Annotated in this window: 56 protein-coding genes; 21 read left to right on the top strand and 35 right to left on the bottom strand. The window is 73.4% G+C overall.

Going from position 1 to position 54,705, the window contains the following annotated elements:
- The first annotated feature begins 143 nt into the window (after window positions 1–143).
- Window positions 144–1,436, top strand: a complete 1,293-nt coding sequence (locus tag ACI8AP_RS18580; RefSeq protein ID WP_456590847.1) for a sensor histidine kinase — start codon at window positions 144–146, stop codon at window positions 1,434–1,436.
- A 5-nt stretch (window positions 1,437–1,441) separates the two neighbouring features.
- Window positions 1,442–2,119 carry a response regulator gene (locus ACI8AP_RS18575; RefSeq protein WP_456590846.1) on the top strand — a complete coding sequence of 226 codons (678 nt, stop codon included), beginning with the start codon at window positions 1,442–1,444 and terminating at the stop codon, window positions 2,117–2,119.
- A gap of 19 nt (window positions 2,120–2,138) precedes the next feature.
- Here ACI8AP_RS18575 and ACI8AP_RS18570 read toward each other — a convergent pair whose 3' ends face one another.
- Window positions 2,139–2,567, bottom strand: coding sequence for a hypothetical protein (locus ACI8AP_RS18570; protein ID WP_456590845.1), 429 nt, complete (start codon window positions 2,565–2,567; stop codon window positions 2,139–2,141).
- Between the two features lie 168 nt (window positions 2,568–2,735).
- Between ACI8AP_RS18570 and ACI8AP_RS18565 the strand changes: the two genes are divergently transcribed.
- Window positions 2,736–2,930 carry a hypothetical protein gene (locus ACI8AP_RS18565; RefSeq protein WP_456590844.1) on the top strand — a complete coding sequence of 65 codons (195 nt, stop codon included), beginning with the start codon at window positions 2,736–2,738 and terminating at the stop codon, window positions 2,928–2,930.
- A gap of 39 nt (window positions 2,931–2,969) precedes the next feature.
- Here ACI8AP_RS18565 and ACI8AP_RS18560 read toward each other — a convergent pair whose 3' ends face one another.
- Window positions 2,970–3,566 (bottom strand): antibiotic biosynthesis monooxygenase, encoded by a 597-nt coding sequence (locus ACI8AP_RS18560; protein ID WP_456590843.1) that lies wholly within the window; start codon window positions 3,564–3,566, stop codon window positions 2,970–2,972.
- A gap of 120 nt (window positions 3,567–3,686) precedes the next feature.
- Here ACI8AP_RS18560 and ACI8AP_RS18555 point away from each other — a divergent pair, with 120 nt between their 5' ends.
- Entirely contained in the window at window positions 3,687–4,391 is a 705-nt protein-coding gene (locus ACI8AP_RS18555; RefSeq protein WP_456590842.1) for a M50 family metallopeptidase, read from the top strand.
- A gap of 161 nt (window positions 4,392–4,552) precedes the next feature.
- Here the strand turns inward: ACI8AP_RS18555 and ACI8AP_RS18550 are convergent, their stop codons facing one another.
- The gene (locus tag ACI8AP_RS18550; protein WP_456590841.1) at window positions 4,553–6,913 is read right to left on the bottom strand and encodes a glycoside hydrolase family 65 protein; all 2,361 of its coding nucleotides are present in this window, start codon (window positions 6,911–6,913) and stop codon (window positions 4,553–4,555) included.
- Complete coding sequence (locus ACI8AP_RS18545) at window positions 6,910–7,653, bottom strand: beta-phosphoglucomutase family hydrolase (RefSeq protein WP_456590840.1); 744 nt, start codon at window positions 7,651–7,653, stop codon at window positions 6,910–6,912. Before ACI8AP_RS18545 ends, ACI8AP_RS18550 begins: the two co-directional genes overlap by 4 nt.
- 168 nt (window positions 7,654–7,821) lie before the next feature.
- On the opposite strand from ACI8AP_RS18545, the gene ACI8AP_RS18540 reads away from it, so the two are divergent.
- On the top strand, window positions 7,822–8,367 hold the full coding sequence (locus tag ACI8AP_RS18540) for a YbhB/YbcL family Raf kinase inhibitor-like protein (RefSeq protein ID WP_456590839.1): 546 nt from the start codon (window positions 7,822–7,824) through the stop codon (window positions 8,365–8,367).
- Between the two features lie 96 nt (window positions 8,368–8,463).
- On the top strand, window positions 8,464–9,393 hold the full coding sequence (locus tag ACI8AP_RS18535) for a serine hydrolase (protein WP_456590838.1): 930 nt from the start codon (window positions 8,464–8,466) through the stop codon (window positions 9,391–9,393).
- A 9-nt stretch (window positions 9,394–9,402) separates the two neighbouring features.
- On the opposite strand, the gene ACI8AP_RS18530 is transcribed toward ACI8AP_RS18535, so the two are convergent.
- Window positions 9,403–10,212, bottom strand: coding sequence for a GNAT family N-acetyltransferase (locus tag ACI8AP_RS18530; protein ID WP_456590837.1), 810 nt, complete (start codon window positions 10,210–10,212; stop codon window positions 9,403–9,405).
- Between the two features lie 113 nt (window positions 10,213–10,325).
- On the opposite strand from ACI8AP_RS18530, the gene coaA reads away from it, so the two are divergent.
- Both coaA and ACI8AP_RS18520 read left to right on the top strand, forming a co-directional pair.
- Complete coding sequence (coaA, locus tag ACI8AP_RS18525; protein WP_456590836.1) at window positions 10,326–11,288, top strand: type I pantothenate kinase; 963 nt, start codon at window positions 10,326–10,328, stop codon at window positions 11,286–11,288.
- A 203-nt stretch (window positions 11,289–11,491) separates the two neighbouring features.
- Window positions 11,492–11,695, top strand: a complete 204-nt coding sequence (locus ACI8AP_RS18520) for a DUF5999 family protein (protein WP_456590835.1) — start codon at window positions 11,492–11,494, stop codon at window positions 11,693–11,695.
- Window positions 11,696–11,763: 68 nt separating this feature from the next.
- On the opposite strand, the gene gcvP is transcribed toward ACI8AP_RS18520, so the two are convergent.
- The 12 genes from gcvP to ACI8AP_RS18460 form a co-directional block, all read right to left on the bottom strand.
- Complete coding sequence (gene gcvP / locus ACI8AP_RS18515; protein ID WP_456590834.1) at window positions 11,764–14,784, bottom strand: aminomethyl-transferring glycine dehydrogenase; 3,021 nt, start codon at window positions 14,782–14,784, stop codon at window positions 11,764–11,766.
- Window positions 14,785–14,900: 116 nt separating this feature from the next.
- Window positions 14,901–15,476, bottom strand: coding sequence for a MerR family transcriptional regulator (locus tag ACI8AP_RS18510; RefSeq protein WP_456590833.1), 576 nt, complete (start codon window positions 15,474–15,476; stop codon window positions 14,901–14,903).
- A gap of 249 nt (window positions 15,477–15,725) precedes the next feature.
- On the bottom strand, window positions 15,726–16,217 hold the full coding sequence (locus ACI8AP_RS18505) for a bifunctional nuclease family protein (RefSeq protein ID WP_456590832.1): 492 nt from the start codon (window positions 16,215–16,217) through the stop codon (window positions 15,726–15,728).
- Between the two features lie 116 nt (window positions 16,218–16,333).
- Window positions 16,334–17,068, bottom strand: coding sequence for a transcriptional regulator FtsR (ftsR, locus tag ACI8AP_RS18500; RefSeq protein ID WP_456590831.1), 735 nt, complete (start codon window positions 17,066–17,068; stop codon window positions 16,334–16,336).
- Between the two features lie 76 nt (window positions 17,069–17,144).
- Window positions 17,145–17,660, bottom strand: coding sequence for an oxoglutarate dehydrogenase inhibitor Odhl (gene odhI / locus ACI8AP_RS18495; protein ID WP_456590830.1), 516 nt, complete (start codon window positions 17,658–17,660; stop codon window positions 17,145–17,147).
- 259 nt (window positions 17,661–17,919) lie between these two features.
- The gene (gcvH, locus tag ACI8AP_RS18490; RefSeq protein ID WP_456590829.1) at window positions 17,920–18,324 is read right to left on the bottom strand and encodes a glycine cleavage system protein GcvH; all 405 of its coding nucleotides are present in this window, start codon (window positions 18,322–18,324) and stop codon (window positions 17,920–17,922) included.
- Window positions 18,325–18,413: 89 nt separating this feature from the next.
- Complete coding sequence (locus tag ACI8AP_RS18485; RefSeq protein ID WP_456590828.1) at window positions 18,414–19,190, bottom strand: DUF881 domain-containing protein; 777 nt, start codon at window positions 19,188–19,190, stop codon at window positions 18,414–18,416.
- Window positions 19,187–19,519 (bottom strand): small basic family protein, encoded by a 333-nt coding sequence (locus ACI8AP_RS18480; RefSeq protein ID WP_041775731.1) that lies wholly within the window; start codon window positions 19,517–19,519, stop codon window positions 19,187–19,189. The genes ACI8AP_RS18485 and ACI8AP_RS18480 overlap by 4 nt, the downstream gene beginning before the upstream one ends.
- A gap of 4 nt (window positions 19,520–19,523) precedes the next feature.
- Window positions 19,524–20,423: a DUF881 domain-containing protein gene (locus tag ACI8AP_RS18475; RefSeq protein ID WP_456590827.1), complete on the bottom strand. Its 900-nt coding sequence runs from the start codon at window positions 20,421–20,423 to the stop codon at window positions 19,524–19,526.
- Window positions 20,420–21,088 (bottom strand): CDP-alcohol phosphatidyltransferase family protein, encoded by a 669-nt coding sequence (locus tag ACI8AP_RS18470; RefSeq protein WP_456590826.1) that lies wholly within the window; start codon window positions 21,086–21,088, stop codon window positions 20,420–20,422. The genes ACI8AP_RS18475 and ACI8AP_RS18470 overlap by 4 nt, the downstream gene beginning before the upstream one ends.
- A 181-nt stretch (window positions 21,089–21,269) precedes the next feature.
- Window positions 21,270–23,351, bottom strand: coding sequence for an elongation factor G-like protein EF-G2 (locus ACI8AP_RS18465; RefSeq protein ID WP_456590825.1), 2,082 nt, complete (start codon window positions 23,349–23,351; stop codon window positions 21,270–21,272).
- A gap of 148 nt (window positions 23,352–23,499) precedes the next feature.
- Window positions 23,500–24,021 carry a DUF2243 domain-containing protein gene (locus ACI8AP_RS18460; RefSeq protein ID WP_456590824.1) on the bottom strand — a complete coding sequence of 174 codons (522 nt, stop codon included), beginning with the start codon at window positions 24,019–24,021 and terminating at the stop codon, window positions 23,500–23,502.
- A 56-nt stretch (window positions 24,022–24,077) separates the two neighbouring features.
- Between ACI8AP_RS18460 and ACI8AP_RS18455 the strand changes: the two genes are divergently transcribed.
- Both ACI8AP_RS18455 and ACI8AP_RS18450 read left to right on the top strand, forming a co-directional pair.
- On the top strand, window positions 24,078–24,278 hold the full coding sequence (locus tag ACI8AP_RS18455) for a hypothetical protein (protein ID WP_456590823.1): 201 nt from the start codon (window positions 24,078–24,080) through the stop codon (window positions 24,276–24,278).
- A 253-nt stretch (window positions 24,279–24,531) separates the two neighbouring features.
- The gene (locus tag ACI8AP_RS18450; RefSeq protein ID WP_456590822.1) at window positions 24,532–27,060 is read left to right on the top strand and encodes an HAD-IC family P-type ATPase; all 2,529 of its coding nucleotides are present in this window, start codon (window positions 24,532–24,534) and stop codon (window positions 27,058–27,060) included.
- 20 nt (window positions 27,061–27,080) lie between these two features.
- On the opposite strand, the gene ACI8AP_RS18445 is transcribed toward ACI8AP_RS18450, so the two are convergent.
- Window positions 27,081–27,263 carry a helix-turn-helix domain-containing protein gene (locus ACI8AP_RS18445; RefSeq protein ID WP_456590821.1) on the bottom strand — a complete coding sequence of 61 codons (183 nt, stop codon included), beginning with the start codon at window positions 27,261–27,263 and terminating at the stop codon, window positions 27,081–27,083.
- Window positions 27,251–28,027: a cupin domain-containing protein gene (locus ACI8AP_RS18440; RefSeq protein WP_456590820.1), complete on the bottom strand. Its 777-nt coding sequence runs from the start codon at window positions 28,025–28,027 to the stop codon at window positions 27,251–27,253. The genes ACI8AP_RS18445 and ACI8AP_RS18440 overlap by 13 nt, the downstream gene beginning before the upstream one ends.
- A gap of 93 nt (window positions 28,028–28,120) precedes the next feature.
- Here ACI8AP_RS18440 and ACI8AP_RS18435 point away from each other — a divergent pair, with 93 nt between their 5' ends.
- Window positions 28,121–29,095 (top strand): NAD(P)-dependent oxidoreductase, encoded by a 975-nt coding sequence (locus tag ACI8AP_RS18435; protein WP_456590819.1) that lies wholly within the window; start codon window positions 28,121–28,123, stop codon window positions 29,093–29,095.
- Window positions 29,092–29,673 (top strand): DUF3995 domain-containing protein, encoded by a 582-nt coding sequence (locus ACI8AP_RS18430; protein WP_456590818.1) that lies wholly within the window; start codon window positions 29,092–29,094, stop codon window positions 29,671–29,673. The genes ACI8AP_RS18435 and ACI8AP_RS18430 overlap by 4 nt, the downstream gene beginning before the upstream one ends.
- Before the next feature lie 334 nt (window positions 29,674–30,007).
- Here ACI8AP_RS18430 and ACI8AP_RS18425 read toward each other — a convergent pair whose 3' ends face one another.
- Complete coding sequence (locus ACI8AP_RS18425; protein ID WP_456590817.1) at window positions 30,008–30,937, bottom strand: LysR family transcriptional regulator; 930 nt, start codon at window positions 30,935–30,937, stop codon at window positions 30,008–30,010.
- A 61-nt stretch (window positions 30,938–30,998) separates the two neighbouring features.
- On the opposite strand from ACI8AP_RS18425, the gene ACI8AP_RS18420 reads away from it, so the two are divergent.
- The 9 genes from ACI8AP_RS18420 to ACI8AP_RS18380 all read left to right on the top strand — a co-directional run bounded on the left by ACI8AP_RS18420 (window position 30,999) and on the right by ACI8AP_RS18380 (window position 39,062).
- Window positions 30,999–32,021, top strand: a complete 1,023-nt coding sequence (locus ACI8AP_RS18420) for a cyclase family protein (RefSeq protein ID WP_456590816.1) — start codon at window positions 30,999–31,001, stop codon at window positions 32,019–32,021.
- Window positions 32,022–32,030: 9 nt separating this feature from the next.
- On the top strand, window positions 32,031–33,176 hold the full coding sequence (locus ACI8AP_RS18415; RefSeq protein WP_456590815.1) for an FAD-dependent monooxygenase: 1,146 nt from the start codon (window positions 32,031–32,033) through the stop codon (window positions 33,174–33,176).
- Between the two features lie 85 nt (window positions 33,177–33,261).
- Window positions 33,262–34,200: a VOC family protein gene (locus tag ACI8AP_RS18410; RefSeq protein WP_456590814.1), complete on the top strand. Its 939-nt coding sequence runs from the start codon at window positions 33,262–33,264 to the stop codon at window positions 34,198–34,200.
- A complete protein-coding gene (locus tag ACI8AP_RS18405; protein WP_456590813.1) occupies window positions 34,200–35,165 on the top strand; it encodes a fumarylacetoacetate hydrolase family protein in 966 nt (321 codons plus the stop codon). Before ACI8AP_RS18410 ends, ACI8AP_RS18405 begins: the two co-directional genes overlap by 1 nt.
- A complete protein-coding gene (locus ACI8AP_RS18400; protein WP_456590812.1) occupies window positions 35,162–35,914 on the top strand; it encodes an SDR family NAD(P)-dependent oxidoreductase in 753 nt (250 codons plus the stop codon). The genes ACI8AP_RS18405 and ACI8AP_RS18400 overlap by 4 nt, the downstream gene beginning before the upstream one ends.
- Complete coding sequence (locus ACI8AP_RS18395; RefSeq protein ID WP_456590811.1) at window positions 35,911–36,693, top strand: SDR family NAD(P)-dependent oxidoreductase; 783 nt, start codon at window positions 35,911–35,913, stop codon at window positions 36,691–36,693. Before ACI8AP_RS18400 ends, ACI8AP_RS18395 begins: the two co-directional genes overlap by 4 nt.
- 22 nt (window positions 36,694–36,715) lie before the next feature.
- Complete coding sequence (locus tag ACI8AP_RS18390; protein ID WP_456590810.1) at window positions 36,716–37,903, top strand: alpha/beta hydrolase family protein; 1,188 nt, start codon at window positions 36,716–36,718, stop codon at window positions 37,901–37,903.
- On the top strand, window positions 37,900–38,670 hold the full coding sequence (locus tag ACI8AP_RS18385) for an IclR family transcriptional regulator domain-containing protein (protein ID WP_456590809.1): 771 nt from the start codon (window positions 37,900–37,902) through the stop codon (window positions 38,668–38,670). Before ACI8AP_RS18390 ends, ACI8AP_RS18385 begins: the two co-directional genes overlap by 4 nt.
- Window positions 38,667–39,062, top strand: coding sequence for a VOC family protein (locus tag ACI8AP_RS18380; protein ID WP_456590848.1), 396 nt, complete (start codon window positions 38,667–38,669; stop codon window positions 39,060–39,062). Before ACI8AP_RS18385 ends, ACI8AP_RS18380 begins: the two co-directional genes overlap by 4 nt.
- 83 nt (window positions 39,063–39,145) lie before the next feature.
- Here ACI8AP_RS18380 and ACI8AP_RS18375 read toward each other — a convergent pair whose 3' ends face one another.
- From ACI8AP_RS18375 to ACI8AP_RS18305, 15 genes are all read right to left on the bottom strand, one after another.
- Entirely contained in the window at window positions 39,146–40,054 is a 909-nt protein-coding gene (locus ACI8AP_RS18375) for a ThuA domain-containing protein (RefSeq protein WP_456590808.1), read from the bottom strand.
- 11 nt (window positions 40,055–40,065) lie between these two features.
- The gene (locus tag ACI8AP_RS18370; RefSeq protein WP_456590807.1) at window positions 40,066–40,842 is read right to left on the bottom strand and encodes a TIM barrel protein; all 777 of its coding nucleotides are present in this window, start codon (window positions 40,840–40,842) and stop codon (window positions 40,066–40,068) included.
- A gap of 1 nt (window position 40,843) precedes the next feature.
- On the bottom strand, window positions 40,844–41,902 hold the full coding sequence (locus ACI8AP_RS18365; RefSeq protein ID WP_456590806.1) for a sugar phosphate isomerase/epimerase family protein: 1,059 nt from the start codon (window positions 41,900–41,902) through the stop codon (window positions 40,844–40,846).
- Window positions 41,903–41,912: 10 nt separating this feature from the next.
- Window positions 41,913–42,311, bottom strand: a complete 399-nt coding sequence (locus ACI8AP_RS18360; protein WP_456590805.1) for a C-glycoside deglycosidase beta subunit domain-containing protein — start codon at window positions 42,309–42,311, stop codon at window positions 41,913–41,915.
- Window positions 42,311–43,297, bottom strand: a complete 987-nt coding sequence (locus tag ACI8AP_RS18355) for a sugar phosphate isomerase/epimerase family protein (protein ID WP_456590804.1) — start codon at window positions 43,295–43,297, stop codon at window positions 42,311–42,313. Before ACI8AP_RS18355 ends, ACI8AP_RS18360 begins: the two co-directional genes overlap by 1 nt.
- Window positions 43,294–44,238 carry a sugar phosphate isomerase/epimerase family protein gene (locus ACI8AP_RS18350; RefSeq protein ID WP_456590803.1) on the bottom strand — a complete coding sequence of 315 codons (945 nt, stop codon included), beginning with the start codon at window positions 44,236–44,238 and terminating at the stop codon, window positions 43,294–43,296. Before ACI8AP_RS18350 ends, ACI8AP_RS18355 begins: the two co-directional genes overlap by 4 nt.
- On the bottom strand, window positions 44,235–45,209 hold the full coding sequence (locus tag ACI8AP_RS18345) for a sugar phosphate isomerase/epimerase family protein (RefSeq protein WP_456590802.1): 975 nt from the start codon (window positions 45,207–45,209) through the stop codon (window positions 44,235–44,237). Before ACI8AP_RS18345 ends, ACI8AP_RS18350 begins: the two co-directional genes overlap by 4 nt.
- Window positions 45,206–46,189 (bottom strand): sugar phosphate isomerase/epimerase family protein, encoded by a 984-nt coding sequence (locus ACI8AP_RS18340; protein ID WP_456590801.1) that lies wholly within the window; start codon window positions 46,187–46,189, stop codon window positions 45,206–45,208. Before ACI8AP_RS18340 ends, ACI8AP_RS18345 begins: the two co-directional genes overlap by 4 nt.
- Window positions 46,190–46,417: 228 nt before the next feature.
- Window positions 46,418–47,887 (bottom strand): MFS transporter, encoded by a 1,470-nt coding sequence (locus tag ACI8AP_RS18335; RefSeq protein WP_456590800.1) that lies wholly within the window; start codon window positions 47,885–47,887, stop codon window positions 46,418–46,420.
- Window positions 47,887–48,672: a nuclear transport factor 2 family protein gene (locus ACI8AP_RS18330; protein ID WP_456590799.1), complete on the bottom strand. Its 786-nt coding sequence runs from the start codon at window positions 48,670–48,672 to the stop codon at window positions 47,887–47,889. Before ACI8AP_RS18330 ends, ACI8AP_RS18335 begins: the two co-directional genes overlap by 1 nt.
- Before the next feature lie 76 nt (window positions 48,673–48,748).
- A complete protein-coding gene (locus ACI8AP_RS18325; protein ID WP_456590798.1) occupies window positions 48,749–50,053 on the bottom strand; it encodes a C-glycoside deglycosidase beta subunit domain-containing protein in 1,305 nt (434 codons plus the stop codon).
- Window positions 50,054–50,055: 2 nt separating this feature from the next.
- A complete protein-coding gene (locus tag ACI8AP_RS18320; protein WP_456590797.1) occupies window positions 50,056–51,567 on the bottom strand; it encodes a GMC oxidoreductase in 1,512 nt (503 codons plus the stop codon).
- Complete coding sequence (locus tag ACI8AP_RS18315; protein WP_456590796.1) at window positions 51,564–53,078, bottom strand: GMC oxidoreductase; 1,515 nt, start codon at window positions 53,076–53,078, stop codon at window positions 51,564–51,566. Before ACI8AP_RS18315 ends, ACI8AP_RS18320 begins: the two co-directional genes overlap by 4 nt.
- Window positions 53,075–54,106 carry a sugar phosphate isomerase/epimerase family protein gene (locus tag ACI8AP_RS18310; protein ID WP_456590795.1) on the bottom strand — a complete coding sequence of 344 codons (1,032 nt, stop codon included), beginning with the start codon at window positions 54,104–54,106 and terminating at the stop codon, window positions 53,075–53,077. The genes ACI8AP_RS18315 and ACI8AP_RS18310 overlap by 4 nt, the downstream gene beginning before the upstream one ends.
- Before the next feature lies 1 nt (window position 54,107).
- Entirely contained in the window at window positions 54,108–54,512 is a 405-nt protein-coding gene (locus ACI8AP_RS18305) for a C-glycoside deglycosidase beta subunit domain-containing protein (RefSeq protein ID WP_456590794.1), read from the bottom strand.
- Between the last annotated feature and the right edge of the window lie 193 nt (window positions 54,513–54,705).

Genomic DNA, 54,705 nt, shown 5'->3' with positions numbered 1-54,705 from the left:
CCCCCCGCCCCGCCCGCGCCGGCGCCCCCCCGCGCCCCCCCCCCCCGGCGCCCCCCCCCCGCCCCCCCCCCCCGCCCCCCCCCCCCGCCCCCCCCCCCCCCCCCCCCCCCCCCCGAGGCGCTCCCCGCCCGTAGCCTGACCCGGTGAGCACGGCGATCGGGCAGGCACGGAGCGGACCCGCGGGCGTGGACCACCCGTCGTTCGTCCCGGCTCGGCTGCTCGCCGACTCCCTCTCCCCCGACGCGGGTCCGGAGCGTCCGCGTGGCCGGGTGCGCCGCTCGCTGCGGGACTGGGTCGTCGACCTCTCGCTCTTCGTGCTGTCGGTGGGCCTGGGGTTGGTCTTCGTCGGCGAGGCCCTGAGCCGCCCGTCACCACCGCCGGACGGGCTGCTGCTCGCCGACCTGGTAGCCGGATCGCTCGGCTGCGCCCTCCTCTGGGGCCGTCGCCGGTGGCCCGTGGCGGTCGCACTCGTGCTGGCGCTCCTCGGGACGTTCTCCGACATGGCCGGGGTCGCGATCCTCATCTCCTTGTTCACGGTGGCCGTGCACCGTGCCTGGCCGAGCGTGCTCGGGGTCGCGGCGGTGAACCTCGCGTCGCTCGCCGTCTACGTACGGCTCCGCCCGGATCCCGACCTCTCCCCGCTGGTGCTCGCCGGTCTCGTCGTCGTGGCCACCGCCGCGGTGGTGGCCTGGGGCATGTTCGTGCGGGCGCGGCGCCAGCTCGTGGTGTCGCTGCGCGACCGTGCCGTCCGCGCCGAGACCGAGCAGCGGCTGCGCGTCGAGCAGGCGCAGCAGCTGGAGCGCACCCGCATCGCCCGCGAGATGCACGACGTCCTGGCCCACCGGCTCTCGCTGCTGAGCATGCACGCCGGCGCTCTGGAGTTCCGGCCCGATGCGCCACCGGCTGACGTCGCCGCGGCGGCCGGGGTCGTCCGGGCCAGCGCCCGCCAGGCCCTGGAGGACCTGCGGGAGGTGATCGGGGTGCTGCGCGAGTCGGCCGAACCGGGCGCCGTGGAGCGGCCTCAGCCGACGCTGGGGGACCTGCCGGCCCTGCTCGAGGAGTGTCGGCAGGCGGGTCTGCGGGTGCGGGCCCGCTACCGCCTCCCGGACCCGGCGCGCGTTCCGTCGTCGGCGGGGCGCGCGGCCTACCGCGTCGTGCAGGAGGCGCTGACCAACGTCCGCAAGCACTCGCCCGGCACCATCGCCGACGTGCTGGTCGAGGGAGCCGAGGGCTCAGGGCTCGCCGTCGAGGTGCGCAACCCGCCGTCGATCGGCGGCGACGCGCCCGCACCGCTGCCGGGAAGCGGGACCGGCCTGGTGGGCCTGCTCGAGCGGGTCAGCCTGGCCGGGGGCACGCTCGAGCACGGCTGGAGCGCCGACGGGCAGTTCCGCCTGCGCGCCTGGCTGCCCTGGGCCCCGCCGGCCGGGTCCGCGTGACGGGGGTGGCCGGAGCCGCGGGGGCCGACGTCCGGGTCCTGGTCGTCGACGACGACCCGCTGGTGCGCGCCGCGCTGGCGATGGTCCTCGGCGGCGCACCAGGCCTGACGCTGGTCGGTGAGGCGGCCGACGGCGACGAGGTGCCGGCAGCGGTGACGTCGGGGGCGCCCGACGTGGTGCTCATGGACATCCGGATGCCACGCGTCGACGGGCTGGCCGCCACGGAGCAATTGCAGCTGCGCACCGACCGGCCGCAGGTGATCGTGCTGACCACCTTCGACGCCGACGACCACGTGCTGCGTGCGCTGCGGGCCGGGGCCAGCGGCTTTCTGCTCAAGGACACACCCCCGGCGGCGATCGTCGACGCCGTCCGCCGGGTCGCCGACGGCGAGCCGATGCTCTCCCCCACCGTCACGCGGCAGCTGATGGCGCACGTCGCCGCGGCGGTGGCGCCCCCCGACGTGGCCGGCGAGCGCGCCCGCGCGCGGCTGACCGGGCTGAGCGAGCGCGAGCACGAGGTCGCCCTCGCGGTCGGGCGAGGGCTCTCCAACGCCGACATCGCTGCGGAGCTCTACATGAGCGTGGCGACGGTCAAGGCGCACGTCTCCCGGCTGCTGACCAAGCTGGAGGTGGCCAACCGGGTGCAGGTCGCGCTCGTGGTGCATGACGCCGGGCTGCTCTGAGCGCCGTCACCGGCGACGATCAGCCCACTGCCCGCTCGACGAGCGCGGTGATCTCCGCCTCGGCGGCCTCGTCCAGCTCCGTCAGCGCCCAGGAGGTCGCCCACATGCCGCCGTTGTCGAGCGTCGCGGTGTCGTTGAAGCCGAACCCCGAGTACCGGGTGCGGTCCATCTGCCCGCTGCGGAAGAAGCCCACCACCTTCCCGCCCCGGGCGTACGCGGGCATGCCGTACCAGAGCTCCGGCGCCAGCTCCGGCGCGGCCGCGGTGACGACGACGTGCACCCGGTCGGCGAGCGCGCGGTCGGGTGCGGGCATCTCGGCGATCTCGTCCAGCACGTCCTGCGCCTCCGCGGCCGCCTTGCCCTCGCCGCGGCCGCGCCGTCCGGCCTTCGTCACCTCTGCCGCGCGCTGCTTGATCGCCGCGCGCTCCTCCGTGGACAGCCTGGCCATGGCCGGCTCCCTCCCCATCATCGCGGCGGGCGACCTGCCCGCCCCGAGCACGCTGGTGACGGCGCCGGGCCCGGGCTTCTCGATTCCTGACGGTCAGGGGCCGGGTTCTCCGGGACTCCACCGGGGTAGGCGTCCGTGGACCGTGCACCCGAGCCCCTGGAGGATGCCGTGACCGAGGGACGACCCGACACCGACGAGAAGCGCGAGCCGGGTGGCACGCCTTCCTCCGGCCCGCACGACCTGACCCGGCGGCCGCTCACGCCCGGGACGGGTGACGGGGGCGGGGCGCAGGCGATCCCCGGCGCCTACGAGGCCGACGAGGCGGAGCAGGAACGCGGCAAGGCGGTCAAGCCGGGCAATTGACCTCGGCGGTCCCGGCGCCGGCGCATGCGGTGCCGGCCCCTAGCGCTCCCGCCAGCGACGGCCCTGCAGCCACCACTGCAGCCGGGCGGTGATCCAGGGCAGCAGCAGGTAGGTCATGACCGGCGTCAGCGCGAGGGTCACGGCGAGCACGCGCAGCACCACGTGGACCTCCGCCAGCGCCGCTCCCAGCGTCACGGTGGCCAGCAGGTTCACCGGGAAGAAGACCAGCCAGATGGTCACCGCCTGCTTCCACCGCGGTGGAGCAGCCGGCGCGGGTGCGGGGCGCACCTCCTCCGCGACCGGTGAGTCGAACCAGCCCTCGATGCCGGTGCGCCGCTCGGTGCGGGTGACCTCGGCCAGCCCCTGCGCGGACCGCAACCACCACTGGCGTTCCGAGGAAGCCTCCCAGGCGGCCAACGTGGCCTGGTCGGCGAACCTCACGAGCATGTGCCACTCGTCGGCGTCCCGCCGGGAGCGGACCCAGCCGCCACCGAGGAAGCCGGAGAAGCCCTCCGCCATGCTGAGACCGGCACGGATCCACGCCGTCATCTCGCGCGCGTGCGCCGGGTCGGCGCGCCGCGTGAAGGACACCGTGACCGGGAGGTCGTCCCGCGTGACGGTGCTGGTCGTCGTCATGCCACCAGCATCGCTCGCGACGCGGGCCGGCGGGAGCCCCGCAGCGGTGTGAGCCCTGCCTCGGCCGACACCCCGGCCACTCCCCCGTCACGGCCAGGTCGGTGGGGTTGACTGCCGTCCGTGGAGGTCCTCGCCCGCTTCTGGAGCCGTGTGACGGCGACGGTGCCGGACCAATCGACGACGGTGCTGCTCGCCACGGCCGCGATCGCTGCGCTGCTCGTCCTCTCCCCCGCGCTGTGGCGGCCCGCCCGCAACGTGGTGACGATCGCCCACGAGGGGGCCCACGGGCTCGTGGCGCTCGCGGCCGGGCGGCGGCTGGCCGGCATCCGGCTGCACTCGGACACCTCGGGCCTGACCGTCTCCTCGGGTCGGCCGACGGGCCTGGGCATGGTGCTCACCTGCGCGGCCGGCTACACCGGGCCGGCGCTGTTCGGGCTCGGCGCCGCGGCGCTGCTCTCCGCCGGGCACGCCATCGGACTGCTCTGGGCGCTCCTCGTGCTGCTCGCGCTCCTGCTGGTGCAGATCCGCAACTGGTTCGGGCTGTGGTCCGTGCTCGCCACCGGTGCGGTGGTCTTCGGCGCGACCTGGTGGCTGCCGCCGGCGGGTCAGGCGGGGTTCGCGGCGGTCGCCACGTGGTTCCTCCTGCTGGCCGCGCCCCGCGCCGTGCTCGAACTCCAGCGCGCCCGGCGCCGTCGAGGTGCACGGGACTCCGACGCCGACCAGCTGGCCCGGCTGACCCCGTTCCCCGCGATCGTCTGGGTGGGCGTCTTCCTGCTCGTCGATGTTGGAGCGCTCGTTCTGGGCGCGAGGTGGTTGCTCGTCTGAACCACGGCGACAGCTGATCTGTTGTTGGGGATAACGGAAGTGCGTCGCCGTCGCGCCGAGCGCGACGCCACCCGGGGCCCTGGGAGGCGCCCCGGACCGCACTCGGCTGCGGCTGCGGTGACAGAGCTCGCGAGCACCGACCCGCGGCCGGCGGGAGGGGCTCAGCCGCGGGCGCGGCGGCGTGGCTCGCAGCCCGGCGGCTGGTGCACCGGGGCGACCGCAGGGGCGGGCGGAACCTCGAGCACGACGTCGTCGTGGTCGACGCGGACCTGCCGCCCGTGGTGCCTGATGTCCAGCGGGTCCCCGTCGACCAGCCGGTAGGTGGCCCGCTCGCGTTCCACCGTGACGGTGAGCTTGCGTCCGCGGTAGACCACGCGGAACCGCAGCCGGCTGATCCGCTCCGGCAGCCGTGGCGCGAAGGACAGCTGACCGCCGTGATCACGCAGTCCGCCGAACCCGGCGACGGCGACGGTCCACCCTCCGGCCAGCGAGGCGATGTGCAGCCCGTGGCCGGAGTTGTGGTGCAGGTTCTGGATGTCGGTGAGCGCCGCCTCGGCCCAGTACTGGTGGGCGAGGTCGAGGTGGCCGGTCTCGGCGGCGACGACGGCCTGCTGGGTGGCCGACAACGACGAGTCGCGGGTGGTGCGCGCTTCGTAGTAGGCGAAGTCGGCGATCTTCTCCTCGAGGGTAAACGCGTCCCCCCGCAGGTGCAGGGCCATCACCAGGTCGGCCTGCTTGACCACCTGCTTCCGGTACAGCTCGAAGTAGGGGTAGTGCAGCAGCAGCGGGTAGTGCTCCCGCGGCGTCGCCTCGAAGTTCCACTCCTCGTGGTGGGTGAACCCGTCGGACTGCATGTGGACGCCGCGCTGGGTGTCGTAGGGCACCGCCATCAACGACGCCGCCCGCAGCCACTCCGCCACCTCGTCCTCCGTCACCGAGAGCCGGCCGGCCACCGCCGACTGACGGCGCACCGCGGCGGCGGCCTCACGCAGGTTCCGCTGCGCCATGAGGTTCGTGTAGACGTTGTTGTCCACGACGGCGGTGTACTCGTCGGGCCCGGTCACCCCGTCGATCCGGAAACCGTGCTCGGGGTCGAAGTGCCCCAGCGACGCCCAGAGCCGGGCGGTCTCGACGAGCAGCTCCGTGCCGTAGTCCCGGTCGAAGGCGTCGTCGAGGGTGGCGTCGTAGTAGCGGACGACGGCGTCGGCGATGTCGGCGTTGATGTGGAAGGCGGCGGTGCCGGCCGGCCAGTAGCCCGACGTCTCCTCGCCCCTGATCGTCCGCCATGGGAACGCGGCACCGCGCAGACCGAGCACCCGGGCCCGCTCCCGGGCGAGGTCCAGCGTGGTGTGCCGCCAGATGAGCGCGTCCCGGGCAGCGTGCGGTGCGGTGTAGGTGAGCACCGGCAGGACGTAGGTCTCGGTGTCCCAGAACGTGTGCCCGTCGTAGCCCGGACCGGTCAGCCCCTTGGCCGGGATGGCCTGCCGCTCGCCGCGCAGCCCGGCCTGCAGGACGTGGAACATGCCCACCCGCACGGCCTGCTGCAGCTCGTCGTCCCCCTCGATCTCGACATCGGCCTCGTCCCAGTGCTGGGCCAGCAGTTCGCGCTGTTCCCGCAGCAGGCGCTCGAAGCCGGCCAGCTTCGCCGTCGCGAGCGCGGCCTCCACCTGGTCGCGCAGCGCTGCGCTGGAGCGGCGCGACGACCAGCCGTAGGCGAGGAACTTGACCAGCTTCAGCGACCCGCCGGGCGGGATGCGGGCGGCCAGGGTGTAGCGGGCGAGGTCCCCGGCGGCCTCGATGTCCTCGGTGCAGCTGTCGGGGACCTCGATGACGTGGTCCATGCCGGCGGCCATGCGCAGCCGGCTGCGGCGGGTGCGGTGCACGAGCACGGCGCGGCGGCCGCGACCGGCGGCGAGCTCGCACTCCAGCGGGTGGGCGAGGGCGGCGGCGGCGCGCGGATCGCGGTCGCCGTCGGGGGCGCCGTCATCGTTGGCCAGCAGGTCGGACTGCAGCGCGACGTAGAGGTCCCCGAGGTCGTCGGTGACCTCCACCTGGTACTCGATCGCGGCGATCGAGCGCCGGGCCAGGGAGACCAGGCGGGTGCTGGTGACGCGCACGGTCCGGCCGCTGGGAGAACGCCACTCGGTCGACCGCCGGAGCACCCCGGCGCGCAGGTCGAGGGTGCGCCGGTGGTCGATGACCTCGCCGTAGGTCAGGTCCAGTGGCGAGTCCCTCACCAGGAGCCGGATCAGCTTGCCGTCGGTCACGTTGACCACGGTCTGCCCCATCTCCGGGAAGCCGTAGCCGGCCTCGGCGTAGGGCAGCGGCCGCTCCTCGAAGAAGCCGTTGAGGTAGGTGCCCGGGACGACGACCGGCTCCCCCTCCTCCAGCGACCCGCGCATCCCGAGGTGACCGTTCGCCAGGGCGAACACCGACTCGTGCACGCCGAGGCTGTCGCGGTCCAGCCCGACCTCGGTGAGCGCCCAGGGTTCGACCGGGAAGACCGCCCGCCCCTCGGTCACGGCTTCTCCAGCAGCTCGACGAGGTCGGCCACGACCACGTCGGCGCCGGCGTCCCGGAGACCGTCGGCGTGCCCGACCCGGTCGACACCGACGACGTGGGCGAACCCGCCCGCCCGGCCGGCGGCCACCCCCGCCAGGGCGTCCTCGAAGACGACGGCCTCCTGCGGCGGCACGCCCAGGGCGTGGGCGCCGGCGAGGAAGGTGTCCGGGGCGGGCTTGCCCGCCAGCCCCCGCTCCCGAGCGACGACGCCGTCGATGCGGGCGTCGATCAGGTCGGCGAACCCGCCGGCGGCCACCACCTGCTCGCCGTTGGCCGAGGCGGTGACCACCGCGGTGGCCAGGCCCGCCTCCTTCACCGCGCGCAGGTACCGCACCGATCCCTCGTAGACCTCGACACCGTGCTCGGCCAACTCCGCCAGGACCAGCTCGTTCTTGCGCCCGGCCACCCCCTGCACGGTCGCCGCGTCCAGGGGGTCTCCCCGCTCGCCCTCCGGCAGCACGATGCCGCGGCTGGCGAGGAAGTCGCGGACTCCGTCGGCCCGGGGCTTTCCGTCGACGTACCGGTTGTAGTCGTCCTGCGTGAACTCCGGGGCCGCGGGGTCGCGCGACCGCAGGAAGTCGTCGAAGGTCCGCTTCCAGGCCGCCATGTGCACCGTCGCGGTCCGGGTGAGGACCCCGTCGAGGTCGAACAGGCAGGCCCGGACGCCGTTCGGGAGACCGACCGATCGGGAGGTGAACACGCCGGCGACGCTACCGGCGACCGGGGACGCGCACGTGTCGGGACGGCGACGGCTGCGTGCCGGCACCGGTCCGACGGGCGCCGTGAGGCGTCGCTGCCTAGGGTCCGACGGGGGGACGCTCCGGCGGACCCGCCAGCCGTCGTACCGCTACCGAGGGAGAGGACCACCATGGCCGACCGGCCCACCCCGCCCAACCCCTACGACTTCCTGCCGCGGGTACCGGGCTTCACCGTGACCAGCAGCGACGTGTCCGACGGGCAGACGATGCCGATGCCCCACGTCAGCGGAGTCATGGGTGCCGGCGGCGAGGACCGCTCCCCGCAGCTGTCCTGGTCGGGCTTTCCCGACGGCACCCGCAGCTTCGCCGTCACGGTCTTCGACCCCGACGCCCCGACGGCCAGCGGCTTCTGGCACTGGGCGGTGGCGAACATCCCGGCGTCGGTGACCGAGCTGCCCTCGGGCGCCGGTGACAAGGACGCCCCGCAGCTCCCCGACGGCGCGGTGCAGCTGCGCAACGACGGCGGCTTCGCCGGGTACGTCGGTGCGGCTCCCCCGGCCGGGCACGGGCCGCACCGCTACTTCGTGGTGGTGCACGCCGTCGACACCGACCGGCTCGACGTCGACGCGAGCACCACGCCGGCGGTACTCGGGTTCAACCTCTTCTTCCACACGCTGGCGCGGGCCACCCTGGTCGTCACCTACGAGCAGGCCTGACCGGTCCGCAGCCGGGCACCTCCGCGCTGCGACGACCCACCGACCAGATGTGATCCAACGTTGAACCGATCCTCGCGCGGTGGGTACCGCGCGGGCATGGCGACGACGTCCTGCGGTCCCCCGGGCGCGACCGGCCCGGCGCGCGAGCCCCACCGGTACCGCGCCGGGCGGCTGGTCACCTCGCTCCCGGCGCTGCTGGTCGCCGTGCTCGTGGCCGCCGTGCTCGCCCCGGCCCCCGCCGGGGCTCGGGGTCCGTCACCGGAGGAGGTCGTCTCCGCCGTGGTGGACGCCTACGAGGTGGCCGGGACGCTCGCTGTGGCGGTGGCCCGGCAACCGGAGCCACCGGGCGACCACTCCCCCCGGTCGGCCGAGGCGGCCGCGGCGCGGATGGCCGCCTACCGCGCGGACAACGGGGAGGCGGCGCAGCGCCCGATCCCCGGGGCGTCGATGGTGAAGCTCTTCATGGCCGCGGACATCCTGCACCGCGCACGGGCGGGTCGCCTCGCACTGGACCGCGAGGACTTCGCCCTGCTGCAGGCCATGATCCGGCGGTCCGACGATCCCGCCGCCTCGCAGCTGTGGGTGCGGTACGGCGGGCCACGGATGGTGGTCGACGTCGCCGAGCGGTACGGGCTCTCGAGCACCCATCCGCCGGCCGAGGCCGGGCAGTGGGGCCGGACGCTGACCAGCGCCCGGGACCTGGCCCGGTTCCTGACGCTGCTCCCCGCGCTCGCACACCCCGCGGACGCGTCGGCGCTGTTGGCGTGGATGCGGCTGGCGACACCCACGGCGGCCGACGGCTTCGACCAGGAGTTCGGCGTCTTCGGGGCCGTTCCCGGGCGCCCCGCGGTCAAGCAGGGCTGGATGTGCTGCGTCGACGGCAACCGCCACCTGCACTCGGTCGGGGTGATCGGGCGCAGGGTGGTGGTCCTGCTCAGCGAGGTCCCGGCGTCGGTGGGCTACGACGAGGCCCGCGCCGCCCTGGACGCCGCGGCGGCCGAGCTGCCCTCGGCCCGGGACTCCTGACCTCCGGGCTCAGTCCTGCGGGAGCTCGGCCACGGCCGTGGTCGCGACCCGGGCGAACCCGATGCGCTCGTACACCCGCGCCACGTCGTCGTCACCGGCAGCCAGGAAGACCAGGTCGGCGGTCTCCCGGGCGTGCGCGGCCAGCGCCGAGGCGACGCCGGCGCCCAGCCCGCGGCCGCGCAGCCGCGGCAACGTCGCGACCCCGACGATCTCGCTGACCTCGGTGCCGTCGACGTCGACGGGCTGGTGGGAGCCGACCGCGACCGGCTGGCCGTGCTCGATGGCGACCATCATCACCGTCCGGCCGTCGGCGATCCGCTCGCGCAGGACGGCGGTCCGCCGCTGCGCCTCCGCCGACGACTCCAGTGGGACCTCGTGCACGTCGGCGGCACCGCCGGGGTGGGCGAACGCCAGCGCGGCGACGTGCTGGTAGTGCGGCAGCTCCGGGTCGTCGGCGCCGACCAGGAAGAGCCGGACCCCGGCCGGGAGGACGACGTCGACGGGGTCGGCGGCCACGAGCAGCGGAAGCTCCTCGACGGTCATCCCGACGGCTCGGACGGCGACCCCTACCTCCGGCGAGCACTCCAGGATCCACTCCAGCGCCGCCGGCACCCCCGCGGCCTGCTGCAGCGCGATCGCGGCGCGCACGTCCTCGGCGGTCACCTCGTCGCCGCCGCGGCGCGGGCGGGCCGGATAGGGCCAGGCGGGATCGGCGAGCGGGACGTCCAGCGCCCCGGCGGCCTCGATCCGCGCGTCCGGCTGGGGCGCGGCGGCGAAGTAGCGCTCGATGCACTCGAGCGTTCCCGGACGGGTCGGCACGCCAGAACACTAGACCCGCCCCGGCCCGGCGGGCCCCCGCCCACCCGCCGGCCGCTGCCGGCCACCCGCCCGGGTGACCCCGCGCGCACGCCACCGGCGGGGTGGACGGCACGATGGGGCGCGTGACGGCTGGCACTCGAGGCTCCATCTCGCCCTATGCGGCGTTCGACCGCGACTCGTGGCGAGCGCTCGCGGCGGGCACGAGCCTGCCGTTGGACGCGGCGGAGCTGGAGGACCTGGCCTCGCTGGGTGACCGCATCGACCTGGACGAGGTGGCCACCGTCTACCTGCCGCTGGCCCGGCTGCTGAGCCTGCACGTGACGGCCAGCCGTCGGCTGTGGGCCGCGCAGAGCGAGTTCCTGGGCGACACCACCGCCAAGGTGCCGTTCGTCATCGCCGTCGCCGGCAGCGTCGCCGTCGGCAAGAGCACCACGGCCCGGCTGCTGCAGACGCTGCTCGCGGCCACGCCGGGCGCCCCCCGGGTCGACCTGGTGACGACCGACGGATTCCTCCTCCCCAACGCCGTCCTGGAGGAGCGCGGCCTGCTCGGCCGGAAGGGGTTCCCGGAGAGCTACGACCGCCGGGCACTGCTGCGTTTCCTGGCCGACGTGAAGTCCGGCCGCGAGGAGGTGTTCGCGCCGGTGTACGACCACCAGTCCTACGACATCGTGCCCGGACGGGTGCAGGCGGTCGACCGACCGGACATCCTCGTGCTCGAGGGGCTCAACGTGCTGCAGGCCGGACGCCGCACGGACGGTTCCGCGCCCGACATCTTCCTCTCGGACTTCTTCGACTTCTCCGTCTACGTCGACGCCGCCGAGGCCGACATCCAGCGCTGGTACGTCGAGCGGTTCCTGGCGTTGCGCCGGACGGCGTTCCAGGACGCCACGGCCTACTTCCACCGCTTCGCGGCGCTGACCGACGACCAGGCGCGGGAGACGGCGCTGGGCATCTGGTCGGCGGTGAACGGGCCGAACCTGCGGGACAACATCGCACCCACCCGGTCCCGCGCCCGCCTGGTGCTGCAGAAGTCCGCCGACCACTCGGTCCGCAGGGTCCTGCTGCGCAAGCTCTGACCACGCGACACGCCGCCGGCACCGGCGCGCCCACCCGAGCCCGGCAACCGCCAGGGCAGGACCTGACGACCCCGACGAGTGAGACTGTGACCCGCCTCACGTGACCTGGGGGCACCGACGTGCCGACACTGTTGATGTCCGGTGATCGGACAAGTACAGCCAGTGACTGCCGGTGTTCCCCGGCGAAACGGATGTGAGCTCCCATGTGCACCCACCGCACCCCGTGCCCCGAGCCCGCCAGCGAGGCCCGCGACCTCGCCGCCGTGGTGCGCAGCCGCCCCGAGCAGGGGTGGCGGCTGCTCTGCAACGGCGTCGTCCTGTTCGACGACGACGGTGAGCTGCTGCCCGACGGCCAGGCCGTTCCCGACCACCACGTCTGGCTGGCGCCGGAGCCCGTCGGCGCGTAGCCGCCGCCCGCCTCGCGCCCCGCGGCGTCGCCCGAGCCCCCCGTCGATCCGGCGGGGGGCTCGGGGCCTCAGCGGGCGGCGCCCACGACGTCGGCGGTGGTTCCCAGGTCGTCGGGCGCCCCCTGTGCCCGGTCGGGCACTGCGCCGGGCACCTCCTGCGGCTCCGGCTCGGCGAACGCCTCCGGCGGCGGGCAGGAGCAGACCAGGTTCCGGTCACCGTAGGCCTGGTCGATGCGGCGCACGGGGCTGAGGTAGCCGCGACCCCGCAGCGCCGGCACGGGGAACACCGCCTCGCTGCGCGGGTAGGGCCGGCCCCACTCCCCCGCCACCATCGACAAGGTGTGCGGGGCGTTGCGCAGCGGGTTGTCCTCCCGGTCGTACTCGCCGGTGGCCACCTTCTCGATCTCCCCGCGGATGTGCACCATCGCGTCGACGAACCGGTCCAGCTCGGCCTTGTCCTCGCTCTCGGTCGGCTCCACCATGAGCGTCCCGGCGACCGGGAAGCTCATCGTCGGGGCGTGGAAGCCGAAGTCGATGAGCCGCTTGGCGATGTCGTCGTTGGTGACGCCGGAGGCCTTCGTCAGCGGGCGGATGTCGAGGATGCACTCGTGGGCCACGAGCCCGTTCGTCCCGGTGTAGAGCACCGGGTAGTGCTCGCGCAGCCGGGTGGCCACGTAGTTGGCCGCGAGGATCGCGTGCTGGGTGGCCCGGGTCAGGCCGTCGGGTCCCATCAACCGCATGTAGGCCCAGGAGATCGGCAGGATGTCCGCCGAGCCCCAGGGGGCGGCGGAGACGACCGGACCGGAGGTGCCGGTGTCCACGACCGGATGCCCGGGCAGGAACGGCACCAGGTGCTCGCGCACGGCGACCGGGCCGACGCCGGGGCCGCCGCCGCCGTGCGGGATGCAGAAGGTCTTGTGCAGGTTCAGGTGGCTGACGTCGGAGCCGAACCGGCCGGGCCGCGCGAGCCCCACCATGGCGTTGAGGTTGGCCCCGTCGACGTAGACCTGCCCGCCGGCGTCGTGCACGGCGGCGCAGATCTCCTGGATGTCGGTCTCGAAGACGCCGTGGGTCGACGGGTAGGTGATCATGATCGCGGCCAGCCTGTCGGCGTGCTGGTCGACCTTGGCGCGCAGGTCGGCGAGGTCGACGTTGCCCGCCTCGTCGCAGGCCACCACGACCACCCGCATGCCCGCCATCACCGCGCTCGCGGCGTTCGTGCCGTGCGCCGAGCTGGGGATCAGGCAGACGTCGCGCAGCTCCTCGCCCCGGCTGCGGTGGTAGCCGCGGATGGCCAGCAGCCCGGCGAACTCCCCCTGCGACCCGGCGTTGGGCTGCACGCTCACCGCGGCGTAGCCGGTGACCTCGGCCAGGCCGGCGCACAGCTCCTCGATCAGCCGGGCGTAGCCGCGGGCCTGGTCGGCGGGCGCGAACGGGTGCAGGTTCGCGAACTCCGGCCAGGTGATCGCGGCCATCTCGGTGGCCGCGTTGAGCTTCATCGTGCACGAGCCCAGCGGGATCATCGTGCGGTCCAGCGCCAGGTCCTTGTCGCTCAGCGAGCGCAGGTAGCGCAGCATCGCGGTCTCCGAGCGGTGCGCGGCGAAGACCGGATGGGTGAGGAAGGGCGTCCGGCGACGCAGCTCCGGCGGCAGCGCATCGGCCCCGTCGTCGGCCAGGGCCGCGTCGTCCGCGGCCACGCCGAACGCCGCGGCGACGTCCCGGAGGACCGCCGGCGTCGTCGTCTCGTCACAGGCGACGGCGACGGTGTCGGCGTCGACCTGGCGCAGGTTGATCCGGCGCTGCGCGGCGGCGGCGACCACCTCCGCCGCCCGTCCGGGCACGGAGACGCAGACGGTGTCGAAGAAGCGCTCGTGCACCAGCCGCAGGCCGCCGGCGGTCAGCCAGCCGGCCAGCGCGGTCGCGCTGCGGTGCACCCGCGCCGCGATCGCCGTCAGGCCCTCGGGGCCGTGGTAGACGGCGTACGCGCCGGCCATCACGGCCAGCAGCACCTGGGCGGTGCAGATGTTGCTGGTGGCCTTCTCCCGGCGGATGTGCTGCTCGCGGGTCTGCAGGGCCAGGCGGTAGGCGACGTCGCCGTCGGCGTCCACGGAGACGCCCACCAGTCGGCCGGGCAGCTGCCGCGCCAGGCCTTCGCGCACGGAGAGGTAGCCGGCGTGCGGCCCGCCGAAGCCCATGGGGACGCCGAAGCGCTGGGTCGTGCCGCAGGCGACGTCGGCGCCCCACTCCCCCGGCGCCTCCAGCAGCGTGAGCGCGAGCAGGTCCGCGGCGACGACCACCGAGGCCCCCGCCTCGTGCGCGGCCGCGGCGAGCGCCCGGTGGTCGCGGACCGCGCCGCTGGCACCCGGGTAGGACAGCAGCACGCCGAACGCCCCCGCCTCGGGGAGGTCCGTGGGCCAGCCGTCCGACAGGTCGGCGACGTGCAGGCGGATGCCGAGCGGCTCGGCGCGGGTCTGCAGCACGCCGAGGGTCTGCGGCAGCGTGTCGGCGTCGACGACGAAGACCGCGTCCGCCGTGGCGCGGCCGGCGCGCCGCACCAGCGTCATCGCCTCGGCGGCGGCCGTCGCCTCGTCCAGCATCGAGGCACCGGCGACCGGCAGGCCGGTCAGGTCGGCGACGGTGGTCTGGAAGTTGATCAGGGCCTCGAGCCGCCCCTGGCTGATCTCGGGCTGGTACGGCGTGTAGGCGGTGTACCAGGCCGGGTTCTCCAGCACCGTCCGCTGGATCACCGGCGGGGTGACGGTGCCGGAGTAACCGAGGCCGATCATCGAGGTGAAGACCTCGTTGGCCGCGGCGCGCTCGCGCAGCAGCCCGAGGACGGCGGCCTCACTCTCCGCGGGCGGCAGGTCGAGCGGCGCCCGGTCGCGCACGCCCTCGGGGATGCAGGCGTCGACCAGCGACTCCAGCGACGGGTGCCCGACGACCTCGAGCATCGCCGCGGTGTCGCCGGGGCGTGGCCCGATGTGGCGGCCGGTGAAGGAGCCGGCGGGGTCGAGGGCGTTCAGCGAGGGCAGCGGCCCGGCGAACGGTGCGGAGGTCTTCCCGGTGGACGCGGCGGCGCGGTCGGTCACTGCTCGGACGGTACCAGCGGGCCGTCCCCGCGATCGGGTGCGCGCCGGGCCCGAGCGGGCGACCCGGGCAGCAGAGAGCCCCGCCCACGACCGCGGACGGGGCTCGTCGCGTTGAACTACGCCGTCGCGGCGCGGCGCCGGCGGCGCATGGAGAGCTCGTCGTCGGACGGGACGACCTGGCCACCGTCGATCCGCTCGGCCGGCAGCTCCGCCAGCTCACCGGAGAGCTCCCGCAGCGCGCCGGAGACCGCGATCCCGAAGACGCCCTGACCGCCGGCCAGCAGGTCGACGACCTCCTCCGCGGAGGTGCACTCGTACACCGTCGCCCCGTCGGAGAAGAGCGTGACGTTCGCCAGCTCCTTCACCCCGCGCTGGCGCAGGTGGTCGACGGCCTTGCGGATGTTCTGCAGCGAGACTCCGGTGTCCAGCAGCCGCTTGACGACCTTGAGCACCAGGATGTCGCGGAAGGAGTACAGCCGCTGGGTACCCGACCCGGTGGCGCTGCGGACCGACGGGGACACCAGGCCGGTACGCGCCCAGTAGTCCAGCTGGCGGTAGGTGATGCCGGCAGCGGCGCAGGCGGTCGGACCGCGGTAACCGACCAGGTCGGTGTCGACCTGGTCGTACTGCGGCGCCCCGACGGCGGCGTCGCTGAACAGCTGACCCTGCGAGCCGTTGCCCTGGTCGCTCACGTCCAGCGTCCTCCTCTGTCCCGCCACCGGAGCGGCAGGTCGACGGCTTCACACCCCCGGACCTCAGGTGTCACACCGTTGTTGTTCGCTGACGGTAAGCCGGGCCCGGAGGCCGGTCAACTGAGCGGGGCGGCGTGTCGTCACACCAGCACCATTTCGGGTGATGGTCGGGCACGGGCCTGCCGATAGGACCTGGAGGCCCACCTGACGCCCGCCCGGGCGCATGCGCTCCGGGCCGGCGTCGACCGGCTAGGCCGACCCGCCGCCGGAGCCCGAGCCGGCACCGAAGTCCTCCGGCGAGATCTGGTCGAGGAACTCGCGGAACTTCTCGACCTCGTCCTCCTGCTCGTCGGGGATCTCGATGCCCACCTCGTCCAGCAGGTCCTCGGCCCCGAAGATCGGCGCCCCGGTGCGGACGGCGAGCGCCACGGCGTCCGAGGGGCGGGCGCTGACCACCCGGTCGTCACCGAAGACCAGCTCGGCGATGTAGATGCCGTCGCGCATCTCGGTGATGTTGACCGCCTCCAGCTCCGCGCCGAGGGTGCGCACCACCTCCCGGAGCAGGTCGTGCGTCATGGGCCGGGCGGGACGCACGCCCTGCTGCTCGAACGCGATCGCCGCCGCCTCGACGGCGCCGATCCAGATCGGCAGGTAGCGCTCGCCCTGCGTCTCCTTCAGCAGCAGGATCGGCTGGTTGCCGGGCAGTTCGACGCGGACACCGACGACTCGAAGCTCCTGCACGGTGGCTGCTCCCTCGGCTGCGGCCCGCGGTCGGGCGGGCGGATCGGACAGGCGGCCGGCGACTGCCGGGACATCGGTCGGGCGCGGACGGCGACGGCGTCCACGGTACGCCGCCCTCAGGGGCGCAGGAGGTCGCGCAGCCGCGTCTCGAGCAGGGCCGTGTGCAACTGCGCGGAGAGCGCGGCCAGCTCCTGCAGCTTCTCGGTGGCCCGTGTCCGGGCCTCCTCCGACCGCGCCCGCAGGACGGGGGCGACGAGCTGCTCGACGAGGCCGGCCTCGCGCTCCACGGCGCTGCGGTAGACCCGCAGGTGCCGCGGCTCGATGCCGTGCCGGGCCAGCCCCGCCGCCGCCCGGGCGATGGGGAGGTCCGCGGCAGGGTGCCGGCCGTCGGCGTCGGTGCTGAGCAACCCGAACTGCACGCAGTCGGCGAGCTGCTCGGGCTCCAGCCCCGCGGCCCGGGCGAACTGCTCGGCGGTCAACGGGGCCGCGGCCCCCTCCTCGGTGGAGGCGGGGGGCAGCGGCGCCGACGCGCCACCGGTGCCGGGCAGCGGCTCACCGCGGTCCAGCGCGTCCAGGTGGTCCTTGATCACCCGCAGCGGCAGGTAGTGGTCGCGCTGCGCGGTGAGCACGTACCGCAGCCGGCTCACGTCCGCCCGGGAGAACTTGCGGTACCCCGACGGCGTGCGCTGCGGGTGGACCAGGTCCTCGGACTCCAGGTAGCGGATCTTGCTGATCGTCACGTCGGGGAAGTCGTCGCGCAGCACTGCCAGCACCTCGCCGATGGTCAGGCGCGGCGCGTGCTGGTCGCCGGCGTCCCCGAGCGCACGTTCGCGCTCGGGCACGGCGGTCACGCCCCTCTCTCCCCGGGACGCCCTGTCGGTGTCCCGGTCCGCGGTCCCCACATGCGGAAGATCGCCGGTCGGCGCACTAGCGAGCGGCCGGCTCGCCCGTGCGCGGGCCGGTCAGGTACACCAGGCGGAACTTGCCGATCTGCACCTCGTCGCCACCGGCCAGGGTGGCGACGTCGACGGGCTCGCGGTTGACGTAGGTGCCGTTGAGGCTGCCGACGTCGTGCACCGAGAAGCCCCCGCCCTCGCGGTGGAACTCGACGTGCCGGCGGCTGACGGTGACGTCGTCGAGGAAGATGTCGCTGTCGGGGTGCCGACCGGCCGTGGTGACGTCCTGGTCGAGCAGGAACCGGCTCCCGGCGTTGGGGCCGCGCTTGACCACCAGCAGGGCCGAACCGGCCGGCAGCGACTCCACGGCGCCCGCGTGCGCGTCCGCAGCCTCGGTGACCTCGGGCTGCTCGCCGGACTCCTCACCGCCGACCTTCGGGATCACGCTGGTGGCCTCGCCGACGCGCTCGGGGGCCAGCGCCGCACCGCACTGCGCGCAGAAGCGACTGCCCTCGGGGTTCTCGTGGCCACATCGAGTGCAGTGCACGTTGCGTCTCCTCCGGTGCGAGGGGCCCGCCGCGGACCTGGAACTGGCCGCGGGCGGCCGGCGGACGGTGGGCCGGGCGGCCCGCCGTGGGTCGGCCGCCGCGGGGGCGGCGGACCGTGGGTCATGGAACCAGCCGGTCGGCCCGAGGGTCAACCGGAGGTGCAGGGCCGGGGGGCGGGTTCACCGCAGGTGCCCCGCTGTTCCCAGCCCCACGCGATCATAGTGATCGATGCCGGGAGTCAGCCTCCCGGCGGGCCGGTCACGAGCCGTCGACCACGGCCTGGTAGGCGTCGGCGTCGAGCAGCTGCCCGATCGGGTCGCCGCCCTCCCCCGGCACGGCGATGTCGACCAGCCAACCCGCGCCGTACGGGTCCGCGTTGATGGTCTCCGGGGCATCGGTGAGGCGGTCGTTGACCGCCGCCACGACGCCCGCCACCGGCGCGTAGACGTCGGAGACCGACTTGGTGGACTCCACCTCGCCGATCGGGGCGCCGGGGGCCACCTCGGCCCCCACCTCGGGCAGCTGCACGAAGACGATGTCCCCCAGGGCGTCCTGGGCGTGGTCGGTGATGCCGACCCGGACGACGGTGGACGTGCCGTCGGTCCCCTGCACCAGCGCCCACTCGTGCTGGTCGGTGTAGCGGCGGTCGTCGGGCGTGGCCATGCGGGCGATCGTCTCCCGGTGAGGTGATGGAACGGCCTCGGTGCAGGGGCCCACCTCGGGCGGAGCGAGAGGTGGGGGCACCGAGGTCCTTAGTCGGTCTCGGGCGAAGCGTATTGAGGGCGGTCCAACGGCCGCAACGCGTCCACGACGAGCTCGGGCGACTGGGCGATCTCCACCCAGCCGCCACGCCGCTCGATCCGCTGCACCACTCCGCCGGGGATGTTCATGGCCGTCGCCATGCTCTGGGGATCCCCCAGGACCACGAACTCGTACGGCGAGCGCAACGACGTCCCGTCGACACGGAGGTCGCCGGTCGTCCCGGTGACGGCGCTGGACAGCCCGATGCGGACGTCGTCGACCTGCATCGTCTCCGCGCCGGCCCCGCGCAGTTCCTGGATCACGTCGAGGAGGTCGGACACCCGGACGGCCCCGGCGGGGTCGCTGACGGAGAGGGCGATGCCAGGCCCCTGCGCCGGCAGCGTGCCGCCCAGGATGCCGAGGGCCTCGGCGCGGCGGCGGGCCTCCTGCAATGCGGCCCCGGTCTGGCTGCCCGAGCCGTTGAGCTCGCGCAGCGCCGCCCGCTGCTCCGTCAGCTGGGCCCGCAACCGCTCCTCCCGGCTGTTGAGCTCGTCGAGGATGCGCACGAGGTCCTCCTCGCGCGCGCCGGCCAGCATCTGCGCCTCGTCGGCGTTGCGCACCTGGACCGCGAGCGCGAACCCGAGCAGGAGGGTCAGCACGCCGATGAGCGCCGCCGCCAGGCGATCGGGGCGCCGCCGCGCGGCCGGGTCGGGAGGCGCGCCGGCGGCGTCGGGCCCGTCCGGTCCCGCGGCAGCTCCCGGTGGGGCGGGTGGCCGGTCCGCCGTCACGCGCGGAAGACGTGCCGCCGGATGGCGGCCGCGTTGCCGAAGATGCGGATGCCGAGCACCACGACGACCGCCGTGGACAGCTGCGCGCCCACCCCCAGCTGGTCGCCCAGGAAGACGATGAGCGCGGCCACCACCACGTTGGAGACGAACGAGATCACGAACACCTTGGCGTCGAAGATGCCGTCGAGCCGGGCCCGGAAGCCGCCGAACACGGCGTCGAGGGCGGCCACGACGGCGATCGGCAGGTAGGGCTGCAGCCACAGCGGGACGGTCGGGTCGAAGAGGAGGCCGAGCAGGACGCCTGCGGCGAGACCGAGGATCGGGATCACGTCGTCAGCCTCCGGGGCTGGGCTCGGTGCCGGGGACCCGGCGGGGGGTGACGGGCTCGGCGAAGCGCAGCTCCGGCGGGTTGGCGGCCGGCAGGGACAGCTCGTCCTCCTTGGCGAACTCGAACCGCAACCCCGCGGACGCGGAGAACGAGGCCAGCGCACGCACCTCGGGGTTGGCGAGGAAGGCGTTGGCCAGCGCGTCGGGGTCGCCGATGGCGCTGACCCGGTAGGGGTTGGTGACCGGGCGGAAGTCGACGAGCACCGCCTCGCCGGCGAACCGGATGGCGCTGGTGGGGCCGAGGCGCTGGCCGTTGATGCTGATCGCCTCGGCGCCGGCGGCCCAGAGCGCGTTCACCACGAGCTGCAGGTCGCCGTCGGCCACCTGCACGTTCCGGGCATCCGCGGCGCTCCCGGCGAGCGGGTCGTCGTCGGCCTCGGCCTCGGCGTTGGCCAGCGTGACGAGCAGCCCCGGCCCGGCGACGGCGACGGCGGCGGTGCCCTGCTCGGCCCGCGCGAGGGCGTCCAGCGCGCGCTGCCCCACCGCCGTGGCGGCGAGCAGCTCGTCGCTGGTCCGGCTGACCTCGGCGCGCAGCTCCTCGAGCCGCGCGGTCAGGTCGTCGCTGAGGGCCGACTCGTCCTGGATGTCGCTGACCAGCGCCTCGCGGATCTCCTGCCGTCCCTGCGCCTTGGCGGCGGCCTGGTCGTAGGTGACCGCGGCCAGCAGGCCCGCGGCGGCCATCGTGAGCGCGACCAGGACCCGCCCCCGGCCTCGCCGGGGTGCCTCTCCCCCGGCCTTGCGCGCGGCCGCGTCGGCGTAGGCAGGGTCGAGGGTCTCGGCGAGGACGTCGTCGAGCAGGGAGGCCCCCAGCGAGCGGACGCCACCGGCCGGGCGCGTGCCGGTCACGGCGAGTTCCGGGAGGCCGCCGCCCGGTCCGCGGCGAGCAACCCCACGACCTGGACGACGTAGAAGATGCCGGCCAGCAGGTAGAGCGCCGTGCCCCAGATGGTGAGCGCCCAGGCGAACGGCGCGGCGACGGTGGCCAGCGGACCGTTCCCGTCGGCGAGCAGCAGCACCGGGAAGGCGTAGAGCAGCAGGAGCGTGGCCGCCTTGCCCAGGTAGTGCACCTGCAGCGGCGGGTAACCGTGCGCCCGCAGGAGCAGCAGCATGAGGCCGAGGACGAGCTCCCGGCCCAGCAGCAGCGCCACCAGCCACACGGGCACGACCTCGCGCAGCGCCAGCGCGACCAGGGTGGAGACGATGTAGAGCCGGTCCGCGGCCGGGTCCAGCAGGGCACCCAGGCGGCTGCCCTGGTCCAGCCAGCGGGCGAGCTTGCCGTCGAGCCAGTCGGTGAAACCGGAGACCATGAGGACCACGAGGGCCCAGCCGTCCTCCTCCGGGCCCAGCAGGAGCCACAGGAACAACGGCACGCCGAGCAGCCGCAGCACCGACAGCGCGTTCGGGAGCGTCCAGATGCGGTCCGGAAGGGCCTGGCGGTCGGGCAGCGCGGCCGGCGTCGTCCGGGACGGGGGTACGGGTACGGCAGCCGACGGCCCGTTCGACGACGTCACGTTCCCTCCAGTGCCAGCACGACCGTGCCCGAGGCTAGTAGAAGGACCCCTTGCCCCCCACCACTCGCCTGCTCGCGGCGGGTCCCTGCCGGGAGCCACCGGCCCCCTCGTCGCTCGCAGGCTCGCGGCGGGCCTCCGGACGGGCCACGGCGGGCCCGCCCACTCGCCGGGACGGCGTGGCTCAGGCCGGGACGGCGACCGCCGCGGGAGCCGGCTCGTAGCCGAGCGGGCGGCGGTCGAAGGCGCCGGTGCCGTGCGTGACTGATCGCAGCACGCCGGGGTAGCCCAGCAGCTCGGCCTCCGGCACCTCGGCGTGCACGGTGGCCCGGTCCCGGCCCGGGTCGGCCTCCGTACCCGTCACCCGCGCCCGGCGGGACGACAGGTCGCTCATCACCGCGCCCACGAACTCGGCCGGAACCTGGACGCGGATCTCGCACCAGGGCTCCAGGATCCGGGTGCCGGCCGCGTTCGCCAGCTCCCGCAGGGCCAGGGCGCCGGCGGCCTGGAAGGCGGCGTCGGAGGAGTCCACCGAGTGGGCCTTGCCGTCGACGAGGGTCACCCGGACGTCGACGAGCGGCCGGTCACCGGTCACCCCGCGCGCGGCCTGCGCGCGGATGCCCTTCTCGACGCTGGCGTGGAACTGGACGGGCACGGTGCCACCGACGATGCGCTGCTCGAAGACGATCCCGGAGCCCGGCTCCCCCGGCTCCCCCTCGACGACGACGACGGCGTACTGGCCGTGCCCGCCGGACTGCTTGACGTGCCGGCCGGTCACCCGCGCCGGGCCGCGGAGCGTCTCCACCAGGGGGACCCGCACCGGGACCGGGGTGACGGCGACGCCGTGGCGGCTGCGCAGCCGCTCCAGCAGCACCTCGGCGTGCGCGTCCCCCACGCACCAGAGCAGGAGCTGCCCGGTGTCGGGACGCCGCTCCAGCCGGACGGTGGGGTCCTCCGCGACGAGCCGGGCCAGGGCCGTGGCCAGCCGGTCCTCGTCACCGCGGGAAGCAGCCTCCACCGCCACCGGCAGCTGCGGCACCGGCAGTTCCCACGGGGGGACCAGCCGGGGTTCCTCCGGCGAGCTCAACGTGTCGCCGGTCTCGGCCGTCGCCAGCCGGCCGACCGCGCAGACGTCGCCGGCGGGGCACGCCGCGACCGGCCGCAACGCGGAGCCCAGCGGTGCGGAGAGGACGCCGATCCGCTCGTCGGCGTCGTGGTCGGGATGCCCCCGCTCCGCGAGCCCGTGGCCGGAGACGTGCACGGCGACGTCCGGTCGCAGGGTGCCGGAGAAGACGCGGACCAGCGAGATCCGGCCGACGTAGGGGTCGGTGGTCGTGCGGACCACCTCGGCGACGAGCGGGCCGTCGGGGTCGCACTGCAGCGGCGGCGCGGGTGACCCGTCGGGCCGGGTGACCGGCGGGCACCCGTGCTCGGTCGGCGAGGGGAGGGCGGCCACGACGAGCTCGAGCAGTTCGTCGATGCCGACCCCGGTGAGCGGGGCGGCGCAGAGGACGGGGTGGAAGTGCCCGCGGGCGACGGCCGTCTCCAGGTCGGCCAGCAGGTCGGGGACGGCGAGCTCGTCGCCGGCGAGGTAGCGCTCCATGAGGGTCTCGTCCTCGCTCTCGCCGATGATCCCCTCGATCAGCTCGGCGCGGAGGCGGTCGGCGTCCTGGTCGCCGGTGCGGGCGGCGTCGAGATGCGGCTCCAGGAGCGAGACCAGGCCGCGCGCGGCGCCGTCCGGCCCGCGGTCGACCAGGTGCACCGGGTACACCCCCTCCCCCAGCATGAGCTGGCAGAGACGCACGGCCTCGGCGACGTCGGCACGCGGCCGGTCGATCTGGGTGAGCACCACGGCGCGTGGCAGGCCCACCGCGGCGCACTCCTCCCACAGCTGGACGGTGCCGGCGTCCACCCCGCTCACGGCGGAGACCACGAAGAGCGCCGAGTCGGCCGCCCGCAGCCCCGCTCGCAGCTCGCCGACGAAGTCGGGGGAACCCGGGGTGTCGAGGAGGGTGATCCGGTGGCCGTCGTGCTCGACGGCGGCCACGCCCAGGGAGACCGACCGCTGCTGGCGGATCTCCACCTCCTCGGTGTCCAGGCAGGTGGTCCCCTCCTCCACCCGCCCGGCGCGCGGGACGGCCCCGGTGGCCGCGAGCAGCGCCTCCGCCAGCGTCGTCTTGCCGGCGCCGGCCCGGCCGACGAGGGCCACGTTGCGCACCAGCGCGGGCGGGCGGGGAGCGGGAGCCGGGGGGATGTCCTTGCCCATGGACCGACCTCAGCCGTCGGAGCCGCGTGCGGGAACGGGATGTGCTGCGCGGGCTGCCACGGTGCCTCCTGGTGCTGGTGTGTCGTGCGTCACAGCCTGCCCTGGGAGGTGGGTGGCGGACAAGACCCCCGGCCGGGGGCCGGCCCCCTCAGGTCTCCCGGACGCCGGCGCGCGCGGCGAGGCGGCGCACACCGCGACGGTGCAGCAGCCACCCGCCCCCGATCAGCAGCACTCCCGACGCCAGGAACGCCAGGTCCCAGCCCAACGGGCCACCGAGGTCGTCGCGGACGTGGTGGATGCCGAGGAGCTGGTGGTTGATCAGCCCCTCGACGAGGTTGAAGATCCCCCACCCGACGAGCACGAGGCCGAAGTGGAAGCCCCAGCTCGGCGCGAGCCGGTCGCGCCGCCAGGCGACGAGGGCGGTGATCGTGCCGGCGAAGGCGAGCACCCAGGTCGCGGCGTGGAAGAGGCCGTCGGCCAGCGTGTTCACCTCCAGGGCGGCGAGCGTCGTCGGCTCCTCCACGGCGCTCACCATGTGGTGCCACTGCAGGATCTGGTGCAGCACGATCCCGTCGACGAAGCCGCCGAAGCCCAGCCCGTACAGCAGCCCGGTCGCCCGGTCGGGCATCCGCCGGGAGCGCCGGCCGGTGGTGTCGCGTGCGGTGGCCATGGCCGCTGCGCTACCCCGTGGCCACGGGCGCACGCGCGGGACGCATGCTGGTCGGCATGAGCAGCGACCACGCCGCCGGCCGCGACCAGCACACCGGGCGGGCGCACGCCGTCCTCCGCAGCACCGCCGACCTGCCGGCGCCCTGGGCCGCGGTCTGCGGCGCATCGGTCGGCGTCATCCAGGGGAAGTGGGACGGACCCCGGGGCCTGGGCTCGGCCGACCCCTGCCCCGAGTGCCGCCGCATCACGGGGACCTGACGCCGCTCCTCCCCGGCGTTGCCGCGCGGTTCGTCGGTGTCCCTCCTGGTCGTGGTTTTGTTGGGCATAACGGTCGCACCTGCGGTGCGGCACGCCTGCTGCGTCGGCGGCGCCGGACCCCGCGGCCGGCCGGGGCGGCGCCGCCTGTGCGTCTGCTGGGTGGTCCGCGTGTGCGCGGGCGACCGCCGGCCGCGCCCGGCAGACTCCGGGGTGGCCCCGCTCACCCGGTCGGGCCCGGGTCGGAGGAAACCGGATGGACGTGCAGGAGTCGGGTTCCGCGGTGGGCGGGAACGCGGCGGTGGGACTGAGCCAGCGGGAGGCCGAGGCCCGGCGACGGCGCGGCGAGGGCAACGTCAGCGTCCGCGCGTCGTCCCGCGGCTACGCGCAGATCCTCCGCACGAACGTCTTCTCGTTCTTCAACGTGATCCTGTTCGTCATCGGCGCGGCACTGCTCGCCCTCGGCCGGTACAGCGACGCCTTCACCAGCGTCGGTCTCGGCCTGGTCAACGCGACGATCAGCGCCGTGCAGGAGATCCGGGCCAGGCGGAAGCTCGACCGGCTCCAGCTGCTGCACCGCAGTCTGGTGACGGTCGTGCGCGACGGCACGCACGTCGAGGCGCCGCCGGAGGAGGTCGTCCGCGGCGACGTCGTCCACGTCCGCCCCGGCGACCAGCTCGTCGTCGACGGGCCGGTCCTCGACGGTGGCCGGGTGGACGTCGACGAGTCCCTGCTGACCGGGGAGTCCGAGCCGCTGCAGAAGGGGCCCGGGGACGACCTGCTGTCGGGCAGCTTCTGCGTCGGCGGCGAGGGGTACCAGCTCGCGCGTGACGTGGGCGCCGCCAGCTACGCCGGCCGGCTGACCGCCGACGCCCGCCGGTCCACCACCGACCGGACACCCCTGCAGCTGCGCATCGAGTTCGTGGTCCGGCTGGTGATGCTGCTGGTCGCCCTGATGAGCGCCACCATCCTGTTCCAGGCCGCGCTGGAAGGCCTCTCCCTGGTCCGGGTGGTGCAGACCACCGCGGTGCTCTCCGGCCTGGTCCCCTACGGGCTGTTCTTCCTCGTGGCCGTCGCCTACACCGTCGGCGCGGCCCGGAGCAGCGGGCGGGGCGCTCTCGTGCAGCAGACCAACGCCGTCGAGTCGGTCAGCCACGTCGACGTCGTCTGCACCGACAAGACCGGCACCCTGACGACCGGCCGGCTGGCCCTCGCGGAGGTGCACCCGGTCGGCATCCTCGACACCGCGGCGGTCGGGGAGCTGGTCGGCTCCCTGGCACGCAGCACGGCGGCGCCCAACCTGACCACCACCGCGCTCGCCGACTCCCTGCCCGGCCGGGCGTGGACGGTGCACGAGGAGATCCCCTTCTCGTCGTCGCTGCGGTGGAGCGCCGTGCGCGCCGACGACGGCGTGCACGTCCTCGGCGCGCCGGACCGCCTGGCCCCCCACCTCTCCGGGCCGCCGCTCACCGAGGCGGTCGGCGCGCGGACCGACCAGGGGCTCCGGGTCCTGGTCGTCGCCCGCGCCGCCGCGCACGCGCCGCTCCGGGACGACGCGGGGCGCCCCCGCCTGCCCGCCCTCGAGCCGGTCGCCCTCGTGTCCCTCGCCGACGAGCTGCGCCCGGACGTCCCGGAGACGATCGCCCGGTTCGCCGGCGGCGGGATCGACCTCAAGGTGGTGTCGGGCGACGACGCGCGGACGGTCGCGGCCCTGGCGCGGCAGGCCGGGCTGGACGCCGGGGTGCCGGTGACCGGTGCCGAGCTCGACGGGATGACGGACGCGGAGCTGGACCGGCTGGCCGTCCGGGCGACGGTGTTCGGCCGCATCGCGCCCGAGCAGAAGGAGCGGCTGGTCGACGCACTGCGCCGGCAGGGACGCTACGTCGCCATGATCGGCGACGGGGTGAACGACGCCCGGGCTCTCAAGCGGGCGCACGTGGGCGTGGCGATGGGGAGCGGCAGCGCCGTCGCCCGGGACGTCGCCGACATCGTGCTGACCGAGGACTCCCTGGGGGCGCTGCTGCCCGCCCAGCACGAGGGGCGGCGGATCATCGACGGCATCGGGACCTCGATGCAGGTCTTCCTGTCCCGGGTCGCCACGCAGGGCCTGGTGATCCTCGCTGTGACGATGCTCGGCCTGGGGTTTCCCTACTCACCGGCGAACGTCGGGCTGACGCTGCTCACCGTCGGCGTCCCGACGCTCTTCCTCACCGCATGGGCGCGACCGACGGCGCCGGACCCGGACCTGCTCCCGAACCTCGGGCGGTTCGTCGTCCCGGCAGCGGTGGTGACGGCCGCCGGCGGCGTCGCGCTCTACGCCTACCACTACACCTTCCTGTTCGAGGGGCTCGGCCGCACCGGCACACCCGCGGAGGTGCTCGCCGCGTTCGAGCGCTACACCGGGCTCTCCTCCGACGACGTGGGGTTCGCCGAGGCGGCGGCCACGATCGGGGCCCAGACCGCGCTCTCCACCTTCGTCTCGTTCGCCGCGTTCCTGCTCATCCTCTTCCTCAAGCCACCGAACCGGTGGTTCGCCGCCTGGACGCGGCCGGACGGCGACAAGCGCCCGGCGATCCTCGTCGCCGGGCTCGCCGCGGTGTTCACCGGCGGTCTGTTCGTCCCCGCGGTCAGCGACTACTTCGGCCTCACGGGCGCCGCCGACCCGGTGTTCTTCACCGTGCTGCCGGCCCTGGTGCTGTGGTTCCTCGTGCTGAGCGCGGCGTACCGGCTCCGCCTCCTCGAGCGCGCCCTCGGGCTGGCCCGCCCCGGTGCGACCGCACGCTGACAGCCGGGACCCGCCGGCGCTCAGGAGGCGCGGGCCGCTGCCCGGTACTGGCCGGGGCGGGTGCCGCACACCCGTTTGAAGGCCGCACTGAGGCCGAAGCCGCTCTCGAAGCCGACCCGCCGGGCGACGGCGTCCACGGTGGCGTCGGTGCGCTCGAGCAGGTCGGCGGCCAGGCACAGCCGCCAACCGGTCAGATAGGCCATGGGCGGTTCCCCACCAGGTCGCCGAACCGCCGGGCGAACGTCGCCCGCGAGACACCGGCCTGCCGGGCGAGCTCGGCGACCGTCCACGGCCGGGCCGGCTCGGCATGCATCCGGCGCAGCACCGGACCCACGACCGGGTCGCCCAGCGCGCGGTACCAGGCGGGCGGGTCGCCCCCTGGCCGGGCGAACCACTCGCGGAGCGTCGACAGGAGCAGCAGGTCCAGCAGCCGGTCCAGGACGGCTTGCTGGCCGGGGTCGTCACGCTCGATCTCACCCACCGTGAGGTCCAGCATGAGTGCCAGCTGCCCTCCGCGCGGGATTACCAGCACTCGGGGCAGCGCCGTCACCAGGCGCTGGGACACCTGGCCGCGCACCCGGTAGGTGCCGGTGAGCATCGCGGTCGGACCATCCAGGCTCTGTCCACAGGTGCGGGCTCCCAGCCGCAGGTCGTCCAGGGACTCCGTGCCATCGGCGGCGGTGCAGCGGTCGCCAGGGTGCAGCACGTACAGGGGTGGGGTCGACACCGCGCGGTCGTGGGCCACGGTGAACGGCGTGCGGCCGACCACGACGGCCACCTCGTCCTCCCCGATCGGAACGGGGTCGGTGTCGTCCGGGATGATGAAGGCCGAGCCGCGCAGCATGGCGACCAGCGTCAGCGGGCTGTCCTGCGCGAATCGCACCGACCACGGCGGGGTGACGACGTCGCGGCCGAACAGCGCTCCGCTCGACCGCACCTCCGCCAGAAGACTCGCGAGCGCGTCCACGACGCCGCACGCTAGACACTTCCTGGACGCCGGGACATCGAGTTGAGCGTCTGCACCATGTCGACGCTCACCCGGTGACCGTTGACTCGCGGCATGACCACGTCGAACCCCACCGCCCACGGGACGCAGGCCCGACCGGACGACGCCGCCCCACGGATCACCACCGGGCCCGGCACGCGAGCGGGCGGTGCCCCACCCGAGGCCGACCCGGTGACCGTCGTGGGCCTGGGGTCGATGGGCAGCGCCCTCGCCCGGGCACTGCTCACCGCCGGAGTGACGACCACGGCTTGGAACCGGTCGCCGGCCCGGGCCCGGCCGCTCGCCGAGGAGGGGGCCGCCACCGCCGGGACGCTGGCTTCCGCCGTCTCGGCCGGCTCGCTGATCATCGTCTGCCTGCGCGACCACGCCGCCTTCCAGGACGCGTTCGCCGACCTGGACCCGGACCTCCTGCGCGGCCGGACCGTGGTCCACCTGTCCTCGGCGACCCCGGCCCAGGCGCGAGCGAGCGCCGACTGGGCCGCGCGACGCGGAATGACGTACCTGAACGGGGCGATCATGGCGCCCACCCCGCTGATCGGCACTCCCGACGCGCTGATCCTCTACAGCGGCCCCGAGGCCGTGTTCGAGGACGTTCGCGCGCGGCTGGCTCCACTCGGCACGGCGGAGCACCTGGGCGAGGACCCGGCCCGGGCGTCGCTGTTCGACGTCGCCATGCTGGAGGTCTGGTTCGCCGGCATGACCTCGTTCCTGCACGCCGCCGCGATGACCACCGCACACCGTGTGCCGGCCGGCGCCTTCCTGCCCTACGCCCTGCGGGTCGTGGCGATGCTGCCCGACACCCTGGCCGGGCTGGCCGGCGACGTCGACGCCGGTGTCTTCCCCGGCGACGAGGACCAGCTGGCCATGGAGGCGGCGGCGCTCGACCACATCGTCGCGGCGGCCGAGGACAACGGCACCGACACAGGCCTGGCCGCCGTCCTGCGCGACCTGACCCATCGGGCCGTGGCAGCCGGCCACGGCGCCGACGGGTTCTCCCGCCTGATCGACCACCTGCGCACCCGGGGGTGAGCGATGCTGCCTGGCACGCCGTCGGCCACCGGGAGCGACACCGGCGTGCGCTCCGGGACGTCCGCACGGAGGCTCCGTCGGCGCATGTCCTGGTGTGGGTCGCCGGCTCCCTCGGCCTGCTGCATGCTGCGGCCAGCCTGTACTGGGCGGTCGGTGGGCGATGGCTGTTGGCGACGGTGGGCCAGTGGGCGGTCGACCTGTCGGACAGGGCACCCCTCAGCGCTGGGATCGTGCTGGGGCTGATCGCACTGATGAAGGCAGTGGCCGCGGCGATCCCCATCGGGGTGGTCTACGGACGACTCCCTCGCGCGACGTTCTGGCGGACCGCCAGCTGGGCCGCTGGGGTGCTGCTGATCGTCTACGGCGGTGTCCACACGACGGTGAGCGCGGCGGTGCTCTCCGGACTGATCCGCCCTGCGGGCGGCTACGACCTCGAGGCGATGCGGGGCCACGCCTACCTGTGGGGCCCGCTGTTCCTCGTCTGGGGTACGGCGCTGGTCCTGTCGCTCTGGCTCTCACGCAGGCGCCTGGCTGGCACCCGATGGGCGTCACAGCATCCGCGGTCCCCGTACCGATGAGTTCGCCCGGCCGGTGCCGTCACTCGGTGACCGCCATGGAGTGCGTCCCGGTCATGCCCGGCGGAACGGTCGCGCCCCGGTGAACGGTGGAGATCCGGGTCGCTGGTCCGCCGTCGCGCCGGAGTGGGACCAGCTGGTCCGCTCAGACCGATGCGCACGCCTCCACGCGTGTCCGTTCCGGCGCGTCGACCCGCCTCCGACCACCACATCTCGTCAGGCCTCGACCCACAGCCGCACTGGACGAGGCCTCCCGCTGCCCGGTCGGCGAGCCCTCCGAGGACCTCCTCGGCTCCCCCGCGCGGACGAGCCGTGGAATCGCGCGGATCGACGAGCGCTATACCACCGTCCCGGGCTCGCCCATGGCTTGCCGCGCAGCGCGGGTCACGAGGTCACGCAGGTAGGCGTGCTCGGGGTCGTCGTCGTAGGCGGGGTGCCACCACATCGCCTCGACCAGGGGTCCGATGTCCAGCGGCGGGGCGAGCGCCCGGATGCCGCTGTTGAGGGGCAGCTGCTCGACGAGGTGGCGCTGAAGCAGCGCGATGCGGTCGCTCCCGGCGATCAGGCCCGGAACGGTCAGGAAGTTCTCCGTCACGACCTGGACGACGGGTTCGACACCGCGCATCCGCAGTTGCCGCTCGGCCGGGGTGGCCGCCGTCGGGCCGTGGAAGGTGACCACCCAGGGGAGGTTTTCGAGGTCCGCCACGGTGAGCCCCTCGTCCACCACGGGGTTGTCGGCGGCGACGACGCACACCCAGTCGTCGCGGTACAGGTCGCGGTGCGACAGGCCGGTGACGAAGCCGTGCGGCAGGATCAGCAGGTCGGTGGTCAGCATGACCTGGTCGGCGCGATCGACCGCCGCCGGGGTGTTCGCGGCGAGGCGGAGCCGGGCGTGCGGGGCCTCCTCGCTCAGCAGCGCGGCGACGGTGTCGCCCAGGACGGCGACCCAGTAGTCGCTCACGAGGAAGGTGAACTCGCGGGTCGATGACCGCGGGTCGAACTCCGGCTGCGCGCTGAACACCCGCTCCACGCCGGAGAGCGCCATCCGGGCCAGTTCCTTGAGCTGCACCGCCAGCGGGGTGAGCCGGTACTCGTTGCCCACCCGCGTGAGCAGCTCGTCACCGAAGTGCCGCCGGAGCCGGGCCAGGGAGGCGGACAGGGCCGGCTGGCTCAACCCCATCTGCTGGGCCGCCCGCGTGACGCTGCGCTGCTGCAGGAGGGCATCGAGCGAGACCAGCAGGTTGAGGTCCAGGCTGGCGAGCTGCATCCGCGCAGGCTATAGACGCCGTCAATGCCTGTCATCAGACATCTCGTCTTCCCTCACCCATGTGGGCCGCACCACTCTCGGTGGTGTGCACGAGTTCCCCGACCGCCTCGACCGGACCGATCCCGAGGGCGCGATCGCCGCGGCCGCGAAGCGCTGCTCCAACTGGGGCCGGTGGGGCGCCGACGACGTGCTCGGCACGCTGAACTTCCTGGACGAGGCCAAGCGCGTCGAGGGCGCGCGACTGGTCCGCCGCGGGATGAGCTTCAGCCTGTCGCAGCGCTTCGACATGGACGGCCCGCAGAAGGGCTGGCGGCGCCGCACCAACCCGGTGCACACGATGCTCGACACGGGCACCGACGCCGAGCGCGGGGTGCAGGGCTTCCCCCACGGCCTCGGTGGCGCCGACGACGTGATCGCGATGCCGCTGCAGGCCTCGACCCAGTGGGACGGCCTCGGGCACATCTTCGACCACGGCATGGCCTGGAACGGCCGCCGCGCGGGCGACGTCGTCACCAGCGACGGCGACAAGCTGACGGGCATCGAGACCACCGCCGCGCTGTTCGCCGGCCGCGGCGTGCTGCTCGACGTCGGCCGGGCGATCGGTACCGACGGCGAGCTGCCCGACGGCTTCGCCATCACGACCGAGCACCTCGAGGCGACGATCGCCGCGCAGGGCGGGAGCGCCCGCGTCGGCCGCGGCGACCTGCTGCTCGTGCGCACCGGCCGGCTCACCCGCGCCCGCCGCGACATCGCCGAGGGCCGCGGGTGGGGCGACTACGCCGGCGGCGCCGCACCCGGCCTCAGCTTCACCACCGCCGACTGGCTGCACGGCACGGAGATCGCCGGCATCGCCACCGACACCTGGGGCTTCGAGGTCCGGCCCAACGAGTTCGACGTCGCCTTCCAGCCGCTGCACCAGGTCGCCATCCCGAACATCGGCCTGTTCATCGGCGAGATGTGGGACCTCGACGCCCTCGCGGCCGACTGCGCCGCGGACGGCGTCTGGGACTTCTTCCTCACCGCCGCACCCCTGCCCGTGACCGGCGCCGTCGGCGCCCCGGTCAACCCGATCGCCGTCAAGTAGGAGCCCCAGATGCCCGCGGTCAGCAACGTCCTCGTCGTCGGCGCCGGTCTGGCCGGTGCCGGCGCCGCCATCCACCTCGCCGCCGCCGGCGTCGCCGTCGACCTGGTCGAGATCAAGCCCGAGGTCATCGCGCTCGGCTCCGGCATCACCTTGCAGGGCAACGCGCTGCGCGAGCTGCGCGCCCTCGGCGTCTGGGAGCGGGTGCAGGAGGCCGGGTACGCCTTCGACGTCACCGGCATCCGCGCTCCCGACCCGAACGGGACGGTGGTCGCCGAGATCCCCGACGCCAAGACCGGCGGCCCCGACCTCCCGGCCGTCATGGGCATGCCCCGCCCGGAGCTGGCCCGCATCCTCGCCGACCGCGCCACGGAGGTCGGCGCGAAGCTCCGGTTCGGCACGACCTTCACCGAGCTGACCCAGGACGGCTCCGCCGACGGGGAAGGGGGCGTCGACGTCACCTTCTCCGATGGCTCGACCGGCCGCTACGACCTCGTCATCGGCGCCGACGGCGTGCGGTCGTGGACGCGGCGGGCGCTCGGCATCAACCTGGACACGAAGTCCGTCGGCATGGGCATCTGGCGCGCCTTCGGCCCGCGGCCGGCCAGCGTCACCCGCACCGACCTGTACTACGGCGGCCCCTCCTACATCGCCGGCTACTGCCCGACCGGCGAGGACTCGCTCTACGCCTACATCGTCGAGGACGCCCAGGACCGCAGCGCCCTCTCCCCCGACGAGCAGCTCGCCACGATGAAGCAGCTCTCGCAGGCCTACCACGGCCCCTGGGACGAGATCCGCGAGACGCTCACCGACCCGTCCCGGGTGAACTACACCTGGTTCGAGACCCACGTCCTCGACGAGCCGTGGAACCGCGGCCGGGTCGTGCTGATCGGCGACGCCGCGCACACCTGCCCGCCCACCATCGCGCAGGGCGGCGCCATGGCACTGGAGGACGCCGTCGTCCTCGCCGAGCTGCTCGTCGACCGCGACGCGCTGGACCAGGACCTGTGGGACGCGTTCATGGCGCGCCGCTACGAGCGCGCGAAGACCGTCGTCGACGCCTCCAACCAGCTCGCCCAGTGGCAGCTCGAGCACGTGCAGGGCGACATCCCCGGCCTCATGCGCTCCGTCGCCATCCTCACCAGCCAGCCCGCCTGACAGAGGACCCCGTCCCCCTCACCGCTCGCACGCCCGCGGTGAGCCTTTGGACGGGGTCCCCCCGCCCGACCCATCGAGGAACCTCATGAAGCAGCGCCTGATCACCCACCTTCGGCACGTCGACCTGGCGGTGCCCGACTTCAAGAAGCAGCTCGACTTCTACTCAGGCACCTGGGGCCTGAAGACCGAGCACACGGACTCCGGGCTGGCCTTCCTGGCCGCCGAGGGCTCGCCGGAGCAGTACATCGTGCGGCTGCGGGAGGCCACCGACAAGCGGATCGACCTGATCTCCTTCGGGGCCGCCAACCGGGCCGACGTCGACACCCTGGCCGCGCAGCTCACCGCCGACGGCGTCCGGCTGGTGCACGAGCCGACCGACCTGCAAACGCCCGGCGGCGGCTACGGGTTCCGGTTCTTCGACAACGAGGGCCGCACCATCGAGGTGAGCTCCGACGTCGAGGTCCGCCAGCACCGGAGGATCGAGGAGGGCGAGTCCATCCCGGTCCGGCTCTCCCACGTGGTGATCAATTCCGCGGACCCCGAGGGCACGCTGGCCTTCTACGAGAAGCACCTCTCGTTCGCTCTCTCGGACACGCTCATGCACCCGCGGATGGGCAACATGATGTGGTTCATGCGGACCAACGCCTGGCACCACAGCATGGCGATTGCGCGCGGTCCGCACCCCTCGCTGCACCACGCGAGCTTCGAGATGCGCGGCATCGACGAGTACATGCGCGGCACCGGCCGGCTGCTGCGCGCCGGGGTGGAGAAGATCTGGGGCCCGGGCCGCCACATGGCCGGCAACAACACCTTCAGCTACTTCCTCGACCCGCACGGCAACACCGTCGAGTACACGACGGAGCTCGAGGAGCTTGACGAGGACACCTGGCACCCGCACGTCTACGACTTCACCAACCCCGAGGTCAGCGACCAGTGGGGCACCGCGAACGCGATGAACGAGTTCGTCGCGCAGCGGTCGTTCAACGACCCCGACAAGGGCCTCTTCGTGGCCCCGCCCGTCTGATGCGCTTCGCCACCTGGGAGCTCGAGGACCGCGTGCAGGCCGGCGTGCTCAGCGCCGCCGGCCTGCACGCACTCCCCGACGGGCACACGATCCTCGACCTCGTGCGCGCCGGGCTGCCCGCCGCGCTCGAGGCCGGCGCAGCCGCGCTGTCCGGGCCGGCCGTGCCGCTGGACGCGGTACGCCTGCTGCCCCCGCTGCAGGCGCCGACCGTCCGCGACTTCGTCGCCTTCGAGGAGCACGTCGAGGGCGTCCGCAAGAGCATCGATGGCGTGGGCGGCGTCGTGCCGGAGTGGTACCAGGCGCCGCAGTTCTACTTCACCAACCCGTACGCCCTCCTCGGCGCGCACGACGACGTCCCCGTCCCGCCCGGGTCGCAGCGGTTCGACTTCGAGCTCGAGGTCGCGGTCGTGGTGGGCCGGGACGGCGCCTCGCTGACGCCCGAGCAGGCACGCGAGCACGTCTTCGGCTACACGGTCCTCAACGACTGGTCCGCCCGCGACCTGCAGGCCCGGGAGATGAAGGTCAACCTCGGCCCGGCCAAGGGCAAGGACTCCGCGACGACGCTGGGCCCCTGGCTGGTCACCGCCGACGAGCTGGAGCCCTACCGCGACGCCGACGGCTTCCTGGCGCTGGACATGCGGGTCTCGGTCAACGGAGTGCAGATCGGCCAGGACTCGCTCTCCAACATGGGCTGGCCGTTCGAGGAGCTCATCGCCTACGCCTCCCGCGGCACGGAGGTGCGGGCCGGCGACGTGCTGGGCTCGGGCACCTGCGGCAACGGGGGCTGCCTAGCCGAGCTGTGGGGGGTGCGGGGCGACGCCGCTCCCCCGCCGCTCCAGGTGGGGGACGTCGTGGAGATGACCGTCGAGGGCATCGGCACCATCCGCAACCGCGTCGTACCCGGCCTGGACCTCCCGCCCGTCCCACCGGCGCGGCCGCGTCCGAGGGCCCGCGAGCGCTCGTGAAGGTCGAGGGAAAGGTCGTCGTCGTCACCGGCGCGGGTCAGGGGCAGGGGGCCGCCGAGGCCCGGCTGCTGGCGGCGGCGGGCGCGACGTTGATCGGCTGCGACGTCCGCCCTGAGCCGGCCGAGGAGCTTCCCCGGGTCAGCTACCGGCAGCTAGACGTCACCGACGCCGCGGGGTGGACGTCGCTCGCCGCCGAGCTGGGCCGTCGGCACGGTCGGGTCGACGGGCTGGTGGCCAACGCCGGCGTCACCTGGCGGGCCCGCCTCGCCGAGCTCGACCCGGCCGACCTGGCCCGAGTCAACGAGGTCAACGTCACCGGCACGCTGCTGGGCATCCAGGCGCTGGCCCCGCTGATGACCGCCGGTGGGTCGGTCGTCGTGGTCGGCTCGGTCGCGGCGCTGACCGGCCACTTCCCCGTGGCCTACACCGCGAGCAAGTGGGCGCTGCGGGGGCTGGCCAAGGCCGCGTGCCTGGAGCTCGGCCCCCGCGGCATCCGGGTCAACACGGTGCACCCGGGCTACATCGAGACGCCGATGACGGCTTCCGCGGCGCCGGCCTTCCGCGACGCCAACGTCGCCGAGACGCCCATGGGCCGCACCGGCACCGTCGACGAGGTCGCCCCGCTGGTCGCGTTCCTGCTGAGCGACGATGCCTCCTACATCTCCGGCGCGGAGATCCCCGTCGACGGCGGGATGACCGCCCACGGCGGCGTGAAGTCGATCAGCGACGCCGTCCGGGTGCCGTCGTGACCGGCCGGCTCGCCGGCAAGGTCACGCTGATCACGGGCACCGCCGGGGGTCAGGGGCGGGCGGCCGCGCTGCTGTTCGCCGCGGAGGGCGCCACCGTCGTCGGCACCGACGTCCAGGCCGAGGGCGCAGCGGAGACTGTCGAGCTGGTGCGGGCCGCCGGTGGCGTCATGGACAGCACCCACCCGCTGGATCTGACCGACGAGGACGGCGTCCGGGCCTGGATCGACGACGCGGCGGAGCGGCACGGCGGCATCGACGTCCTCTACAACAACGCCGGGGCCACCCGCTTCTCCCCCGTCGCCGAGACCAGCTACACCGACTGGTCGTTCGTGCTTCGCAACGAGCTCGACATCGTCTTCCTGGCGACCAAGCACGCCTGGCCGCACCTGATCGTCCGGGGCGGCGGCAGCGTGCTGCTGGTCGGGTCCACCGCCGGGATCACGGGCTCGCTGACCAATCCCCGGATCGCGCACACCGCGACCAAGGGCGGCGTCGTCGCGATGACCAGGCAGCTGGCCGCCGAGGGAGCCGCGCACGGCATCCGGGCGAACTGCCTCAGCCCCGGCATGGTCCGCACACCCGCGACCGAGGGCGACCTGCTCGCCCCCGACCACCCGATGCGCACGATCGCCCGGGCCATCCCCCTCGGCCGGATAGGCGCCCCGGAGGAGGTCGCCCGGTGCGCCCTCTTCCTCGCCTCCGACGAGGCGTCCTACGTCACCGGCGCGAACCTCGTGGTGGACGGCGGCTGGTCCGCCGTCCTGCCCGGCGCCGGCTGAACCAACCCCTGAGAGGAAACCCGTGTTCGAGTACTTCCCCACCGGCCCCTACACCTGGAACCTCGGCGTCGTCGCGACGCTGAACTCCGGCGGGCTCATCGACGAGGTGGACCGGGCCTGCCGCCCGATCAAGGAGGCGGCGAACGCCGGTGAGGACGCCGGCACGCCCGAGTTCCTCCGCGCCTGGACCGCGCTCACCGACCAGCTCGTCGGCCAGGCCGAGGACGCCGAGAAGGCCGGGCACACCCGCACCGCCGGGCAGCTGTACTTCCGCGCCAGCAACTACCTCGCCCAGGCCGAGCGCATGCTCGCCCACTCCGACCCGAACCGCGTGCCCACGTATCGCCGGATGCTGGGGATCGCGGAGAAGGCGTTCGCCACCCACAGCCCCCGGGTGAGCCGGGTGGAGATCCCCTACGAGGGGACGACGCTGCCGGCCTACTTCAGCGCCGCACCGGCCACCGAGGACGGCCCCGCGCCGGTGATCGTCCTGGTCAATGGGCTGGACTCCACCAAGGAGCACATGTACGCCTCCAACCACTGGGAGGAGCTGGCCGCCCGCGGCATCTCCTGCCTCATGCTCGACCAGCCCGGCACCGGCGAGTCGCTGCGGCTCCAGGGTCTCACCGCGCGGATCGACACCGAGGTGTGGGCCGGGGCTGCGGTGGACTGGCTCGAGCAGCGCGAGGACGTCGACGCCGCGCGGATCGGCATCGTCGGCTGGTCGCTGGGCGGCTACTACGCCCCCCGCGCGGCCGCCTTCGAGAAGCGGTTCGCGCTCTGCGTCGCGTGGGGCGCCAACCACGACTGGGGTGCGGTGCAGCGCCGCCGCAAGGAGCGCGAGGGCGAGCGCCCGGTCCCCCACTACTGGGAGCACGTGCTCTGGGTGTGGGGCAAGGAGGGCGACGAGCACCACCTCGACGCGTTCCTCGACTTCGCCGACGCGGTCAACCTCGAGGGCGTGGTCGAGCGGATCACCGTGCCGTTCCTCATCGCCCACGGCGCGAACGACCGTCAGATCCCGCTGGAGATGGCGCACCGCTCCTACGACCAGGCCGTCAACTCCCCCAAGCGGGAGCTGCGGGTGTTCACGCCGGAAGAGGGCGCGACCGAGCACATCGGGCTGGACCACCTGCCCTACGTGAGCACCTTCATCGCCGACTGGGTGGCCGACACCTTGGCGGAACTGGGCGGCGGACGGACGGCATGACACCCGCGGACGGCGCCATCGTCCAGTCGCTGGGCCGCGGGCTCGCCGTCCTGCGGGCGTTCGACGCCGACCACCCCCGCCAGCGGCTGACCGACGTCGCCGAGCGAGCCGGGGTGAGCCGCGCGGCCGCTCGGCGGTTCCTGCACACCCTCGTCGGGCTGGGCTACGTGGGCTCGGACCGGCACGGCTTCTTCCTGCGGTCCCAGGTGCTCGAACTGGGGCAGGGATACCTTGCCGCCACCGACCTGCCCGCCCGTGCCCGCCCGCACCTGCGCGCGCTGGCCGGCCGGATCGGCGAGCCCCTGGCCGTGGCGGTGCTCGACGGCGAGGACATCGTGGTCGTCGAGCAGGTGCCCGGCCGGCGGCTGCTGGCACCGCTGCAGACAGTCGGCGCCCGGTGGCCGGCGCACGCGACCTCGGCGGGCCGGGTGCTGCTCGCCGGACTTCCGCCCGAAGATCGCGCCCTGGTGCTGGCAGGTGCACGTGTGGCCGCCTTCACCCGGCACACGCTGACCGACCGGGCCGCCCTCGCCCGCGCGGTGGAGGACGCGGCGACCGCCGGCGTCGCCGTCGTGGACCAGGAGCTCGAGGAGGGGCTGCAGTCGGTCGCCGTCCCGGTGCACAACCACGACGGCGTGGTGACCGCGGCGCTCACCACCGAGCTGGTGGCCGGGCGCTGGTCGGACGAGCAGCTGCACGCCGACCTCGTCCCGGAGCTGCGGGCGACAGCCGAAAACATCGGAGAGGGAGAACCGCAGTGGGCATGATGTTCGTGAACCTCCCCGTGCAGGACCTGCCGGCGGCCCGGCGCTTCTACGAGGCGCTCGGCTTCACCGTCAACGAGCATTCCTCGGACGACCACACCGCCGCGGTCGTCCTGGACGACGACGTCGCGCTGATGCTGCGCACCCGCGAACGGTTCGCCGAGCAGGTGGCCGGCGAGGTGGGTGATCCCCGCACGGGGACCACCGTCGTGCACTGCCTGACCGTCGGCAGCCGGGACGAGGTCGACGCCCTGGTTTCCCGGGCGCTGGCGGCCGGAGGGGTTCCGTGGCTGCCGGTGCGGGAGGACGCCTCAGGGGCCACCGGTAGCTTCGCCGACCCCGACGGGCACGCCTGGGAGATCACCTGCATGGAGCCGGTGCACGTCATCGACTGACCGAGGACCCGCCGGCGTCGACGGCGGGGACGCAGGACGGGGCCGGCGCGCTGGTCGTGCACCGGACCACGCGGCCCGCGACCTCAGTGGCGGGCCGCCGCGGCGGTGCCCGAGACGGACCGCTCGAACCGGGAGGGGTCTCCCGCGTAGTACGGCCAGACGCGCCAGCGGGCGGCACCCGTCCGCTCGGGCGGGCCGAGGGTGACCTCGCCGGAGGCCGCCCACTCCACGCCGCGCACGAGCAGCGTCATGAACGGCACCTTCCGGAAGGTGTCCCAGTCGTGCCCGAGGGTGACGCAGAACGACCGGCCGGCGCCCCACTCGTTGATCCACGCCAGCGGCTGGTCGGTGTTCATGCCGGGAAGCGCCTCGAGCCCGCCGGACGGAATCACGACCGGCGTGTGGGCGTTCGGCCAGCCAGCCCGGCGGTAGCTGTCCGCGTCGTCGAACACCGTGAGCAGCACCTGCGCGGACGGGTCCATCCGCGCACCGGTGAGGACGTCGTCGTTGACGACCGCCCACTGGGCGTCCAGCCCCTCCGTGATGGCATGCCGTGGCTCCGCCGTCCGGACGACGACCTCGCCCTGCGGCCGGGGCCGCAGCCCGGTCCCCCGGCTGAGCGTCGCCCCGCGCATCCGGTCGAACTCCTCGGGCCACCCCCAGTCCGGCTCCTGCACCGACGAGCCGTGGAACCAGACGATGCCCCGGCCCCTCTCCCGCACGAACCGCAGCAGCGCCTGCTCGGTCGTCGCCCCGAAGCCCTCGGCGACCGAGTGGTAGTCGTCCCGCCCCTCGTACATGACCAGGACGACGTCGAACCGGTCGAGCAGCTCGTCCCCGATCCCCCGGAACTCCTCGAGCACCCGCACCCGGAACCTGCCGGTCGACTCCAGCAGCGTCGTCAGCATCGAGGTGTGGTGCCGAAAGCTGCGGAACTCGTTGTCGTGCTCGACCGTGACCCGTCCGGTGGCGATCAGGACGTCGAGCTTCACCACCGGTCCTGTCACGCGTCCGCCGCGACCGACCGGATGTACTCGACTGACGCCGCCGACTCGACGGCCGGGAAGTACTCCAGCCCGATGGGGCCGTCGTAGCCGGAGGCGCGCAGCACGGCCAGCTGGGCCGCCCAGTCGACGTCGCCACTGCCGGGCTCGTGCCGGCCGGGGGCGTCGGCGAGCTGCACGTACTTCACGAATCGTGCCGCGTGAGCCAGCTCGGTGGCCGGGTCCTCGCCCTGGACGATCGAGTGGTAGAGGTCGTAGAGGATGCCGAACCGGTCGGAGCCGACGATGCGGGCGACGTCCACGGCGTCCTCGGTGCGGTCGGTCAGCGCGCCGGGGTGGTCCACGCGCGAGTTGACCGGCTCCAGGACGAACTCGACGCCCGAGCCGTCGGTGCGCGCCAGCGCCTCGCCGAACATGTCGGCCAGGAACTGGTGGTTCTTCTGCCGGCTCATCCCCGGGAAGCCCATGCCCGACGCGAGCACGACACGGGGGCAGCCGAGCTGACGGGCGTGCTCGACGGCGAGGTCCAGGCCCTGGTGGAACGGGGCGAGGTCGGTGCCCGGGTAGGTGTAGGTCATCCGCGGACCGGCGAGCAGCGAGGTCAGCTGGACGCCGGTGTCGGCGAGCGCCTTGGCCAGGGAGTCGAGGTCCTTGTCGGTCGAAAACCACATCTCGACGGCGTCGAACCCCGCGGCCGCGGCGGCGCGGACCCGGTCGCCGGCATCGGGACCGGCCTCCGTGAACAGCAGTTCGATGTTGGCGGAGAGCTGGTACACGTCAGGCGTCCTTGTCGGTGAGGGCGGTCGTGATCGACCGGCAGATGAGGTCGTGCTGCTTGCGGACGAGGTCCACGGGGTCGGCCTCGCCGAGGTCGGCGAAGGCGTGGCCCTCCCACTCGCTGGAGAAGAACCCCGAGTAGTTCCCGCGGACGAACTCCCGGACGATCGCCGGGTAGTCGATCGCCGGTTCGTGGCCGTTCTCCTCGATGTCGTAGAACTTGGCGTGCACGTGCACGATCTGCGGCATGATGTCGGCCCATTCGGCCGGGTCGACGTGGCCGTGCATGTTGAACGCGAGCCGGGCGAACGAGCCCAGGCTCTCGGGCGCGATGCCGCGCGAGTGCAGGTACTCCACGAACTCGCCGTGCCGGACGTTGATGTCGGCGTCGGTCGCCCAGATCTCCTGCAGCCGGTCGAGCTCCTCCCGGCCGAGCCCCATCTTCCCGAGCTTGCGGAGGATGGTCGGCGACATGCTGTGCATGGTCGAGCTGAAGTCGGCGACGAAGCCCAGCCGCTCGGAGCCGATCTGCTCGTAGGTCTCCCGGATCTCCAGCACCTTGGGCGAGTTCGGGCCGAGCGGGGCGTGCAGTTCCCAGCCCATGGTGAGGTCGAGCTCCTCGGCCACCGGCAGCAGCCGGCGGATGAGCGAGGGCTTCGCGCTCTGGATGCGCACGAGCGGGAAGCCGAGCGCGTGCGCGCTGCGGAACTGGGTGACGGTAAACTCGTACTCCTCGTCCTCCGTCATGTCGCGGTCGCGCCGGCGGCCCATGTCGAGGTTGCAGCCGAACGAGCTCGGTACGAACCCGTGCCGGTCGAAGGCGGTCCGCCAGTCGCGCACGAACTCCGGCGTCACCTCCGGGTACGTGCGGATGGTCTGCGAGGCGACGATCTCGATACCGGGGCCGATCCCCGCGGCGTCGACGACGTCGAGCAGGCCGGCCAGGTCGTAGCGGCCGGCCGCCCACTCGCTGGTGAGCGAGTACAGCGTCAGGCCCAACTTGATGTCACTCCCCGGCACGGCGGGCTGCACCTGGCGGGCTGGAGCGGTCGTGGTCATCCCGTGCTCCTCAGCGGACCGCGAGCGACCGGCGGTTGCTCGCGTGGTTGGTGACGTACGTGGTGGGCGCGATTTGCATGTAGGGCAGCCGCAGGTCGACTGTCACCTCGACGTCGACCTGCCGGCCCGGGGCCGGCGGCTCGTCCAGCGGCACGACGACGACGAGCCGGTCCTGGATGAACCACAGGACGTCCCACTGGTCGGCGAGCTCGTCGACGCGGTAGGTCCGCTCCCCCAGTTCGACCCGCAGGTCGTCCTTCGGGACCGCGCGGCCCTCGACCGAGACCGCGATGTCGCTCACGCTGGACAGCCAGAGGCTGCGGTACCAGGGCACGGTCAGCTCGATGCCGAGCCCCTCGGGCCGCCGGACCAGGCTGTCGTCGGTGAGGACTGTGTCGCCGGTGGCCATCAGACGGCCGCCTTCCGCTGCTCGAGGACCATCGGACCCAGTTCCCGCTGGACGAGGTAGCCCGCCAGCAGGGCGCTGGCGGCGGGATGCGGGCTCTGGTCGCTCTCCACGACGATCCAGCCCGAGTAGCCGGCGTCGAGCAGGGCACGGGTGATCGCCGGGAAGTCGACCAGCCCCCCGTCGGCGCCCGGCTCGGCGAACCAGCGCGGGACCTCCCGGGCGCCGCCGCGCACCCGGACGGTCCAGTGTGCGTGCGGCTGGAGGTACTCCTGGGCGTCGTCGACGGCGAGGGCGTCCTTGAACTGCACGTGTGCGATGCGGTCGCCGTGCGTGGCGATCACCGCGAGCGGGTCGATCCCGCCGACGGTCAGCTCGCCGGTGTCCAGAGCCAGACCGACCAGCGCGGGATCCGTGCGGTCGATCAGGCGGGGCGCGTGATCCCGGCGCAGCGCCGAGAGGAAGTCCACGTGCAGCGCGAGCCGGATCCCGTGCTCCGCCGTCGCCCGGCCGACCGCGTCCCAGCAGGCGGCGACCCGGCCGATGGCGTCGTCGTCGAGCGGCTCGACGTCCCCGGCGCCCGGGACCGGGCGCACGAGGAGCACCGAGCCGCCGAGCTCGGCCAGGGCCTCGGCGAGCCAGCTCGCCTTGGCCACGATCTCCGGGCCGTTACCTTCCACAAGCGGCGACAGCGGCCCGGTGAGGTGCTCCATCGAGCGTTCCGCCGGGTCCCAGTACCAGCTGGAGACCGCGTCGATCGCGCAGTCATGCAAGAACTCCCGGAAGCCCGCGACCGAGCCGAAGTTGGCGGCCAGTTGCTGGGGGTTGCCGAGCGGTTCCCAGCGCCCGGTGCCGTACGTCAGCTCGACGCCCTCGAAGCCTGCGATCGACATGGTCTTCAGCGCCCGCTCGTGCTCCTCCCGGCGGACGAAGTCGTCGAACTGCGGCTTCCACTGGTTGATCGCATAAGCCCAACGGATGGCGTTCACCGGTAGATCTCCTCGAGGACGTGCTTCGCGTACCAGCGGGAGATGGCGGTGCTCTCCGAGTAGTCGCCACCCTGCTTGTTGGCCTTGTCGTGCTCGACGGAGATCCAGCCGCGGTACCCGTTGTCCCGGACCGCCGTCATCATCGCCTCGAAGTCGACGAGGCCGTGCGGCGTGCCCATCTCGTAGAACCACTTGCCGGTGGTCGGCGCCATGATCTCCGAATCCGGCCGGTGCCGGTGGTCGTCACCGGTGGCGACGTTCCGGGTGTCCTTGAAGTGGAAACCGCTGACCCGGTGCGCGTGGCGGTTGTACAAGGCGACCGGGTCGACCCCGGCGATGCAGTGCTGCGCGGTGTCGACGAACAGGGACACGTACTGCGCGTCGGTGTAGGAGTAGAAGGTGTCGATGTCCGGCTCGCTCTGGATGCCGGAGAAGAACTCGTGGTGGCAGGTGAGCCGCACCCCGTAGCCCGCGGTGATCTCACCGACCTTGTTCCAGCACTCCGCCGTGTACTTGAGCTTGTCCTCGGTGATCGGCTCCATGTCGTAGTAGAGCGTCGCCGGCATCACGATGATGTTGTCCAGCTGGATCTCCGACCAGCGGCCCATCGTGACGCGGAAGTCCTCGAAGATGTTCTCGTGCGTCTCCGGCAGGTGGGGCGCGTAGTTTCGCAGGTCGTAGTCGGCGGCGTGGAAGGTGTTCACGATCCGCTCGAGCCCGTGGTCCTGGACCATCGCCTGGTACTTGGCCGGGCCGCCGTAGTCGCCGTACATCTGCCAAATCCGGAAGTCGAACGTGTCGATCGCGTCGAACCCGGTGGCCTTGATCTGCTTGAGGAAGGCCGACATCGTCCTGTGCGAGTGCCACTGGTCGACCGGACCGGAAGGGCCGTTGCTCCGCCAGTGGTCCATGTAGGACCACTTGATGGCGCGCTCGCTCATCGCTTGGCCACCCCCAGCTCGTGCTGCAGGTGCCAGCTGTTGAGCATGGCGAGCTCCGCCGGGTTGCCGCCGTGGTCGCTCTCGACCACCACCCAGCCGGGGAACGAGTGCTCCCGCAGTGCGGCGACGAAGCCCTTCACGTCGACCAGGCCACCCTCGGTGCCGAGCTCGAAGAACCACCGCTCGATCCGCCGCCCAGCACCGCCCTTGAGCATGGCCGACTCCGCACCCGGCATCCGGTACTCCTCGCCGGTGTCGGCGTAGCGGGTGTCCTTGAGATGCACGTGGGTGACGCGGTCGGCGTGCTCGCGGTAGAAGGCGACCGGGTCGATGCCGCCGACGGTGAACTCGGCCGTGTCCAGCGCCAACCCGACGGTCGCCGGATCGGTCGCGTCCAGCAGCCCGACGAGCTCCTGCTCGGTGTGCACCGCGCCCAGGCAGTCGTAGTGCAGGGCGAGCCCGACGCCGGCGGCGGAGGTCAGCTCGCCGACGCGGTTCCAGACATCGCCGACGACCTTGATCCCGTCGGCGTCCATCGGCGGGCTCATCCAGGCGGAGCCGACCGGGCGGACCACCAGCTGCTCCGCACCGACACCGGCGACGAAGTCGACGAAGGGGCGGGCCCACTCGACGATCGCGTCGGAGTCGGCCGGGTTGGCCGTCGACCGGAAGGCGTACCCCTCCTCCTCCTCGGCAGGCGCCTGCGGGTCCCAGAACATGCTGGAGACGCCCTGGACCTTGGCTCGGCGGAGGAACTCGAGGAAGCCCGCATGGCTGCCGTGGTTGAGCAGGATGACCTCGGGGCGGCTGATGTTGTCCCACCGACCGGTCCCCGACGCCAGCTCGACGTGGTCGAAGCCGCAGGCGGAGACGGTCTTCAGCGCCCGCTGCTGGTCCTCGTGCCGGACGAAGACGTCGAGCCGGACGTTCCACTGGTTCAGGGCGTACGACCAGCGCAGGGAGTCCTTCATCGCCGTGCCCCCTGAGTGCTGCCCGACAGCTCGGCCCGGACCTCGGCCTCTGCCTCGGCGAGGACGTTGTCGATGTACCACTTGGCGACGGCGGTGGCCTCGGCGTAGCTGCCGCCGCCGAGCTCGGCCTTGTCGTGCTCGACGGTCAGCCAGCCGTCGTAGCCGGAGCGGACGATCTCCTTCATCAGCGCCGGGAAGTCGACCAACCCGCCCTCGCCCATCTCGTAGAACCAACGGGTGACGTGCGGCGCCATCAACTCGGGATCCGGCGGTGTCCGGTACGCCTCGTGCTCGTCGACGTTCCTGGTGTCCTTGAAGTGGAAGCCGGTGCACCGGTCGGAGTAGTCCCGGAACATTTGGATCGGATCGACGCCCGCGATGGTGTGCTGCGCGGTGTCGCAGAAGAAGTAGACGTACGCCGGGTCCGTGTACCGGAAGAAGGTGTCCAGCTGCTCGCGGGTGCGGATCGCGCCCCAGAACTCGAAGTGGCAGGTCGTCTTCATGCCGTGCTCGAGCGTCAGCTCGCCGACCCGGTTCCACAGATCGGCGACGACCTTGATGGTGTCGTCGGTGACCGGTTCGGTCTGGTGGTACGTGGACGTCGGCATGACGATGAAGTTCTCGACGCCGGTGAGCCCCTCGCACATGCGCAGAGTGTTCGTGCAGTCGGCCACGATGCGGTCGTGCGTCTCGCGCACGTGCGGCGCCGTGTACTTCGTCGCGGACGGGTAGGCGGAGAAGATCCCGGTGACCTTCTCGAGCCCGTTGTCCTGGAGGTATCGCTCGAAGCCCGGCACGGAGCCGTACATCCCGCCAAGCATGTGGAGGTAGAAGAAGAAGGTGTCGAAGCCGGTGAAGCCCAGGGCCGACAACTGCTTGACGTACCGATCCATGTAGGCGCGGTTGAACGACGGGGGCTGCGGCCCCTGCGGCGTCTCCGTCACCCAGTGATCCATGTACGACCACTTGGTCCAGGCCACGTCTGGGGTTCCCTTCTCTCTGCGTGGCCGGCGGCCAGCCCCTCCGGGGCGCGCCGACGCACGACGGTCGGAGATCACCGGAAGACCCTGGCGGGTCCCCAGCGGCGGTTCTGTCGACCGCCTGGGGCGAAAAGCCCTGGGAGGGTGAGAAAGGCGTTCTGCTCGCTCCAGCGCCATTCTGCCGGCGCGCAGGTCACAGCGACCAACGCTTTCGCCTGATGCCCGGGATCAGCCGCGGTGATGTCCGGGAACGGCGGTGTCGCCCCGCCCGGGCAGGGCGAGCGCCACCAGGCCGGCCAGCGCGACGAGTCCGGCCCCGGCGAGCAGGCCGACCCCGTACCCGCGCGTGGCGGCCGCCGCCCCCAGCTCGGCGGACTCCCCCGCCCACGCCGTGGCCAGCGCGACGAGCGCCGCCAGCCCAACGGCGCTGCCCACCTGACGTGCCGACGCGAGCAGCCCCGATGCCAGGCCCGCGCGCTCCGGTCCCAGTCCTGACGTCGCCGTCACGGTCAGCGGTAGTCCCGACATGCCGAAGCCGGCCATCGCCAGCACGAGCGGCACCAGCACGTCGACGGCGTATCGGCCCTCCACGTCGATCCCCGACAGCCAGGCCAGCGCTCCCGCCGACAGCAGAGCTCCCGCCCAGAACGTCCCGCGCGGGCCCAGCCGGCCGATCAGTCCCGAAGCTGCGCGGGCGCCGAGCGCGATGCCGAGCGCTCCCGGGGTCAGTGCGAGCCCGGCCTCCAGCGGGTCCATGCCCCGCACCTGCTGCAGGTAGAGCACCAGGAAGAACATGGTGGCGGGCAGCACGCCGCCGATCAGGGCGGAGATCCCGTTTGCCACGGTCACCGGACGTACCCGGAAGACCCACAACGGGACGACGGGCTGCTCGGCCCGGCGCTCCGCGACGACGAACAATACGAAGGCCGCGATCGAGAGGATGAGGCACGCCAGGCTCTCGACCGAGGCCCAGCCACGGTCCTCGCCGAGGATGACGGCGGAGACCAGCGCCGCCGTCGCCGCTGTGACCGTCACCGAGCCCGGTAGGTCGAGCTGTCCGCGCACGTGCCCGGGTGCCCGACCGGACAGCGACACCGCGGCCGCGACTACGAGCACGGCTCCCAGCGGCACGTTGACGATGAAGACCCAGCGCCAGCTGAGCAGACCGGTGAGCAGCCCCCCGATGACGCCGCCGAGCCCCCCGCCGGCGGCCGCTGCTGCCGTCAGCACGCTGAGCGCCCGTGCCCGCGCCGCCGGCTCGAGGAAGCCGGTGGTCACCAGGCTCAACGTCGTCGGCACCAGCACCGCGCCGCCCACACCCTGCACGAACCGTGCGGCCACGACCTGCCAGCCCTCCTGCGCCAGCCCCGCCGCGAGGCTGGCGACGGAGAAGATCAGCAGGCCCGCGATGAAGGCGGACCTGCGGCCCCACAGGTCTCCCACGCGGCCCCCTAGCAGGAGGAAGCCCGCGAAGGTGAGCGTGTAGCTGCTCACCACCCACTGGAGGCCCGTGGCCGAGAGGCCGAGGCTGTGCTGCATCGGTGGCAGCGCGACGTTGACGATGGAGACGTCAAGCACGCAGATGAACTGCGCCGCGCAGGCGATCGCGAGCACCAGCCCGGGGCGCCGCACCGTCGGGTCGATGAGTCGGCCCGACGGTGCGGCTCCCCGAACCTCGGCATCAGGTTCTGCCGGCATCAGCGGAAGGTGTCCTCGAACTCCTCGTAGGGCTGCGGCGGCTCCGGCTCGAGCACCTGCACCTTGTCGTTCGCGTACGGGTAGTAGTTGCCCGTGGTGACCGGTTCGTCGACCGGCGGGAGGAAGACCGGCACACCGTCGTCACCGAACCAGGCGAGCTGTGAGTCGTGGCTCTCCTGGTTGTCCTTGGCGAACGAGATCCAGTCGCGGTTGAACGGCGCGCGGGCGACCTCGTAGCAGCGGAAGTGCCAGATCCGCCACTCGCCGTCCTGCTTGATGAAGTCCACGCCGTACTTGCACCACACCCAGTGCGCCCAGACGGGCTTGCCGTCCACCTCGCCGCCGGAGAACACCCACGGGGGGACGTCCTTCGCGACCTCAGGGTCCATCAGGCCCGACTCCAGGCCAGCCATGATCCAGATGCCCTTGGCCGTCTCCCCGTCCGCGGCGACCTCGATGACCGGCGTGCTCGTGTAGTGGAACAGCAGCTTGCCCACGGGACGGGGCCGCCCGCGGTGGTAGGCGGTGACGGACTCGTACGAGGTGTACAGGCCGACGTTGTTGTACCGGGCCCACATGTCCGGAGTGCCCGGCTTGGCCCACAGCTCGTCGATGATCCGCTGGTCCTCGTAGGCGTTGTGGTAGTGCATGTAGCGGTTGAAGACGTTGTCCACCGCGCCACGATCGGCCGCGCGCTCGGCAGTCCGTTGCGCCTCCGCGAGCTGCTCCTCGAGGGCGGCGAGCCGGTGGGCGAGCGCCTCGACCGAGGTGGTGTCGACGGTCATGTCGTGTCCTTTCGTCCGTGGTCAGGGGCCGGGCGCCGGGCGGTCCGGCGCCCGGGTGCCGAGCTGCTCGTGCGCCTCAGCGCCGATCGGCGCCGGCCTGCAGCGACCGCAGCAGGGCGTGCTGGCGACGTACCTGGTCGCGACCGCGATAGGGGTCGCGACGGCCCTCGTACTCGCTGGACAGCCAGCCGTTCCAGCCGGCCCGCTCCAGGGTCGGGACGATGTCGCCCCACGGCACGTGCAGGTCGTGCAGGTCGTCGTCGATGGCGAAGAACTTGGCCTGGATGAAGTGGGTGTGCGGGAGCACCTCGGCCAGGTCGGTCATCGGCACGGCCAGCGCCCGGAGCGGCGGCGGGACGTCGTCCTCGTCGTCGGTGCCCACCTCTTCGGCGTTCTCGAGCACCGGCGCGGTCTGGAAGATGCCGGTGTCGATGAGCAGCTTGAAGTGCTCCGTGCCGGTCTTCTCGATGAAGTCGACGTAGCCCTGGGTGACCGGGTGCTTGATCGGCGTCGGGGCGTGGATCTCCGGGCAGATCACGACATCGAGCTCCGCGGCCAGGTCCAGCGAGCGCTCGACCGCCTCCTGCCAGATGGGGTGCGGGTCGAGGTCCCACGTGGTGACGCCGAACTTCGGTCGCACCGACGTGAAGCCCAGCTGCTTCGCCAGCCGCAGATCGAGCCGCAGCTGCTCGGCGCCCTCCTGGGCGGTCAGGTCACGGTCGTGCCACCGCGTGGTGTCGACCCACGAGCCGAAGTTTGTCGCGGTCAGCCCGTACTGCTGCAGCAGCCCGTGCCACGTGTCGGCCCAGGCCGGAGGCGGCGTCGGGTAGTTCGGGATGTTGCCCTCGCCGAGGATCTCGATACCGGTGGCACCGAGATCGGCGATGTCGGCGAAGACGTCCTCGAGGGTCATCGAGGTGTAGATGTCGCCGGTGTAGCTGTACGTCGAGACGCAGTACTTCAGCTCCCCCGCCGGCACCGGCGGCACGATCACCCCCTTCCCGGTCACGGTGAACGGCGTCCGGGAGATCAGCGGCGGGAAGTACGACCGTCGCAGCTGGATGACGACCTCGAGGTCATGCACCCCCACCGACAAGCCCCCCGGCTTCGGCACGGTGATCGTGGCCGGCTCGTCGAGCTGCCAGCGGACGTCGGTCGAGGCCCGGAGCTCGTCGAGGGTGAAGGTGCGCCCCTGCAGCGTCCACAGCGGCACGTGGTCGGGAATGCGCTCGCCGTCGGCGACGACCTCGACGCCGTCGAGCATGCTGGCGGCCACGCCCCGGTAGTTCGGGTTGCGGAGCTGGAAGGAGAAGCCGGTGACCCGGCCGCCCTCCTCGACATTGCGGAAGCCGCGGCCCTGGAGGATCGGGAAGTCGAGCACCGTCACTTCTCCTTCGCGAGCTCGACGGCGAGGGCATGGGCTCCGCGCACGGCGAGGGCGACGCTGGTCAGCGTCGGGTTCATCGAGTTGGCCGTCGGGATCAGCCCGTTGCCGGCGAGGACCAGGCCGGGCACGCCCCAGACCCGGGAGAACGAGTCGCAGACGCTCGTGCCGTCGTCGGTCGCGCCCATGCGGACCGTGCCCATGTAGTGCAGCGAGCTGCCGGCCGGCATGACCTTCGGCATCCCGTCGACGAACTCCCCCAGCGCGGCGGCCGCCCGCGCCTGGTGCTTGCGGGCGCGCTCGAAGTCCGCCTCTTCGATGTCGGTGAGCTCGTAGGCGATCCGGATGCCCGGGAGCCCGTTCTCGTCGGGCCGGTCGTCCTCGAAGGTCAGCCGGTCCTCCGGGCGGGGCCGCTTGCGGATCCCCCAGCCCATGCCGACGTAGCCGGCCGGGTTGTCGCGGAAGCGGCTGCTCTCAGGGAGCGGGACCGGCGACACCGGGCTGTACATCATCTGGGCGGAGTAGGGGTGCCGCTCCTCGTCGAACGGGATCGCGATGATCGCCCGGATCGGGTCGACGGGACCGGTGGCGCCGTCCCGGGGCGGCAGGACGTCCGCCCGCACCGCCACGACGCCGAAGAGCAGCGGGTGCTCGGTCAGGTACCGCCCGAGCGCCTCGGGCCGGATGCCGGAGGCCCACATCAGCTGAGGGGTGCGGAGCGCGTCGGCCGCCAGCACGACGACGTCCGCCCGCACCTCCTCCTCCGCTCCGGTCCGCTGGTCGCGCAGGACCGCGCCGACGGCGCGGTCGCCCTCCCTCAGCACCCGGACGCAGAGCGTCTCCGCCCGGAGGGTGAACCGGTCGGCGTGGGTGCCCTCGGCCAACGGGCCGAGGACGACGTCGGTACCGCTCCACCGCAGGGAGCCGTCCTCCCGCGGATCAGCGGCGACGGGAAGCGGCCGGACGGTGATGCCGTCGGGTGCGAACTCGCCGCGGATCCGCTCGAGGATCGCGGCGGCCTGCGGCGCGCCGTCGAACGAGGGGCGGTGGACGTGCAGCAGCCCCTCAGCGGTTGCCAGGTGCTGCTCCCACTCGGCGTCGTCGATGAACGGCACCCGCTCCGGACCGGTCGGCGCGGGGGTGGCGCACGTCCAGTGCACGCCTTGGCCCCCGACGCACGTCGCCCCGGCGGCGGCGGGCATCCCGGCCGAGCCCTCGGCCGCCCGCCCGATCAGGTGGGTGCCCTGCCGGGCGGTGATGGTGCCCTCGACAACAACACCACCGGGGATGCCGGAGACACCGCTCTCGTGCGACCGCCCTTGCGAGGCCATCCGCGCGGCAGCCTGCTCGTCCGGGTCGGGGACGTTCTTGACGTTCATGCCCGGCGGTGTGGTCACCACCGGGCCCGCCTCCACCATCAGGACCGAGACGTCCGGGACCTGCTCGAGCAGCAGCCGTGCGTAGGCGGCACCGGTCGGCCCGCTGCCGACGACCAGGACACTCGGGCTCATGCGTGCGCTCCTTCTTGAGTGGCGGCCGTGGCGGCCAGCGAGGCGGCCACGGTGCGGGCGGTCAGCAGCCCGAGAGCGACGGCGGTCAGCGTCGGGTTGCAGGCGGTGGCCGTCGGGATCACGTTGTTGCCGCCGACGTAGAGGTTCTGGGTGTTCCACACCCGCCCGGTCGGGTCGCAGACGCTCGTGCCGTCGTCGGCGGAACCCATCCGGGTGGTGCCGAGGTAGTGCAGCGAACTGCCCGACGGCATGACGAACGGGTCTCCGAGCGGTCGCCCGAGAGCCCGGGCGGCGTCGGCGACCTCGGCTCTCGCCGCCTCGATCGCGGACCGATCGGCATCGCTGAGGGCGTAGTCGATCCGGATGGCGGGCAGGCCGAAGGCGTCGGTCGCGTCGTCGTCGAACCAGACGCGGTTGTCCGGCGAGAGCTCCTTCTTGCAGAACCAGCCGAGCCCGACGACCTGGCCGGGCCGGACGGTGGTGCCCGGGTCGAGCGGCATCGGGGAGGCATCCATCTGCATGACCTGGCCGTGGAAGGGCCGGTCGGCGGCATACGGGACCCAGGAGACTCCGGAGACCGGCACGATCGCACCGCCACCGGGGGCCGTGGCGGACGAACGCGGCAGGTCGACGTCGACCAGGGCGCCCTCGGGCACGTGCTCCTCGTCCAGCAGTGACGCGGCCATGATCTGCGGGTGCTCGGTCAGGTACCGGCCCAGCGCCTGCGGACGGATCCCCGAGGCATGCAGCAGCTGAGGCGTCCGGAACGCGTCGGCGGTGACGACCACCGCCCGAGCGCTCACCGTCGACCTCTCGCCGCTGGCGACGTCGACGATCTCCACCCCGGTCGCCCGCCCCCCGTCCAGAAGGATCCGCCGGGCCAGCGTGCCGGTGCGCAGCTCCACGTCGGGCCGCTGCCACAGGTCGCCGGCGATGATCGCCGGGCCGGTCCAGTGCAGGGCACCGTCCTCCCCCACCGTCACGGCGACCGGCATGGCCCCGACCGGCCGGCGGTGCGGCCGGTCGAAGAGCTCCCCCAGCACCCGCTGCACGGCGCCGGTGAGCGGGGCGCGGTCGAACGCGTGCGTGGTGACCGCCAGGAGCTCCTCGGCCCGGGTCAGCGCCTCGTCCAGGACGGCCGGGTCGATGCAGTCGGGCACCTCGTCGTCCACCGGCCGAGGGCAGGCGGCCGTCCAGTGGGCGCCCATCCCACCGACGTTGGTCGACATGGCGGCGTTGGGCATGGCCTCGGCGCCGACGAGCACCGTGCCCGGACGCGCCGGGGTGCCACCGGGCAGCGGCCCGGGCCCCATGGCCAGACCCGCCAGCAGGCGGTCACGCTCCTGGACGTCGGCGATGTTCTTGACGTGCCCGCCCGCCGGGTCGCCGAGCGCCCGCCCTGCCTCGAGCACGAGCACCCGCAGTGCCGGGGCGGTGTCGGCGAGCTCGCGGGCGACCGCCGTCCCCACCGGGCCCGAGCCCACGACGACGATGTCGTAGGAGCCGCTCATCGGGCCGCCCCCACCGGCTGCTGCTCGAGGAGCCCCTTGAGCATGTCGTGCTGGGCGCGGACCTGCTCGAAGGCGTTGTGCCGGTTGCTGTAGGCGTGCGCCTCGTACTCGCTGGAGATGAAGCCGGTGTAGCCCTGCTCGACCAGCACCCGGGCCACCGCCGGCCAGTCGATCGACGGGTCGGTGAGGCCGTCGGGGCCCTCCTCGACGCCGTAGAACTTGCCGTGCACGTGCACGACGTGCGGGAAGAAGTCGGCCCACCGCTCGGGCGCCATCCGCCCGTGCATCGTGAAGAGCATCTTCAGGTTCCCGACCTGGGCAGAGGTCGCCCCGGCCTCGGCGGCTCGCTTTTCCAGCTCGGGGAACTTGGCCATGGTGGGCCCCGGCTCGGCCCACAGTTGCTTGGTGAGCGCGGTGAGCTCCGGGGCGATACCGGCGGCGCGGTGGGCGTCGTCGACGGCCCCGGGGATCGCCCGCATGCTCGAGCTCATGTCAGGGATGAATCCGAGCCACGGCGTGTCCAGGCGGGTGAACAAGTCCTTCAGCGCGGCCACGGGCGGCGCCTCGATGGTGAGCGGCGCGTGGATCTCCACGCCGACCCTGACCTGCAGCTCCTCGGCCATCGGCAGCAGCCGCTCGAGGATCGCCGGGCTGGTCTCGACGCCGACCCGGGTCACGGGGAAGCCCAGCGCGGCGGCACCGCGCACCTGGACCACGACGTACTCGTAGGACTCGTCGTCCGAGAGCAGCCGCCCCGGGTAGAGGCCGAGGTCGTTGTTGATCGCGAGGCAGGACGGCGTCAGGCCGGAGCCGTCGATGACGCCGCGGACCTCGCGGACGGCGTCGTCGTCCAGGCGCGGCCACCCGCGGAGGCTCTGGAAGGCGACCATCTCCAGGCCCGGACCGAGGTCACGAGCAGCGACCTCGGCCACCAGCGAGGCGAAGTCCCGGCCCGGCTCGCGCTGCTCCAGGGACAGGCTGAACAGGGTGGTGCCCAGGCGTGGCAGCCCGGGTGCGGTGTCGGTCATGTCAGGCTCCCGCGGCGGTCAGGGTCTTGTCGGTCCGGCTGGGCGCCACGAGCGGCACCCGGTCCGGGCCGGTGAGGATGTAGGGGATGGACAGGCCGAGCAGGAGCTCCACCCGGTGCTCGCGGCCCGGCGCCGTCGGGACCGGCACGTGCAGCACCACCGGGTCGGTGGTGAACCAGTACTCGCCCCCCTTCCCGGCCAGCTCACCGAAGGCGTACCGGTGGCCGTTGACGGTCACCGACAGGCTCGAGGTGTCGATGCGCTCGCCGTCGACGGTCAGGTCGGCCTTCACCAGGGAGGGCAGCGGCAGCGCGCGGTACCAGTGCGAGTAGACGGCGATGTCGAGGCCGTCGGGGGTGGCGGTGAGCGAGTCGGCGCGCACCACCTGGTCGTCGAGTGGACCCATGGTCTTTCCTCGTCTCGTGGGTCGGGTCAGCTGCCGCTGGCGAAGGCGGCGTCGAAGGCGGCCGCGGGCGGGTCGAAGGCCAGCCGGCGGACGAACTCCAGCGCCTCGGGCGCACCCACGAGCCGGTCCATGCCGGCGTCCTCCCACTCCACCGAGATCGGCCCGGCGTAGCCGATGGTGTTGAGCATGCGGA

The organism is Blastococcus sp. SYSU DS1021, from assembly GCF_054050995.1.
The sequence above is the reverse complement of the archived record's forward strand: the minus strand, read 5'-3'. Positions and strand labels throughout refer to the sequence as shown.

What these genes read in the sequence shown, in the direction of transcription:
- ACI8AP_RS18535 (WP_456590838.1), top strand. Translation starts at nt 8,464, where the DNA reads ATGGCGACGACGTCCTGCGGTCCCCCGGGCGCGACCGGCCCGGCGCGC.
- ACI8AP_RS18445 (WP_456590821.1), bottom strand. Translation starts at nt 27,263, where the DNA reads ATGGCCTATCTGACCGGTTGGCGGCTGTGCCTGGCCGCCGACCTGCTC.
- ACI8AP_RS18450 (WP_456590822.1), top strand. Translation starts at nt 24,532, where the DNA reads ATGGACGTGCAGGAGTCGGGTTCCGCGGTGGGCGGGAACGCGGCGGTG.
- ACI8AP_RS18415 (WP_456590815.1), top strand. Translation starts at nt 32,031, where the DNA reads ATGCCCGCGGTCAGCAACGTCCTCGTCGTCGGCGCCGGTCTGGCCGGT.
- ACI8AP_RS18465 (WP_456590825.1), bottom strand. Translation starts at nt 23,351, where the DNA reads ATGGGCAAGGACATCCCCCCGGCTCCCGCTCCCCGCCCGCCCGCGCTG.
- ACI8AP_RS18405 (WP_456590813.1), top strand. Translation starts at nt 34,200, where the DNA reads ATGCGCTTCGCCACCTGGGAGCTCGAGGACCGCGTGCAGGCCGGCGTG.
- ACI8AP_RS18385 (WP_456590809.1), top strand. Translation starts at nt 37,900, where the DNA reads ATGACACCCGCGGACGGCGCCATCGTCCAGTCGCTGGGCCGCGGGCTC.
- gcvH (WP_456590829.1), bottom strand. Translation starts at nt 18,324, where the DNA reads ATGGCCACGCCCGACGACCGCCGCTACACCGACCAGCACGAGTGGGCG.
- ACI8AP_RS18380 (WP_456590848.1), top strand. Translation starts at nt 38,667, where the DNA reads ATGATGTTCGTGAACCTCCCCGTGCAGGACCTGCCGGCGGCCCGGCGC.
- ACI8AP_RS18520 (WP_456590835.1), top strand. Translation starts at nt 11,492, where the DNA reads ATGTGCACCCACCGCACCCCGTGCCCCGAGCCCGCCAGCGAGGCCCGC.
- ACI8AP_RS18310 (WP_456590795.1), bottom strand. Translation starts at nt 54,106, where the DNA reads ATGACCGACACCGCACCCGGGCTGCCACGCCTGGGCACCACCCTGTTC.
- ACI8AP_RS18350 (WP_456590803.1), bottom strand. Translation starts at nt 44,238, where the DNA reads ATGAGCGAGCGCGCCATCAAGTGGTCCTACATGGACCACTGGCGGAGC.
- ACI8AP_RS18410 (WP_456590814.1), top strand. Translation starts at nt 33,262, where the DNA reads ATGAAGCAGCGCCTGATCACCCACCTTCGGCACGTCGACCTGGCGGTG.
- ACI8AP_RS18345 (WP_456590802.1), bottom strand. Translation starts at nt 45,209, where the DNA reads ATGAAGGACTCCCTGCGCTGGTCGTACGCCCTGAACCAGTGGAACGTC.
- ACI8AP_RS18425 (WP_456590817.1), bottom strand. Translation starts at nt 30,937, where the DNA reads ATGCAGCTCGCCAGCCTGGACCTCAACCTGCTGGTCTCGCTCGATGCC.
- ACI8AP_RS18365 (WP_456590806.1), bottom strand. Translation starts at nt 41,902, where the DNA reads ATGACCACGACCGCTCCAGCCCGCCAGGTGCAGCCCGCCGTGCCGGGG.
- ACI8AP_RS18435 (WP_456590819.1), top strand. Translation starts at nt 28,121, where the DNA reads ATGACCACGTCGAACCCCACCGCCCACGGGACGCAGGCCCGACCGGAC.
- ACI8AP_RS18320 (WP_456590797.1), bottom strand. Translation starts at nt 51,567, where the DNA reads ATGAGCCCGAGTGTCCTGGTCGTCGGCAGCGGGCCGACCGGTGCCGCC.
- ACI8AP_RS18540 (WP_456590839.1), top strand. Translation starts at nt 7,822, where the DNA reads ATGGCCGACCGGCCCACCCCGCCCAACCCCTACGACTTCCTGCCGCGG.
- coaA (WP_456590836.1), top strand. Translation starts at nt 10,326, where the DNA reads ATGGGGCGCGTGACGGCTGGCACTCGAGGCTCCATCTCGCCCTATGCG.
- ACI8AP_RS18305 (WP_456590794.1), bottom strand. Translation starts at nt 54,512, where the DNA reads ATGGGTCCACTCGACGACCAGGTGGTGCGCGCCGACTCGCTCACCGCC.
- ACI8AP_RS18315 (WP_456590796.1), bottom strand. Translation starts at nt 53,078, where the DNA reads ATGAGCGGCTCCTACGACATCGTCGTCGTGGGCTCGGGCCCGGTGGGG.
- ACI8AP_RS18330 (WP_456590799.1), bottom strand. Translation starts at nt 48,672, where the DNA reads ATGACCGTCGACACCACCTCGGTCGAGGCGCTCGCCCACCGGCTCGCC.
- ACI8AP_RS18335 (WP_456590800.1), bottom strand. Translation starts at nt 47,887, where the DNA reads ATGCCGGCAGAACCTGATGCCGAGGTTCGGGGAGCCGCACCGTCGGGC.
- ACI8AP_RS18560 (WP_456590843.1), bottom strand. Translation starts at nt 3,566, where the DNA reads ATGACGACGACCAGCACCGTCACGCGGGACGACCTCCCGGTCACGGTG.
- ACI8AP_RS18360 (WP_456590805.1), bottom strand. Translation starts at nt 42,311, where the DNA reads ATGGCCACCGGCGACACAGTCCTCACCGACGACAGCCTGGTCCGGCGG.
- ACI8AP_RS18455 (WP_456590823.1), top strand. Translation starts at nt 24,078, where the DNA reads ATGAGCAGCGACCACGCCGCCGGCCGCGACCAGCACACCGGGCGGGCG.
- ACI8AP_RS18570 (WP_456590845.1), bottom strand. Translation starts at nt 2,567, where the DNA reads ATGGCCAGGCTGTCCACGGAGGAGCGCGCGGCGATCAAGCAGCGCGCG.
- ACI8AP_RS18460 (WP_456590824.1), bottom strand. Translation starts at nt 24,021, where the DNA reads ATGGCCACCGCACGCGACACCACCGGCCGGCGCTCCCGGCGGATGCCC.